This window comes from Candidatus Defluviilinea gracilis, from assembly GCF_057138825.1.
This window is the reverse complement of record NZ_DBNHEF010000045.1, coordinates 1-44,270: the sequence shown is the minus strand read 5'-3', so window position 1 is coordinate 44,270 and position 44,270 is coordinate 1. Positions and strand designations below refer to the sequence as shown.

Below are 44,270 nucleotides of genomic sequence, written 5' to 3'. Positions count from 1 at the left end.
GGATGCAGGTGCGATCTGTTTAGGCGTTGAGGCTGATTGGCAAATCCGTCAGCTGAGCTGAGACAAGAGCGAGCCGTAAGGCATAAGTGGTTGAGCCTTGTTGCCGAGAAAAGCCTCTAAACGTTGATTATTGAGTGCCCGTACCGCAATCCGACACTGGTAGATGGGTAGAGTATACCAAGGCGAACGGGAGAACCCTTGTTAAGGAACTAGGCAACATGACCCCGTAACTTCGGGAGAAGGGGTACCTTCTAGCGTTAGGGCAACCAAAGCGCAGGAAGGTCGCAGTGAAATGGCTCTGGCGACTGTTTAACAAAAACACAGGTCTCTGCTAAGCCGTAAGGCGATGTATAGGGGCTGACGCGTGCCCAGTGCCGGAAGGTTAAGGAGAGAGGTTAGCGCAAGCGAAGCTTTGAACCGAAGCCCCGGTGAACGGCGGCCGTAACTATAACGGTCCTAAGGTAGCGAAATTCCTTGTCGGGTAAGTTCCGACCCGCACGAACCGCGTAACGATCAGAGCACTGTCTCAACAAGGGACCCGGTGAAGTTGAAATGGCTGTGAAGATGCGGCCTACCCGCAGCAGGACAAAAAGACCCCGTGGAGCTTTACTGCAACTTGGCATTGCGTTTGGGTATCGTCTGTGTAGCATAGGTGGGAGGCTTTGAAGCTGGGGCGCTAGCCTCGGTGGAGCCATCAGTGAAATACCACCCTGATAATACTTAGACTCTAACCCCGTTCCGTCATCCGGGCGGGGGACCGTGCCAGGTGGGCAGTTTGACTGGGGCGGTCGCCTCCTAAAAGGTAACGGAGGCGCCCAAAGGTTCCCTCAGGTGGAATGGAAACCCACCACAGAGTGTAAAGGCATAAGGGAGCTTGACTGCAAGACCAACGCGTCGAGCAGATACGAAAGTAGGGCTTAGTGATCCCACGGTACCGAGTGGAAGGGCCGTGGCTTACCGGATAAAAGCTACCCCGGGGATAACAGGCTGGTGAGATCCAAGAGTTCACATCGACGATCTCGCTCGGCACCTCGATGTCGGCTCATCGCATCCTGGGGCTGGACAAGGTCCCAAGGGTCGGGCTGTTCGCCCGTTAAAGCGGTACGCGAGCTGGGTTCAGACCGTCGTGAGACAGGTCGGTCTCTATCCGCTGTGGGCGTAAGGGATTTGAGAGGAGCTGCTCCTAGTACGAGAGGACCGGAGTGGACTGACCTCTGGTGTGCCAGTTGTTCCGCCAGGAGCATTGCTGGGTAGCTACGTCGGGCAGAGATAACCGCTGAAAGCATCTAAGTGGGAAACTCGCCTCAAGATTAGATCCCTGTATTCTGGTTAACAGAGTAAGACCGCAGGTAGACCACCTGCTATATAGGCAACAAGTGTAAGCGCAGTAATGTGTTGAGCTAAGTTGTACTAATGGTCGAGGGCTGAATCCCGTGATGTGGAGAACTTATTACTCTTCCACGCAAATCTTATCAGTTACTGTTCAGCACTACCTTGTGAAATAGTCTCTTGGTGATTGGAGCGACGGGGGTACACCCGGTCACATCCCGAACCCGGCAGTTAAGTCCGTCAGCGCCGATGGTACTTGGAGGGCGACCTCCTGGGAGAGTAGGTCATTGCCAAGAGGCTTTTCTTAAAAAAGCACACGCGCAGTCTATCCAACTGCGCGTGTTTCATGTATAATTAATCTTGCAGTTCGGTTGACGGGCATAGCCCCGATTACAAAAGAGGAGCGTGAAGCGCACGGTTTGATCCAGCGATCATTTTGTCGTTTCTTATTTCTTGAAAGACCCTCAACCGACTCTGCATGTAAGCAGAGTTTTTTATTTTCATGCGGGAAGGAGGTGACTTCGTTTGGCATCCGTAAATCTTCGTAATGGCGAATCGCAAGACTCGCTGTTGAAACGCTTTCGCAAAAAGGTCGTCAAGAGCGGAGTGCTCAGCACCGTCCGCCGCAAACGCTGGTTCGTCTCCAAAAGCGAACAGCGCCGAATGGAAAAGAAAAAAGCGATCCGTCGCATCAAGCGGCGCACCTTCACCCGCGACGGCGAGTGAAACAAGTAGAAAGAGACACTATGGCTAAGGAAGAAGATAAAATTCGCGCCGAAGGACTTGTGATCGAGGCGCTGCCCGGCACCCAGTTCCGCGTGAGGCTCGATAACGGGCATGAAGTGCTCGCCTACCTCTCCGGTAAAATGCGTAAACACTACATTCGCATCCTGCTCGGAGACCGCGTCGCGATGGAAATGTCGCCGTATGATCTGACCCGCGCGCGCATCACGTTCCGCCAGCGCAAAAATGCGCCCATGCCTGTGCAAGAATAGCCATCCCTCCTTTTTCATTGATGGAACTGAAACGGCTCTCGAAGTTTCGAGAGCCGTTTTACATTTAATGCGGATGGACACAACGCTTCTTTCCACAAGTGCGGCTGGTTCGCCCTACCTCGCGCGGAGTTTGCTCCCGCACGCGCGGCAGAAGCGATCCCCGGCGACGGCGCGCGTGCCGCATTGGTGGCAATAGACTTCCTCTTGCGATTCATCCGTTTGGGAGCCTGCGCGTTTACCGCGTCGTTTTCGAGAGTTGGAGGAGTGCGATACATTCGATTGCAGGGATCGACGATACAAGATCAACACAAAACCGATCATAGCGATCCCGATCCCGCCGACAATCCATGGAAGATTGTCCACCGAAGTACGGCCCAACGTATCCTCGCCCAATGGCTCAGACGGTTGCACCTGGCTGACCGCGTTTGGAGAAGTAAGCGACTCTGTGTCTCGTCGATATTCCAGCTCCATTTGATAAGAATGTCCCATCTTCAGGCTGTTTTTGTTAACGGTAGCAATGAGGAACTGACCATCTTGCGAAGTCGCAAAGGTGTTGGCGGGATCGATCATAACCTCGCGGCTATCGACGGGAAGGCTTAGAGTCAGGCGGAACTCGTTTACTTGATAGTCGCCGAACCATTTGTAAATAAACGATCGTGTGTTCCCTTCACGCAACATGGGTTGATAATATTCAATGCGATACGGCGCGTAGGAATCCACATTCAACGCGATCGTTTGCCAGTCGCCTTGCTGGGTAGGCGTCTCAAAAGGAGCGTTAATCAACTGCCCGTTCACATTAGAAGCCACCGCGGTCAAGTTTCCCTCTTTTGGGAATCGCAACATCACTTGAGCCGGGAGCGGCGTTTCTGCCGACACGACAAATTCATTGATGATCAGCATGCTTGGCTGGTCGTATTCAGCCCATAGTTCAATGCTGAGAAAATCCAATTTGACCTCTCCCTGCGCGCGCGCTTTCGATGGAAAAGCAAGCAGAAGAGAGATGAGAAAAAAAGCATACCACTGTTTTATTTGAGACATGCAGACACCTCTCCCCGAATCTTACCATGTAAATCAATATCAATTCACTGTGGGCTCTGAAGCGAGCGCGTCAGTTGCCAGCACGCCCAGTTCATTGGTGTTTCGATATTACGTTTCTTCCCGATCTCGACCACCGCGCCGCAGATCGCGTCGATTTCCGTGGGCGCGTTGCGGAGCACATCCTGCAACATGGACGATTGATTTGCTGAAGTCTTGCGCGCCACCTCTTCCACCATCGCTACGGGATCGTTGAAGGGCAGTGTTATTTTTTCCGCGCGGGCAACTTCGGCGACTTCACTTGCTAATCTCGCCATCATCTCGCGCGCGGAAGGACGATTCAATAACTCGCCGTTTGGCACGCGGAGCAACGCGGTCAATGGGTTGATCGCCGCATTGATGACGAGTTTTCCCCACACCAACGATTGCGCGTCTTCGACGAGATGCACGTTGAATTTTGCCGAGAGCAATGCTGATTCGATAGGATCGAGTTTTTCATGACGTTGAATCGTGACAACTCCCTCGCCCCCGGCGCGCGCTAATCCCGGTGCTACGAGGGTTGCGCCGGTGGTTGTGCTTCCTAAGGCAACGCGGGAATGTTTAGCCACAGAGATCACAGAGTTCTTTGAGTTTTCTTCTCTTTTTTTCTCTGCGCTCTCTGTGGCTGATTTATTTAAAACTTGTGCGAGTGTTTCGTAATTGCCGATCCCGTTTTGGAGCGTGACCGCGAGTCCATCGTCCGCGAGACATTCTGAAAGTTGATTTGCGGTGCGTTCCGTTTGCCATGCTTTGACCAGCACGAGCGCGTGTTTCGCGCCAACACATTCACGCGGATCGTCCGTAGCGCGGACTTTGAACGCTGTTTCGTTTCCATTGGAATCAACGATCCGCGCGCCATCTTTTTGCAGGGACGCGATTCCCTCCTTCCATGTGCCGAGCATGGTGACGTTGTATCCCACCTGCGATAAACGCGCCGCGAACAGAGTTCCCAGCGCCCCAGTGCCGAGGATGAGGATATCGTTTGCCATGTTACGCAATACGCAGTACGCAATACGTTTTACTCCATACTGCGTACTGCGTGGTTTGTTGTTTTAGATGAGTTCCTTTTGCAAAGATTCCCACTCTTTGTCGTCCATCTCAACGGTGTGTTCCTGCGCGGGAAAGCGTTTCGATTCGACATCTTCGATGAAATCGCCGAACGCTTTTTGCATCTCGCTGTGAAAGTTCGCGTACTTCTTGACGAACTTCGGCGTGAAGCGGTCGAACAGACCGAGCAGGTCGTGCGTGACCAGCACTTGCCCGTCACAGCCTGCGCCCGCGCCGATTCCGATGGTGGGGATGGAAATCTTTTTGGAGATCAACTCCGCCAGCCGCGCAGGGACCGATTCAAGCACGATGGCGAAACAGCCCGCCCCTTCGAGAATGAGCGCATCTTCCACGAGTCGTTTCGCGGCGACGGCGGTCTTGCCTTGCGCGCGGAATCCGCCAAGTTGGTTGACCGACTGCGGCGTGAGTCCAAGATGCCCCATGACGGGAATCCCCGCGTTGACGATGGAGCGGATCGCATCCGCGCGTTCGCGTCCGCCCTCGAGTTTGACCGCGTCCATGCCGCCGTGCTGGAGGAAGCGTCCCGCGTTGCGCGTCGCCTCTTCGACGGACACTTGATACGACATGAACGGCATATCGCCGACGAGCAGGGCGGACTTTGCTCCGCGTGAGACGGCGCGGCAGTGATGGAGCATCTCCTCCATGGTGACGGGAAGCGTGTTTTCGTATCCCAGCACCACCATGCCGAGCGAATCGCCGACGAGAATGGAATCGACTCCCGCCTTGTCCATCGCCAGCGCGGTGGGATAGTCGTAGGCGGTGAGCATGGTGATGATCTCGCCGCGTTCCTTTTTCTGGCGATAGGTGAGCGTGGTGACTTTTTTGCGCGCGGTCGTTGCCGCGCTGGTGGAAATTGGTGTTGCAGACATGGTATCCTCCGAATAGGTAGGAGCCGTTTGGTGCGGTCGTCCCCTTGTCGCCGCGGTGGACAGGCTTGGGTAAATTTTGCCGTCGCGTTCACGCAAAGCGGATACGCGCGGTACTCGTATTATTCCACAAATCTCCTTTTTCGCCTATAATAAATTTATAAATAATGCTGAAGCCGCCGTCCTCGGCGGCGGGGACGCCGCCGAGAGCAAGGTAGATAATAGAGGAGAATTTCCATGAAACGCATGTTTGGCTTTTTGATCGGAATTTTTGTCGGCAGTCTCGTCGGTTCGACAATTGCGCTGTTGATGGCGCCTGAATCGGGCGAGGAACTGCGCGGGATGATCCGCGCGCGCGGCGAGAACTTCTTCAACGATGTGCGCCACGCGGCGGACGAACGACGCATCGAATTGCGTCACCAGTTAGAGTCCATGCGCGCGCCGAGGGGGGAATAGAACTTAAACAGACAGGGCACACGTGGACCCGCCTTACTCATACACGTGTTCGTAAAACCCCTCCGCCCTCTGCATATTTCTCCCATACTCTGCGCGTGATGAAATGATCTCTCGATTCAAGCCTGCGGATTTCTCCCGCAGGTTTTTGTTTTCGATGTACAATAAAGGCGAGGTGCAATATGACCTTTGCTCAACTTCTAACCGAAATTGACCGACTCTCAACTGACGAGAGACTGAAATTGATGGAAGCGTTAACTCGCTCCCTTCAAGTTGATATGCGTCCCTTGCGGAAATCGCGTAAGGGGTCGTCATTGAAACGCGTCCGAGGCGCGCTTCGCCTGCGAGGGGGCAAGGCCCCTACCGACCGGGAACTGCGTGACGAGTACGTCAATCGAGGTGTAATATGACCCTTCACGAACAAATCCAAGAACAAATTGCTAAACTGTCTCCTGAAAAACAGAACGAGGTGATGGATTTCATTTCTTTTCTGCAACAGCAAAGCCCGACGCGCGCATCTCGTAAGCGTCAGTCGTTGAAAAAACATCCTGCCTTCGGATCATGGCGCGGACGGAAAATAAACGCGCTGACGTATCAGAACACCCTTCGTGCTGAGTGAGATGTACAAATTAATTCGTAAGATGTAATTACGAATTACCAATTACTCTATTGTAAAACCCCTCCACCCTCTGCGTATTCCTCCCATGCTCTGCGCGTGACGAAATGATCTCCCGATTCAAACCTGCGGACTTCTCCCGCAGGTTTTTGTTTTCTACAGTTTTGATGGACATAGATTTTGAACCTCGTAATGCGACACGTGAAGCGTGTCGCTCTACCCACTTTGCAAAATATGACTCACCGCCGTAGACGCGGGTCTGCCCAGCGACTGCAATAACAGAGTGATTCTATTCTGAAATTGAGTTGCTTCTACCTTACCCTCGAAGCCTGTGCCGCCGTATCCATGTCCCGCCATACGCTTGCAGTCCACCAATTGTTGCCACAATTTGGATAAACCTTGTCGATATAACTGTGGGGTTGATTTATGTTATCAGCATCCCGAAATTTCTATGCTCGTTTTCCTTCTCAAGAGTCGAACTCTCAAATCCTATCAAAGTTTTACGCTGATTGGAAATGAGAGTCGTTAGCAGAAACTGCTTTGTATTCATCGGGTTGTCGTATGCAAAGTTTATCGACGCAACATTTTGTGTTGCTGTCCCTGCTTTGAAATGGAGATGAAATGAACCGCTATCAAAAACTCATGCTCGGTTTCTTGTTAATGATCTCGCTGGCGTGCGGTGGTTTGCAAATACAACCAGGCGCGCCATCAATGCCGACTTCGGATCCCGGCGCAATCAACACCTATATTGCCCAAACTGCGGAAGCGGCGTTCACACAGACCGCCAGCGCCGCGCCGCCAACCTTTACCCCCACCTCTACATCAACTTCAACGCCGACACTTGTGGTAACTGAAACTCCCCTGCCAACGATTTCTGTTCATATCGAACAGGCAAACCTTGACTCAAATTCCCTGCTCATCGTTGGTCAATTAATCGGAACGCTGGCTGAGACAGGTTATCGGAGCGTCGCAACGCTTAGCCTTTTTGATTCCCAGAAAAATAAACTTCTGGAGCAGGAAGCGCCTTGCGCCGAAACACCCAATGAAGCAGATAGACTCTGCATATTTAAATTTTCAATTCCAGAACTTCCAGCCGACTTTGCCAGTTACCAAATCATGGGACGAATCCAACTCGGTAACGGCTTGACCTTGACCGGCCAAATGGAAAGCGCGGTAGCGGGAGGGGAAACGCAGGCAAATGTCTCTGAAGGTAACTTGACACAAGTCCCCTCGCCATCGCCCCAGCCTGTTCAACCTGCGGTATTCATCTCGAAAAACAATGTTTCCATCTCTGCATCCTTTTCTTCTTCTTTTTATTATAGACCTGAAAATGGCTCGTTTTTACGCGCCACCGTAACCTATTACGGCGATCCCGTTTTAGCAAACGCTGCAAATCTCAAATTCTGCGCTTCCATCGTTGAACATCGGAAGTACGAATCGGGAAAAACCGCGCAAGTCGTCCTAACGGACGAATGCAAGGATGCGTACTTTTCAGAAGCTGACAAGCCGGCAAGCCTGTCCAACAATTATTTCTTCAAGCCTTCAGGCTATAGTTTTGTTTTGACCGACAGCCCCGATGGTCGTTATCAAATTTTAGACGTTCGCGCCGTGGTCACGTTGGAACAAAATCAGCAGGTGTTGGCAGCCTCGGAGCAGTCGCATCATCCCGTGCCTGTGCGCGTGGTTAATACTTCACTGTATTCCACGCAGGCGACCGCCACCGTTGAGATCATGGCTGGGCAAGGTCAAACATACGACCTTGCGCTCAGGGTCTATCAAGTTGAAGGAGATCCAGATGAAGTTTTCTGGAGTTCCCTCCTTTTCTTTATCCCTTGCATTGTACCGGGAATTTGCGATGACCAAAAGATGATTGGCGAATCTTCCCAACCAATCGAACTCACACCCGGCGAGAAGGTGACAATTTCCACCAGTAACTCCATCGCCCCAGTTTCTGAAGAAGGAAATGTCATTACAGGATATGAAATGGTCGTCTATTTTGAAAATATTATGATTGGTAGAACTCTACCCGAATAAATCTGAACGCTGATCGCGCAGAAAACGCAGATTTTCTTTTCTTGAATCAGCGAAATCAGCGTTTTTCAGCGCCCAAAAAATATTTTGTTTATTACGGATAAGGTCTAACATTGAACCACGCAACTTGACATTCATGTCGCGCTATGCTCTTTGCAAGATATGACTCACTGCCGTTGATGCGGGTCCGCCAAGGGATTGGATCAACGCGGTCTTCGCATTCGGGATTTGATTCGCTTCGCCCTCACCTCGAAGCTGGGCCACCGCATCCACAGCCTGATACACGCCTGAGGCGCCGCCCGCGAAGCCGCGCGCTTTCATTCCGCCCATTGTTGCACACGGGATTTTTCCCTTCAACCCGATTTCATTGTCTGCGGCAAGTTTCCATCCCTTACCTTTGATAGCGAATCCCACCGCTTCGAGTTGTAACGCGGCGTAGACGCTGAATATGTCGTGATACTCAAACAAGTCAATGTCATCCAACACCGCGCCGACTTGTTTCATCGCCTTGCCAGCGGAGATTTGCGCGGTGTCGAAGTACAGCATGTCTTTGCGATCATGCAATGCAAGCGTATCCGATGAAGAAGCCGAGCCAGCGATTTTCACCAGAGGATGTGAGAAATTGTTTGGCAATAACTCTTGGCGGGTCAATACAACTGCCGCCGCGCCGTCTGCGTTGGGAGCCATGTCGAACATGTTGAGCGGATCGCTGACCATTTCGGCTTTAGCGTAAGTCTCGGGCTTGATGGCTTTGCGGAACATCGCGTGTTTATTTGCGACTCCGTTCGCGTGGGCGGTCAATGCAAAACCAGCGAACCCGTCTTTGGGGACATCGTACTCGTGCATGTAGCGTTTCATCAACAATGCGGCTTGCGCGGCGGGAGTCATCCCCTGCACCGACTCGAAATCCGCGTCCCCTGTGGTGGCGAGAGCCGCGTCCACGCCTGAGCCGACTTTATCTGTAAACTTCTCCACGCCGACGACGAGCGCGACATCCACCAATCCACTTTTGACGGCGAGATAGCCTTGCCGCAACGCCGCGCCGCCTGATGCGCCCGCGGCTTCGATGGTCACGGCTTCGATGCCGAGCAAGCCCGCGTAATCCGCGATCAACACGCCGAGATGCGCCTGATTGGAAAGATTCGGCGCGAGCATATTGCCGACGAATAACGATTGCGGTTTCAATCCGCCCGAATCTTTGACGGCTTCTTGAATGGCGGCAAAGGCAAGGTCGCGCAGACCAATGTCCCAATGCTCGCCGACTTCTGTTTGTCCGATACCTGCGATGATGACTTCTGTCATGTTGTGTTATCTCACTTTGAAGTAAAAAGAAATTCTGCGGGTTCATCAGACGGATAGGCGACCGATGACGGTCCGATGAGTTGCAAGTTGCTGTCTTTTGGCGCTTCCATGCGCAACGTCACGGGATAGTCAACGCCGCCGGGGATGGTGATGAAGGCATAGCCTGTTTTGTCGGTCAAGCCGCCGGTTTCGAATCCGCCCTGAAGTGTAACAATCAGAGTCGCATTCTCTATGGGCGTATCTTCCGAGTCGATTACACCGTTACCATTGACATCGAGATATGCGTAACCCGAAAAAAAGGCATCTACGATGGGTCGGATATCCGGTGTTGGCGTGGGGGAGAGGAAGGTACAGCCCATGATGAACAACAAAAGAATGAGCATGGCGGCGAGTTTGCCGAGTTGTGTTTGTCTGAATTGGGCGATGATGATATTTGTCATATATGCGCTCCGTTGGACACGTAGACAGGCACACAGGGAAACACATTTCTCGCGGTCTTGTGTACCTGTCTACGTGTGTACTTGTTTACTTCATCGCTAGCTTCCCGCGGAAACGGACATACGTTGCGTAATCAATCTCTGTTCGGCGCTTGACGTACTCTTGTGTCTTCGTGGCGAGGCTGGCGCGGAGCGGGGCGTTGTCAGTGACGGAAATGTCGAAGGCGTCGGAACCAGCTCCACTTCCGAAAGAGACGACGAGAATCCGATCGCCAGGCTGGGCGATGTCGAGAGTCGCAGTGAGTCCGATCATCGCCGCGCCCGCGTACGTATTCCCGATCACAGGGACGAGAAGCCCAGGTTCGATCTGATCCATCGAGAAGCCGAGACCCGATGCGACGCGTTGCGGAAATTTTGTGTTGGGCTGGTGGAAGACCGCCCACTTGTAATCTTTGGCGGTCGTGCCGCTGGCTTCCATCAGATGCGTGGCGGCTTCGCTGACGTGTTTGAAATAGGCGGGTTCGCCCGTGAAGCGCATGCCGTGTTCGGGATATTTCGCGTCGGAGCGCCGCCAGAAATCGGGCGTGTCGGTGACGTACGAATACGAGGCGTTGATGACCGCCAGCGATTCTTCGGCGGGACCGAGAATGTACGCGCCGCCGCCCGCGCCTGCGGTGTACTCGAGCGCGTCGCCTGGCTTGCCTTGCGCGGTGTCCATGCCGATCGCCATCGCGTACTTGCCCATGCCCGAGCCGACCAAGCCCATCGCGGCGACGAGCGCTTCGGTGCCTGCCTTGCAAGCGAATTCCCAATCGGCGGCTTGCGTGTTGGGGACCGCGCCAATCGCCTCAGCGACCAAGGTGGAGGTTGGCTTCACCGCATACGGGTGGGACTCGCTCCCGACCCAGACCGCCCGCAATTCAGTCGGGTCAATTTGCGCGCGTTTCATCGCGTTGCGCGCCGCTTCAATGGACATGGTGATGACGTCTTCATCCAGCCCAGGGACGGCTTTCTCTTTGATGGGGAGTCCGCCTTTGCCGCCCGTCCATACGCGCGCGACTTCTTTTGCGGGCAGACGATAGCGCGGCACGTATGCGCCGTAGCCAATGATGCCAACGGGTTTGGCTGGTTTGAGGAGGGTGGGGGGGTGAGGGTGAGGGGAGGTCATTTATGCGCCTTCTTGAATTCAATTTGAGTTATATCCAAATTGCCTTGATAATAAAACCTTTTTCCAATAGGTTTCTCTTTCAATAATAAATTCATCTGTCGAATGTGTGTCGGCAATTTCAAGAACAGAATATTGGAAATTACTAGCGTAATCAATACTTTTTTCTTGAATCAATTCTCTGAGTTCGCTGTTGCCACCATGTCCTGTTTTGGCGTAACTTTCCCATCTTTGCCAAAGTCCATCATTACCAGTTGCACTTCCAATATACAATTTCCCCGAAAGGATGTCAGAGATTAAGTATATTCCTTTGACACTAGATAAAGCAGATTTCCAAGATGGCTCTTGTTGCCCGACAATTACTTTTAATTGTCGATGCGAAAGAATAACTTTGTTGTATCCAGGAAAATCCCCGATTGAGATTGGTGTTGGTTTGATTTCAACAAGCTCTAAATGCTTTCCGTATTTATGCCCCCAAACATATGAAGCTCTTCCCTCGCGTTTATAGTGAATAATTGCTCTGCCAATTAAATCATCTTGATTGGGCAGAAGTTGTGTGTTGTAGCGAAAAGAAGCTCTTGTTCCTTTTCCAACGCTAAGTATTTTGTAAATGCCAGCAAATAACCATGTGTCCCTTTCAATATTAATTAAACTGAGAACGTAATCACATTCAAAGTTCTTGTTAGACTGCTCTTCCTGCCATTCTTTGAATTTTCCCTCTAGAAATGCGTCAATCGGAGGGTATTCTTTTCCTGTAGCGAGGTGAATTTTGTAATTATCAAGTGGAAGATTCTTTGTCTTAAGTATTTCAATCAAACTAAGCATAATTCATCCAGTAATTTTATATTTATTTCACATACCAAAACTTTGACGTCAAGCCTGCGGGGTTGACCTCATCCCTGCCCCTCTCGCTTCGACACGCTCAGCGCGGCGCCTAAAGGAGAGGGGGAAGGCGTTTGAACAAATCAATCTTCTTCATCCTGTGCTTCCATCCAATTGGCGATTTTTTTCAACACGATTTTCAAATCGCGTTTGACATTGCCAGTCAATGGCGATTCGTAGACTTTACCATTTTCATCATGGAAGTGGTGGGGAGCAGTGGTGAGATGTTCGTAATGAGGTGAATTGTCCCAACGTAGGAGAGGGACAGTAGTAAACAATTGATAGGCGTAATCCAGCGATTCGGGTTCGATATGAATCCAGATTTGCAGAGTGTGGTCTTTGGATAGTTGACTGCGGAGCTTGGCTTCCAATCTGCCCGAAGGAGTCTCATCGTAGTTGACGACGCGCGTACTTTGAATCAGATCGTTTCCTTGCAATATCTCCAAAACATCGTCAACGATTTTGCTCATGGCGCAATTCCTGATAGGTCTTTTGCCAGTCCGTCAACATGGAGCGGGCGGACTTCCACGCCAACCAGTCATCTTCCTGCTGAGGTGTGGCTTTCCCTTTCAGGCGCGCGCTGAATTTGCCGAAGTCTACCCCATATTTGTTTTCCATTTTTCGGATTCGGCGGCGATAGTAACTCATCTTGCTTTGCACAGTGACAATTGCCATATCCCAAAGCGCATCTTCCACGGTGGAAAAGCGTTTTGAAGCAACCAGCGAATTCGCAACTTTGTTTAATACCGAATATGGAGATTGATGTAATGTCATTCTTGCTCCTTTTGACGAATTATACTCTTTTAGAAATTGCACGTACCAAAACTTTGACGTCAAACTGAAAGACCTGACAGGCCTACTCTAAAGAGTACTTCGTCCGCGAGAGGGTGGTGGGTTGCGACCTGAGTCCGCGTGAGGGTTGTGGTTGGTATTGGCGCGGATGAGACACTTCGACAAGCTCAGTGCGCCGCCTATCAGGTCTGGAACGAGATATACCAAAACTCCGAAGTCAAACCTGCCTGCCTGAAAACATCCGCAACCTGCTGAATGCTTCGCCCATGATACTCCAGCAACAGGCGGTTGTGATACCAAAGTTTGGACAGTTTCCACACTTGGTTGATCGTGAGAACTTCTCCGCGAGCGAGATTGGTTCGTATGCACCACTTGTCAATCCATTCTTCCGACTGGAAGAGAAGCATCGTTGTTCAGGTGAAGACGAGGTCGTCGTACCAGTGAGAAAAAGAAAGTGGAAAGTGGACGAGTAGCATGTCACTCTGAGGGAGCGTTCGCCGCGACCGAAGAGTCTCGGTTTGTTGTGGTAGAGACCCTTCGCTATCGCTCAGGGTGACATAACCATTTTTGACTTCCATTTTCACCTCCTTACCACTCTCCGTGCAAACGGCTTCGATGACCGCGTCCGTGTGTAGCGCGGCGGGGATGCCGAGCATGTCCCAGGCGCAGTTGGCGTAATACGTCTTGCCGTTGGCGTGGACTTTGAAATCCGTGGGAATGCCTGAAAACGGATTCGCCATGCGGACGCTCATGGAGTCCAAGTCAAGGAAGAAAGAGTGGCGGTTGTGGAGTTCCTTGTAGTAGTCGGTCGCTTCTTTGGGGGAGATGTTGAAGTGACGCGCGGCTTCGTCCACGCTTGGCGGCTTGGTCGTATCCGCGAAATGTTGGTAGACGAAGTGGCGGATTTGCCAGAGAGCAGAGTCGTTCATATCAGATTCCTGCAAATGCCAGCAATGCTCCAAACGCGTAAATGAAGACGACATAACCCGCGAGAAAAATAAATCCCTTCATCCTCGTTGATGAGTTGAGTGAGACGATCTGCCAGCCCGCAATCCCTGCGGGGATGGAAGAGACGACAATGCTGACAAGATTGATCGCGCTCGCTGGCAGATTGATTCTCGACGCCGTTCCCAGCATGAGAATGGTCAACCTGCCGAACAACTCGAGGTTCAACGCCAACTTGTAAAGGAGAGTCGAGTTGTAATCCAAAAACTTGAGCGGTAAAAGGATAACCAGAAAAAGAAAAATGCCGATCAGCGCGCCCACAAAAGGACGCTGGATGCGCCAGAACGCGCTTTCATCTTCCTTCCCTTCGCCATACTCAGGGCGGCGCTTTCCTCTTTCTACCATTTACTTTCCACTTTCCATCGTCTTCAATATCTCTTTCGCGCGCTCAATTCTCACAATTCTTTCCTCCGCCATTTGACTCGCAACTCGCTCGATCAATTCTCCGTTCGCGCCCGCCGCGATGGCAACCTGCCTCGCGTGAAGCGACATGTGTCCGCGCTGGATGCCTTCGGTGGCGAGGGCGCGCAATGCCGCCATATTTTGAGCGAGACCGACAGAAACGATGATCTCAGCCAGTTCGCCAGCGGATTTCACGTTCATCAACTTGATTGCGGCTTGCGCGGCAGGGTGGACCTTGGTCGCCCCGCCGACGATTCCCACCGCCAGCGGCATTTCGAGTTCGCCAACTAAATTTCCATCTTTATCTTTCGACCAAGTAGATAATGAAGTGTACTTGCCTGAACGAGCCGCGTAAGCGTGCGCGCCCGCTTCGATGGCGCGCCAGTCGTTGCCCGTTGCGATCACGACGGGGTCAACCCCGTTCATGATTCCTTTGTTGTGAGTCGCGGCGCGGTACGAGTCTGCGGCGGCGAAGGCGTACGCGGCGATGATGCCATCTCGAACTTCTTCACCGCTGAAGCGCAAGATATCATCTTGCGCTACGATCTCTAACTCATTGACGGGAATCACACACGTCGCTTTTGCCATGCGTTTATCGGTGAGGTTCGAGAGAATCTTCAAATGCGCGCGCCCGCCTGTGATCTCTTCGATTTTTGGCGCGAGTCGCTCGCACGCCGTATTGACCGCGTTCGCGCCCATCGCATCGCGCACGTCGTAGATTAAATGGATGACGAGAAATTTCCCGATGGGGGATTCTTCGATGATGCGGACTTCCAAATCCCTCGCGCCTCCGCCTCTGGACTTTAGGCTTGACTCGGCGGCGTCAACGTACGTCAACAGTTCGGCTTTTTTCGCCAATACCCGCTCAGCGGCTTGGCTCAACTCTTCGACATCCAACACCTGCAACTGACCGATCATGAGAGGTTCGGTTGCTTCGGCGGTGAATCCGCCGTTTGCGCGGGCGAGTTTCGCCATGAACGACGCGCCCGCAATCACCGATGGCTCTTCTATTACCATAGGCACAAGCACATCGCGTCCATTGACCATGAAGTTGAGCGCGATGCCGAGGGGCAGGGAGAAGGTCCCAAGCGCGTTTTCGACCATGTGCGAGGCAATGTCGGGGGCGAGGGGGCTGGTAAGCCGAATCAGTTCGCCCGGCGAAAGAGGCGAAGCATCCGCTAGTTTGGCGCGGCGCTCTTCGAGAGTCAAGTTGTAAAAGCCGGGGATGCGTGAAGTCGTCATGGGCGAGTTTGCATATTGTAGTCTGGTTGGCTCGCAAAATCTATCATGTTTTATGAGATAATCCGAACATGTTACTTACCCGCGAACAATTACAGGAAAGGCTGATCGCCCTGCATCAAGCCAGCCTTGAGTTGGTGAAGGATAATTCTCTTGAGCATTTGTTGGAACGGATCGCGGCAGTTGCTTGCGAGCAGGCAGGCGCGCGTTATGCCGCGTTGGGCGTGCTGAATGACGATGGCGAACTTGTCCAGTTTGTTTCTGTGGGGATGACCGAAGAGCAGGTTGCGCTGATTCCGCATCAGCCGCGTGGGAAGGGGTTGGTGGGTGAATTGATGAATCGGGAAGAGCCGTTGCGCGTTCCGGTCATTCAAGAGCATCCGCGCTCGGTGGGTTTCCCTGTGAATCATCCGCACATGGTCTCGTTTTTGGGCGTTCCGATACGCGCCGGCGACGTTCAGTTGGGTCAACTTTATCTGACAGAGAAGGTGAATGCTTCGGAGTTCACCTCAGATGATGAGAAAATCATCCAAATGCTGGCTACCTATGCGGCGGCGGCGATCCAAAACGTCCGCATAATGGAGCAGATGCGGGAGCGCGACCTGGCGTTGACCCGCCGCAATGTGGATATGTCTCTGCTGAACGGTATCGCCTCAACCCTGACCTCGAGTTTGGAACTGGATGAGATTTTGAATCAGACCCTCGCGCTTGTGATGAACTATATGAAGGTGGAAGCGGGCGAGATTTTTCTTTTGACGGAGGATCAGGTTACTCTGCGCATGGTTTTGCATCGTGGGCAAGCCGCGGAGGCGTTTTGGATGCGGAATCAATTCCGAATGGGGGAGGGGTATATCGGCATGGTTGCCCAAACCCGTAAGCCAATGATTAGCGCGCGCCTTGAAGATGATGTTCTTTTTGTGCGTGAAGCCGTCGTGCGGGCAGGATTCCATCAGATGATCTGTATTCCCCTGCTTGCCGGTGAGAATTTGATGGGCGTGATGAGCGTTGCCACTCAAGCCAAAGACGCTATCGACAATCGGATCGTTGAGATGATGGCGGCGGTTGGTGCGTGGGCTGGCTTGGCGATTGAAAATGCGCGCCTGCATACCGATGCGCGGCGCCTGGCGGTGCTGGAAGAGCGCGATCGCATCGGCATGGACCTGCATGATGGGGTCATTCAATCCATTTATGGGCTGGGATTATCGCTAGAAAACGTGCTACTCTCATTAAATGAAGACTCAACAGACGCAAAAGCGCGCGTTCAAGGCGCGATAGACGGCTTGAATCAAGTGATCCGCGATTTGAGAGCGTATATTTTGGATCTTAAACCGAGGCAAATGGGCGACGATGGGTTGATAGGCGGTATTCAACGGCTGATTGCCGAGTTCAAAGCTCATACATTCACCGAGGTTCAACTTACTTATACTGAAAAAGGTTTGAAAAACCTGTCCGAATCGCATTCTCTTGCCTTATTTCACCTCTGTCAGGAGGCTTTAGCGAATGCGGCGAAGCATGCAAAAGCGAAAAACGTTCATATCTCGCTCTGGAGAACGAAAGACCGCGTGCTGATGGAGTTGCGCGACGATGGAATTGGCTTCGATATGGAGCATGTCAACATCAGTATCGGTCATGGGCTTGCCAACATGCAGACGCGCGTGCAATCGGTGGGCGGTGATGTTGAAATATCATCGCATTTGAATGATGGAACAACGATATTAGCATGGGTGCCGCGCCATCCGCGCGGTTGAATCGGGCAAATCGCTGAATCTTTAACGTTGAATCTCAAAATCTTGCGTCTCGTTCGGCGCATGTGAAAATGTATTCAACATGCGTTCTTTAACAACCACCAGCATATCAGCAACATCATGGGTAAAACAGCCAACCCGACCCCATATATGGGGGTGTGGATAACTCTGTAGTGCGCGCATGGCTGAAACGTTCGTTCTATAAAAGATCGACCCTTTGTTGATTTACGCTGGAACTCTTTAACATTGAGCGACCTTAAAAAAACGAATGTTTTAAATAAACCGTAGGCTTTTCGTGTTGTACTTTTGAATAGTTATGCTAGAATGTGACCACGCTGAGATTTTGATGTGACGAACGAAGCGCATCTTGTAATCCCTTTCGATCTCTGAAACACAACAAAATATCTTCAATAATAGCCGCTGATGAAGCGGATAGATTTCACATTGGCAATCACCGCGCTGAGGAGCAATCAATGAACGCAGAACAAGCATGGCAGTCCGTGCTCGGACAACTACAGATGGAAATGCCCCGCGCATCGTTCGACACATGGGTGCGCGATACCAAGCCTGTTTCCTACCATAACGGAAGGCTTACCATCGGTGTCCGAAATGCATACGCCCGCGATTGGCTCGAGAATCGTCTCGCCAGCACGGTGAATCGCCTGCTTGTCAGTATCTTGAATGGCAGTGTGTCGGTTAGTTTTATCGTAAATGGCAATGACAAAGAGACCGAAGCGGAGGAATCGCGCGTTTCCCAGCCGGAGGCGCTCCCTGTCATCGAACAAAATCTCCGCAACACAACGCTCAATCCTCGCTATGTCTTCGAAAATTTCGTGGTTGGCTCCGGCAACCGCCTCGCCCATGCGGCTTGCCTGGCAGTGGCAGAGAAACCAGCCCGCGCCTACAACCCCTTGTTCCTTTACGGCGGCGTGGGGCTTGGCAAGACACACCTGCTTCACGCCATTGGCAACGCTTGTCACTCGCGCGGGTTGAGCGTGCTGTATGTTTCTTCTGAAGAGTTCACGAACGACATGATTACCGCCATCCGCACGCACACCACGCAGGCGTTCCGGGAGAAATATCGCTCAATTGATGTGCTGTTGATCGACGATATTCAGTTTATTGCCGGTAAAGAATCGACACAGGAAGAATTTTTCCACACGTTCAACACCCTGCATGGGCAGGATAAGCAGATCATCGTTTCGTCGGATCGCCCGCCGAAGTCGCTCGTTACGCTGGAGGAACGCCTCCGTTCCCGATTTGAGTGGGGACTCACGGCGGATATCCAGCCTCCCGATCTGGAGACCCGTCTCGCGATCCTGCGTTCGAAGGCAGAGCGGACTGGGCGACAGGTGTCTGATGATATTCTGGAAAGTATTGCGCGGCGGGTGCAATCGAACATCCGCGAGTTGGAAGGCGCGTTGAACCGGATTATTGCGTATGCCGATCTGAGCGGCGCCGCATTGACTCCAAGCCTTGTCGAAATGGCATTGGCTGATTTGATGCCTCAAAAGAAAAACATCCCTCCGAGCAAAATTCTTGAGGTCGTGGCTGAGATGGAAGGCGTGAACGTGGACGATTTGCTTGGGCAGAAACGTTCGGCAAAAATAGCGATCCCGCGTCAATTGGCAATGTATATTTTGCGGCAGTACATCGAAATCTCTTTGCCTCAAGTCGGTGAAATTCTCGGCGGGCGGGATCATACTACGGTTATGTATGCGACCAAGAAAGTGGACGAGAACGAAAAACTTAGAAATCGCGCTAGAAAAATATGGGATGCCTTAAATCAAGACCTGGTTAATTGACGGCATAATCGAACATTGTGGAAATGCGCATTCGGAGGCTGGGGAACTCCGAATGCGCATTTAAAAGGGTGGGGTGGCAGAGGGTGAGAAGCAGAATCCCCGTCGGAAACGAAGCGATGGGCTGTCCGAATCCTGTGTTATAATCCCGCCGCTCCCGAAAGATTTGGGAGCACCATCTTGCCTGGGACGGGCATTAAGCGTCCCTGAGCGGGTCATCATTCCCGCTAAACTCATCCACGGCACGCTGGCGAAAGGCGCCGCGCGTTGGGCTGTGGAATGTAAGGAGAAAAATGGCAGTTATCCCTATGAAGTCTCTGCTTGAGAGCGGCGTCCACTTTGGGCATCGCACGAACAAGTGGGACCCGCGCATGAAACCGTATATTTTTACGGAGCGCAACGGCATTCATATTATCGACCTGCAACAGACTTCCAAGTTGTTGAGCCAGGCGTTCAATGTGATCCGTGATACGGTCGCCAATGGCGGCACGGTGTTGTTTGTCGGCACGAAGCGGCAGGCGCAGGAAACCGTGGCGGTTGAAGCCGCGCGGTGCGGTATGCCCTATGTGACCGAACGCTGGATGGGCGGCGTTCTGACGAACTGGTCGACGATGCACGACCGCATTCAGGAATTTGAACGGCTCGAAAAAATGCGCGATAGCGGAGAAATTAACCGCCTGACTAAAAAAGAAGGATTGCTGATCGAACGCGAGATCGTCCGTTTGACCACCCGCTTCTCTGGTATTCGCAACATGAAGCGCCGCCCCGATCTGCTCTTTATCGTCGATGTGGGGCGCGAGGATTCGGCGGTGCGCGAAGCGAATTTGCTGGGGATTCCCATCGTTGCGATGGTGGATACGAACTGCAACCCGCAGAACGTGGATTATGTGATCCCCTCGAACGATGACGCGATCCGCGCCATTAAATTGCTTGTGGCAAAAGTGGCTGATGCGGTGTTGGAAGGCAAAGGTATGCGCAAGGACGATTCGGCGGAGGATATGCCGGCCGAGGACACCAAGGCGAAATCGGATAAGCCTGCCCGCCGCGCGCCCAAGGTTGTGGAGACCGATGTGGAGTTGGAAGATAACGCCCTCCTCGGAGAGGCAACTCTCGCCAAGATGAGCGCTTCGCGCAAGCCTGCCACAGAAGAAGTCCCTGCGGCTGAAATAACGGCGGAAGCAAAAGCCGAAGAAAAAGCAGAAAGCGCTGAATAAGCGGACCCTGCCATACAAGGAATTAACGGATGGAAATTACAATTGAAATGATCAAAGAATTGCGCGCCGCTACCAGCGCCGGCATGATGGATTGCCGCAAGGCGCTTGAAGAAGCGGGCGGAGACTTTCAAAAAGCGGTGGACTGGCTGCGTGAAAAAGGCATGGCAACCGCCGCCAAACGCGCCGATCGCGAGGCTTCGCAAGGTGTGGTCGAGTTATACTCGCACGGCGGCGGGCGCGTGGGCGTGATGGTGGAAGTGAACTGCGAATCCGATTTTGTGGCGCGTTCGGATAAATTCCGCGAACTGGCGCATGAACTCGCGTTGCAGATCGCCGCATCTGCGCCGCGTTACCTGAAAGTGGAAGATATTCCTGCTGAAGTGTTCGATCACGAGGCGGAGATCGCCCGCGCGCGCGCGAAGGAAGAGGGCAAGCCGGAGAACATCCATGAAAAGATCGTGCAGGGACGGCTCGAGAAATTCAAGGATGAGGTTGTCCTTTCACGACAGGCGTACATCCGCGATGAATCGATCACTGTGGAAAAGTTGATCCTTCAAACGGTTGCCGCCATCGGCGAAAATGTGGTTGTGCGACGCTTTCAGCGCTGGGAGTTGGGCGAGAGTTTGAACAATTAAAGTAAAATGACCAACCAGACGGTTGGTCATTTTTTTGAGCCTCTACCTCGCCCCCAAGTTTGAGGGCGAAGAGGCTTCAATATTTACCGCCAAGAGCGCGAAAACCGCGAAGAAAGAATTAAATTGTAGCGTTCTTAGAGAGTGCTTCTTAAGTCTGAACTTATTCTTTTTGAACACGGACTACGCGGAAAAAAAGACGGTTTTCTAAAGATTTTTTCCGTGGAAATCAGTGAAATCCGTGGCGTCCGTGTCAAAAAGAAGTTAAGAAACACTATCTTAGCAGTTCCACAAGGAGAAACATGAGCGATATCAAATATAAACGGGTCCTGCTCAAATTGAGCGGGGAGGCGCTTGGCGGCAAGTCTGGCTTTGGGATCGATGTGGATGAGGCGGAAGCCATTGCCGTGCGTATCAAGGAAGTGCATGAGATGGGCGTGGAAGTGGCGATCGTCATCGGCGCAGGCAACCTGTGGCGCGGCAAGCAGGGGCTGGAACGAGGCATGGATCGCGCCACCGCCGATTACATGGGCATGCTCGCCACAGTGATGAACGCCATGGCGTTGATGGACGCCCTGGAGCGCGGAGGCGTGTATACGCGCGTCATGTCCGCGATTGAGATGCGCGCAATCGCCGAACCCTATATCCGCCGCCGAGCCATCCGCCACTTGGAGAAGAGGCGGGTGGTCATCTTCGGCGCGGGAACGGGGAATCCGTTCTTTTCCACAGACACTGCCGCGGCGTTGCGCGCCAACGAGATCGATGCGAATGTCGTGATCAAGGCTACCAAGGTGGACGGCGTCTACGATTCGGACCCGAAGAAAAATCCCGATGCGAAGAAATTCGATAAACTTGGTTATATCGAGGTCATCAACCGTAGGCTGGAGGTGATGGACAGCACCGCCATCACCTTGTGTATGGAAAATAAGTTACCGATCCTGGTTGTCAATTTGTGGGACAACCATGCCCTGATCGGCGCGCTCAAAGGCGAGTCGGTGGGCACGGTCGTTGGCGACTGAGGATTTGGTTTGACGGCGTTCCTCGCAGTTTCGATTTCACTCTCGCGTTGTTTCAAAATAGCTCAAGGATCACGCTTCATATAGCGGTTTTTATTGTTTTGGTGTATCCTTGTCATTGAATAAATTTCACAATTCAGGAGACTGAAGTGATCAAAGATATCCTAGCCGATGCCGAACATCGAATGAAGAGCGCTCTTCAGGTCCTGCACGATGACCTGGCTGGAGTGCGCACGGGGCGCGCCAGCCCAGCCTTGGTGGAAAAACTCCCCATCGATTATTACGGCAACCCAACCCCGCTTATGCAACTGGCTTCGATCAGCGTTCCCGAAGCGCGGACGATCACCATCAAACCGTTCGACGCGTCTACGTTGAAAGCCATCGAAAAAGCGATTCAAACTTCGGACTTGGCGCTAAACCCCAACAATGACGGCAAGGTCATCCATCTCAACCTTCCGCCGCTCAACGAGGAACGCCGCCGCGATCTCGTTAAACATGTGCATCACCGTCTGGAAGAGTCGCGGATTGCCGTCCGCAACATTCGCCGCGACGCGCACAACGATATGCGCGATTTTGAAAAGGAAAAGTTGATCTCGGAAGACGATCTGGAACGCGGCGAAGAAGACCTGCAAAAACTCACCGACAAATATGTGGAAGAGATCGGCGTTCAAGGCAAGAATAAAGAAGCCGAGATCATGGAAGTCTAGCCGGTTCCATGGCAGACACCCCCTTTACCATCCCTCCCGATAGAATTCCCCGGCACGTCGCCATGATCATGGACGGCAACGGACGCTGGGCGCTTTCACGCGGGTTGCCCCGCCTCGCGGGCCATAAAGCCGGCACCGAGAACCTGCGGCGCGTTATCCGTTCTTCGGTGGAATTTGGCGTGAAGTATCTGACCATTTATGCCTTCTCCACCGAGAATTGGGGACGTCCGCCGGAAGAAGTCAAAGGTTTGATGTTCATTCTTGAGGATGTGATCGACCGTGAACTCGCCGAACTCAGCAAAGAGGGGGTGCAGTTGCGTCATATCGGGCGGCTCGAACGCCTTTCCCCGAACCTCCAGGAAAAAGTGTTAGAGGCGATCGACGCGACAAAAAATAACGACCGCCTGGTTCTGAGCGTGGCATTCAATTACGGCGGACGCGATGAAATCATCAACGCGATCCAACACATCATGAAAGACGGAGTGCCTCCCGAAGAGGTGACCGACGAATTGGTGAGTCGGTATTTGTACACAGCCGGCACACCCGACCCCGACCTCATCATCCGCACCTCCGGTGAATTGCGCGTGAGCAACTTCCTTATCTGGCAGGGCGCCTATTCCGAATGGTTCGTTACGCCGAAATATTGGCCCGACTTCGACCGCGAGGAATACCTGCGCGCGCTTGAAACTTTTGCCTCGCGCGACCGCCGCTACGGAAAGGTTTCCTCCAGCGAATACGAGGCGTCCAATGCCTAGTCGGATTTTGACAGCGATCCTATTGGCGGTCGTTGGCTTGCCAGCCATCATCTATGGGGGCGTTTTTTATTTTGTCGTCATGGCAATCGTTCTCGGCGGTTGCGCATGGGAATTCGTCCGCATGTATCGGGCTGTCGAGTTCGAACCCAATGAAAAGGTCACGGTCGGAGGCGTGCTGTTGATAGCCACAGTGCGCTTCTTTTTTGCGGATTATTCGATCCCCATCCTCGTTCTCACGATCATGTTTGCGATGATCGCGCATTTGATCTCGTTCGAGCGCGGGCGCGATAAAGCCGCGCTGGATTTCACTGTGACGGTTGCCGGCATTGTCTACATCGGGTGGCTGGGTTCATACCTGTTGGATATCCGTCTCTTACCGGGGGGAGGTTGGTGGCTCATGGTTGTGTTACCCATCATCTGGGCGGGGGATACGGGAGCGTATTCCATCGGCGCGGCATACGGCAAACATAAGATGACCCCGCGCCTCAGCCCCAAGAAAAGTTGGGAGGGCTACGCCGCGGGAGTTTTCACCGCCGTGCTCGAGGGCGCATTCTTTGCGTACGCGTTTTCGTCGTTGGGACCACAACCCCTCGGCGGTTCGATCACCCCTCTGCAAGGCGCGTGGATGGGATTGGTGATCGGCGCGCTCACCCCGCTTGGCGATCTCGGCGAAAGCATGTTCAAGCGTCAAAGCGGCATGAAAGATTCGAGTCACATCCTGCCGGGGCATGGCGGCTTCCTCGACCGCATCGATTCATGGATCTGGGGCGCGCCGCTCGGCTACTTTCTCATCCTATATTTCATTTTCTAACGGAGGACGAATGGCAAACATAAACGAACCCACCAGAAATCTTGCGCTCGAACTTGCGCGCGTCACCGAAGCCGCCGCCATGGCGGCGGGACGCTTCATGGGACGCGGAGATAAAGAAGCGGCAGACCAAGCCGCCGTCAACGCGATGCGGACCGTCCTCCAAACAGTGGATATGAACGGGATCATCGTCATCGGAGAAGGGGAGAAGGATAACGCGCCGATGTTGTTCAACGGCGAGACGGTGGGAAGCGGTTCTCCTCCCGACGTGGATGTTGCTGTCGACCCCATCGACGGGACTCGCCCTTTGGCATTTGGCAGATCGAATTCGCTGGCGACGGTTGCCATCGCCCCGCGCGGCACGATGTTTGACCCCGGTCCGTTTGTGTACATGAACAAGATCGCGGTGGGACCCGAAGCGAAGGGCAAGATCAATATCGAAAAGTCCATCACCGAAAATTTGAAAGCGATCGCGAAGGCGAAGAATAAAGAAGTGGAGGATTTGACCACGATCATCTTGGACCGCGACCGCCACAAGGAAATGATCGCCGAGATTCGCAAAGCGGGCGCGCGCATCCGCCAAATCCCCGATGGCGACGTGGGCGCGGCGTTGATGACGGCGTGGCCCAACTCCGGCGTGGACGTGTTGTTCGGCGTGGGCGGCACACCCGAAGGCGTGCTTGCCGCGTGCGCATTGCGCGCCATGGGCGGCGAGATCCAAGGCAAACTCTACGCGCGCGATGAAGACGAACTCCGCCGCGGACGCGAAGCGGGCTACGACTTTGAAAAAATTCTGACGATGGACGACCTCGTCTCCTCGGAGGATGTGTTCTTCGCCGCCACAGGCATCACCGACGGCGAATTCCTCAAGGGCGTGCGTTACTTCGGCGATAAAGCCAGCACCGATTCGCTCGTGGTGCGCGGGTTGACCGGCACCGTTCGCCAGATCACCGCCACGCATCGCATTGATAAACTCGATCAACTGGGCGCGGTGAAGTATTGATGTTTCTCACCGCGAAGGACGCGAAAGCCGCTAAGCTTGCACTGAGCAAAGCCGAAGTGGAAAAGAATTAACCTTTGCGTTTTTAGCGAACTTAGCGGTTGAATGTTTTCGTGTGTCTACAAAGGCATTGGCTTGACACTCCCTATCCTTGCACGTATAATCCCGCACGCCTTCCTCGATAGCTCAATCGGCAGAGCGAGCGGCTGTTAACCGCTAGGTTCCAGGTTCGAGACCTGGTCGAGGAGCTAACGACCAAATGATTTTGCCTCCAGCCATTGGGCTGGAGGCAAATTTTGTTGAAGAGTGATAACAACCAATAAGACAGGACTTACGCAGAAAGAGTATTTTGCCCGCTACTCTACGCCAATCCCCGCGAATTTTCAAAGGATTAGCGAAAATTCTCGAAGAGTAGTGGATCAATCTTGGGTTTTGCGTAAGTCCTATAAGATAAATTGTAGTTGACGCGAAAGGCGAAACAGCAGTATAGTAGTTATAGAAATTTCCAGAAGGAATTCGGATGGGAGTACTCCATGAATGCAACTACTCGAATCTTTGGCATGATAGTGTGGTTAGGCGGGCTGATCGTCACGGGGGCGCTCATCCTTTCGCTCACTGCCGCCCGCGTCGGGGAACACAAATCCAGCACGTACGGCAACGCTTACGTGCAGTTCCAAAATTCATGGGGCGGCGAGATCGGCATCATCCCGCCGTTATTCACCCTTCGCCGCTCGTATACAGAATCGGCATTCAACAAGGATGCGAAACAATACGAAGAGGTTGTCCGTACCGCGACCTATCCTCTTGTGCCAAAATCCATCGATATCGATTCGTCGGTGGAGTACGGCGAACAAGAACTCGACCTGCTGGTCTTCAACGCCTTCGAAACGCACAACACCGAAACCTATCTCATCGTCAACAAGACGCAATATACCGGCGACCTGCTCATCAAGGTGAGCAAGCCCGAAAATGCCAACCTGATGTACGACTACACCATCCGCATCCCTTCGCAGGGAAACCTGATCCTCCAACCCAGCATGGACGCGCCCCAGGCGCTGATTCCCGGCTTTGCCCCCGGTTCCGAGGCGGAGGTAATCGTCACCTATGCCACCAAAGGCATGGACGTGTTCAAATACAACCTGTCTGCTTACCAGAATAATGTGATCGAGCGCGTCACTGCCAAAGTTGTGATCAATGTGGATGAATTCGGCATCTATCGTTTTGGTCTACCCCACAACACCGAACTAACCAAAGATGGCGCGACAGTCGAATTCGACGTGGAAAATTTCTCTACCACCCAAGACCTCGGCATCACCTTTCTTGCGAAACAGCGTTATCTCGATTCCATCCAGAACCTGATCGGTTACTCGCCGATGTCCCTGGCGTTTTTTCTGATTGTGACCTTTATCTTCTCGCAGATATTCACGGTAAAATTTAACGCATTCCATTACCTGTTCGTCGGGATGATCGATCTCTTCTACTTCCTGTTCGTTGCCTACCTCATCCGTTTCTTTGGCGTCTTCCCGACCTTTGCCATCTCCATCGTCTTGACCGCCGCCATGTTTCTGTTATATGCCCCGAATGTGTTTGGCAAATGGTTTGCCTACCGGGTCGTGGGTGTATTCTTATTTCTGCTGACTGTGGTCTTTTCGCTGATCTTTCTCATGCCGATCTTCCGTGGTTTGCTTTTTGTTGTGTTGGTGTTCCTGATCTTCATGTCCATTATGGTCTTCGTCAGCCGTTCCGATATTTCCAAGTGGAGTATCGTCAGCGGCGAATAAATTCAAAGAGGAGAATTCTCATGCGGTCATTCATTTTCAACGACGCGATCACGTTCAAACTGGCAACACAGCGGGATAACAACAGCGCGAAGACGCAGGTGTTCTTTGGCGTGTTGCTTGGCGTGCTATTGCGCTGGGTGTACACCGTCGCTGTGGAGGTTGCCCGCACCGGCAACCCGTGGAATTTCGGCGTGTGGTACGTTATCCTTGCGCGTTTTGTCGCTTCATTAATCGTGACAGTTTTCGTTTTTTCGGGATATTGGGAAAAGTCCAAAGACCAGCCCGCCGATATCCGATTCTGGAACGCGGTAGCGTACGGCATTTCGATTGACGCCCTCATCGGTCCGTGGACGGTGTGATTCAAAATCATGTCATTCTCCCGAAATAGCATCGGGACGATGTGAGCGAAGCGAAGAATCTTCTCACTTGCGAGCGAGACCCTTCGGTCGCTATCGCTCCCTCAGGGTGACATAGCAATATAGAAATAAAAAGAGAAGCCTGCGCTTCTCTTTTTCGATTCATTCGCTCTTCGACTCGGTCTTACTCTTCGATTTCTTTTCGCCTTTGACATCGGACGAAGATTTCTCGGTTGCCTTCTCTCCTGAAGCGGACTTGTCCTCTCCATGCGCGTGACCGTGATCGTCAGACTTGGATTTGCTGCCTGTTGAAGCTTTTCCGCCCGAAGGAGATTTATTGTCGGTGGCGTAAAACCCCGAACCTTTGAAAATGACCTTGGTCGGGGTGATGACTTTTCTCAACGCTTTCTTTTTGCACTTGGGGCAGGTCTTGAGCGGGGCGTCATCGAACGATTGATGTTGTTCGAATTGCGAGCCGCAAGAACTGCAACGATAGGTATACACTGGCATAAGGCTCCTTACTTTCAACAGCGGGGCATTATAGTACGGGTGAAACAGGCAAGCAAGGGCAATGCCGTATGAGTTCTGTTAGCGGGCGCCCTATAACGTGGGGCGGGATGGAATCCCGCGCGCCAAAAATATGGCGGGATGCCATCCCGCCCCACGAATCACGGACTTATGGTTCCCATGGCAGGAGATTGATAAACGCTTCCAGCGTTGTTTCCGCTGTAACGCTCTGACGATACAAATAAAATATATTTTCCTTCCCTTGCGCCGATCTATCGCCAAGTCCCATTGCGGCGATGTAGCCTGCAGACTTCACGAGTTTCAGCGAAGCGTTGTCGTACGCGCCGAAGGGATAGGCAAAACTGTTGATGGGGACTTCGAGATATGACTCGAGTCTCCGCCGCGACTTGACGATCTCCTCCTCCTGTTTGGCGGGGCGCGTCGTCACATCGTGATGACTCAAACTGTGACTCCCGATCTCCCAGCCTGCTTCATACAAAGCGCGGATCTGAATCTTGTTCATGTAGCGCGTCGCGCCGATGTAGTTGTCCACGATGTAGGCGGTGCCTGTGAAGCCATAAATCTTCATGATGGGCAACGCCTCGGTGTAGACGGTTTCACTGCCGTCGTCGAACGTGAGCAGGATGGGACGAGAGGGAAGTTGCGCGCCGAAGTTGATGGCTTGCGTCAATTGTTCGACGGAGATCGTGCGGTATCCGCGCATGAACAAGTAGTTCATTTGATTTTCAAACTCATCGGGTGAAACGTAATACTCGCTGTCGGTTAGCGAGTAGCCGACGTGATGATAGAGAAGGATCGGAACGGTGACGTTGCCAGGTCCTTGAACGATGAATTCGGGAGTCAAAGTGCTCGTCGGGGTGAAGGTTGGAAGCGGAGTGAATGTTGAAGTGGGCGTGAAGGTTGGGAAGGGGGTGAACGTTTCAGTGGGGATAAACGTTGAGGTGTTTGGAACAGGCTGAAACGGCGTCAGAGACGGGCTGAGGGTGTGAGTCGGTTCGAGGGTTGGAGTCGGAGTCGGGGTGGCGATGAGTCCGAATCCCCCGCATCCTAAAATAAAAAATATCATCAGGACGAATCGTCCCGCAGGTTTTATGGGATGGGTTGTGTCGCGCATGGAAGCCTGCGGGACGGTTTGCTGTTTAGATCGGATGATTGATGTCCCACAAAATTCGCAAGCCGTCGAGCGTGAGCCACGGGGCGATGATCTGAATGACATCGGTCTCTTGCGCGACGATCTCAGCGAGACCGCCCGTTGCGATGACCTTCATCGTGGGACCGAGTTCTTTGCGAAAACGTTCGACCATGCCCTCGACCATGCTCACATACCCGAACAATAAACCCGCCTGCATCGCGTGGACTGTGTTGCGACCGATGACCGAAGGCGGGCGTTGCAAGTCAATGCGCGGAAGTTTTGCGGCGTGCGTGAACAACGCTTCGGTGGCGAGATTGATGCCCGCGGTGATCGCGCCGCCGAGATACTCGCCGTCTTTATTGACCGCGTTGAACGTGGTGGCTGTTCCGAAATCAATGATGCACGCGGGACCTTTATAGAGATATACGACAGCGACCGCGTCCGCGATTCGATCCGCGCCGACTGCGCGCGGGTCTTCGTATTTCACTTTGACGCCTGTTTTGATTCCCACGTCAATGACGAACGGCTCTTGATCCAAATATTCGCGGCAGGCTTGAATCACCCGCCCCGTCAGTTGTGGCACAACGGAAGCGAGACAAACCCCCGTGAGTTGTTTGGCGGTCACTTTTGCGTTTTGCAACAAGCCTTGCATTTGCAAACCATATTCGTCGGGCATGCGCGCATGATCGGTGGCAAGCCGCCAATGGGCGCCGAGATCGTTTCCATTGTACAAGCCCAGTGTGAGGTTGGTGTTGCCGAGGTCAATGACGAGGAGCATGGGGATGAAGAGAGTAGAGGCTTCGAGATTGGAGGGAGGTCATACCGTTAGGGAGCAACTTCAATGCGGATTTCTTTCAAGATGGCTGAAACCTCATCCTTTGAGCTGATATGTTGTCTAAGAACCTGTTCGGTTTTTTCAAGAACGCGATCGGCGGAAAGTTTTGCAATTTCCTGCCGCATAGATTGACCAATGTATAACTTAAGCAAGGCTTCCACAGACATATCACGGCCCGCCGCGATTTTTTCAAGGGTCGCCAGCGCGTCGGCGGGGATGTGAATTGTGACAGGTCTCGCCGCGCGAGGACGCAGGCGCAACTCAAATCCTTCTTCGGTTATGAGGGTTTCGTCAGTCTGCTTCTTCATAGACTTTCCTTTCGGCGCGGGTAGCGGGTCGGGCGGAAATGATCCGCGTGCGTGTCGCTCGCGCCGTATATACAGCCAGTAAAAGCCGCTGAGAGAAAGTATACCCGATTATAAAATCGCGTTCTTCTTTGCCGTCTGCCGAAGCGTCGCCTGTCTGAAAGAACGGATCAAGAAAAACTTCCACGGCTTCTTCGAAGGTCACGCCATGTTTTTGAATGTTGGCGGCGGCTTTGCTTTCATCCCATTCAAACTCCATGCCTTGAAGTTGGTATGTGATGTCCATGAACGGGTCCTTTTAATGGATGTTGCAGAAACGTGTTGAGGAAGTATACACGGAAACACGCGCGTACCTGCGCGCTGTTTACGATTTCACTTTCTCCACGATCTCCGCGACCATATCGTACTTGTGGAATTGGGGCATGATGTACACGCCTCCCGCCCACGCTTTTGCCTGCTCCACCAATTCGACCGCGATCTCCACCCCAGCCTTCACGCCTTCGTCGCCCGCCGCTTCGATCCGTTTCCGCGTCTCATCGGGAATCGAAATGCCAGGCACTTCGTTGTGTAAAAAGTTCGCGTGTTTAACGCCGACCAACGGCAGGATGCCGACCAGAATCGGCTTGTCCAGTTTGCCGTGTTTCGCTTCGTATGCTTCGAGTAATTTTGGTCCATCGTCCGCGCGGTAGACGGGTTGCGTGAGGAAAAAGTCTGCGCCCGCTTTTACTTTGCGATGCAGGTTTTTAATTTCGTTGTCCACATCGGGCGGACACAAATTTAACGCCGCGCCGACGAAGAAATTTGTGGGCTGACCGATGCTCGTGCCTGAATGGTCAATGCCTTCGTTGAATCCCTGCTGGATGAGTTTGATGAGACCCGACGGCACGAGATCGTAATTGTCCATCGCTTCGGGGTAATCGCCGATAGCGGTTGGGTCGCCCATCACAACAAAAATATTTCGGATGCCGAGCGCGTGCGCGGCGAGTAAATCTCCCTGCACGCGCAAAAGATTCCGTCCGCGCGTGGGGAAGTGGATCGTCGTCTCGACTCCCACTTTGCGTTGCACCACGTCGCACACCGCCCACGCCGACATTCGCATCCGCGCCATCGGCGAATCGGCGACGTTGATCACATCCGCGCCCGCGTCGGCGAGGAGAGACGCGCCCGCCAGCAGTTTGTGAGTCGAGAGTCCGCGCGGCGGGTCCATTTCTACTGAAATTGCAAATTCGCCGCGTTCCAATTTTTGCGCGAATTGAGTTGGGGGCTCGGTCTCGGAGACTTCCGAAGTCTCGAAGACTTCGGAAGTCTGAATCAACACCGAAGATCGCGCCGAAGAATCCAGCGCCTTCCTCATCGCGGCGACGTGTTGCGGAGTCGTGCCGCAACATCCGCCGACGATCACCGCGCCCGTCTCGCGGAACGACAGCGCGTAATCGCCGAAGTACTCCGCATCGGCGGGATACATGATTCGTCCGCCCACTTGTTCGGGCCAGCCCGCGTTCGGCTTCACCCAAAATTTCCCGTCTGGCACGGCTTGCTTCATCTGCTTCAAGATGCGCAACAGTTGCGCGGGTCCGCCCGAACAGTTGACGCCGATCACATCCGCGCCCGCGTCGCGCAATGTCCGCGCCACTTTCATCGGTTCATCGCCGAGCAAAGTTCTATCATCGCGCGTGAACGTGACCGACGCAACGACGGGCAGATCGCATGTCTCTTTCGCGGCTTTGATGGCTTCGCGGATCTCGTACAGATCGCTGAACGTCTCGATGACGATCGCGTCAACGCCCGCGTCCGCCAGCGCGCGGATCTGCTCCGCAAACGCCTCTCGCGCCTGCTCAGGCTGGACTCGCCCAAACGGAGCGATCCGCACCCCCAGCGGACCGACATCCCCCGCGACCAACACATCCTTGAACGACGCGGCAACGACGCGCTTGGCAAGGTCAACGCTGGCTTTGTTGATCTCTGCGACATCGTCCTGCAATCCGTGCTTGGTGAGTTTGAATCGATTCGCGCCGAACGTGTTGGTGATGATCAACTGCGCGCCCGCCTCGATGTACTCGCGGTGAATCTCCGCCACAGCGGAGGGATTGGTGAGATTGAGTTCATCGAAGCATTTATCGAATCCCACCCCGCGCGTGTGGAGCATGGTTCCCATCGCACCATCGGCGAGGAGGGTCTGGGAGGCTAGGATGTCTAAGAATTTATTTGTCATTGTTATCTCCGTAGAGCAATTTGCCAATTTGCTCTACATGTCATATTTGCAATAAGTCCACTTCCAACTTTTCCAATCGTCTACTAAACCTGCTTTGACTGGATTGTTGATCACATACTTGATAATACGTTCGAGTTCGGCTTCGTCCCGAACATAGTGGTCGTAATTTTCATGTTGCCAAAATGCGCCAGAACGCCCCAAAATTTGATTTGCTTCATAAGCAGTATAACGTTTGAGCGAGTGCATGATTTTCGCAAGTGAAAAGTACGTACCTTCTGGATTCTTGAGCGGCGCGCATACAAGATGCCCATGATTTGGCATGATGGAAAAAGTCTCCAGGTCGTAAACTTTACCATCTCGATAGAGTAAACTTTCCGCAACCAGATCTGCTATCTGTGGATTGGAGAGATATTTTTCGCCATGAGCGAGCATGTCAAGCGCGTCATCCCATTTGCCGAAAAGGCGGCGATGCGCCAAATAGAGTTGTTTTTCTCGTTCCTTGTTGTCGGAAATCCGAGCAATTTTCTTTTCGGTTTCGTCCTTTTCTATTCTTAGTTTCTCAATTATCTCTTTGGGAAGCGAATTTGCTAGTCTGAAAGTAATGAATAGCGTTGCTCCCTCAGGCTGGATATGGGGAAGGTTTCGGCGGTAGTAATTCTTGTAGGAAAATTGACTCACGGGAGGCTCCTGTAGAACAAATTGGCAATTTGTTCTACCGCATTAACTGCTCAACTCTGGTTTCGCCGAGCGTGTAATATTTCGCGTCTTTGTGCGGAACGACGATGGCGGCGGTAGATTCTTCAGGGATGATCTGCCCCGAATCGGAAAGCCCCAGCCCAAGTTCGGATTCGGCGGCGGGGAGCAGTTTGAAGACTTTGAAGTGATCTTCAAGAATTGGGATGGCGGGATAGCCCCACGAGTAGCGTTTGCCTTGTTTCGCGCCGAGTCCCAGCTCGCGGCGGATGTGTTGGTGATGATCAACTGCGTACCCGCTTCGATGTGCTCGCGGTGAATCTCTGCCACCGCAGAAGGATTCGTGAGGTTGAGCTCATCGAAGCATTTATCGAATCCTACTCCGCGCGTGTGGAGCATCGTCCCCATCGCGCCGTTGGCGAGGAGGGTGGTGTTCGAAAGCCTTTCCAGAAAAGTTGGTTGAGTCATGATCTTTTTCCAATCTTGTACTGAATCTTACGAGAAATATCTAATTGCCACAAGAATCCATAATCCAATTACGGCGGCGATGGTTTCAGGCACAGATGAAATAATTGCAAGCAAAGCGCCACCCCATGAATAAAATAGGACGTACGGAGAGAGACACGGCGAAGCCGCCATGGCATATTCAAGTTTCCGTTTTCGCAGTGCGGTTACAAATAATGCAAGACCAACAGGGATAGACATGGGCCATAGACTGGCGTTCCACCACAGATCAGAATAACTAGCCGCTTTAAATGGCCAAAAGCCAAATAAGGCAAAGGAGATGAACAATACGACAGTAAACGGCGCAAAAGTTTTGAAAACTTGTTTCCAACCACCGTGCCGCCATGTTTCAATTAACCAAAACGGAGCTACTGCCAAACCGACTTGTGGTTTGATGGATATGAAAAACAGGCCAATTTGTGGCGGGAGAACAAAGCCAAGAACAGCCAGCCAATCCAGATTTCCGTTCAAGAGGACGTGAAGGACGAGCGGAGATATAAGCAGAAATACAACTGATATCGGTTTTGCTCCCAGTTGATGCGCGACAACAGCATAGGATGCAATGCCAACGAAGATCAGCATAACTCTGCCCACAGTCTCTGGAAGTAGCGCAAATGGGGTTAGCATGAGCAATCCCCATGGGGCATGAACGATTAGCGGGCTGTCATACGGCGAGCGCCCAGATAATAAATTTAGAACAGCAGGACGAAACGCCGTTGTCCAGTCAATGGCAGGTGGCACAAAGGGCGCAAGCACGAAACTTAATCCTAGCGCCACGATAAAACCAATGACAATTCGATGAAAGTTGCTGTTTTTTAAAATACGGCTCATTGTTTCATCAACTGTTCCACCCGCGTTTCTCCGAGCGTGTAATATTTCGCGTCTTTGTGCGGAACGACGATGGCGGCGGTGGATTCTTCGGGGATGATCTGTCCTGAAACGGAAAGCCCCAGCCCAAGTTCCAATTCGGCGGCGGGGAGCAGTTTGAAGACTTTGAAGTGATCTTCAAGAATCGGGATGGCGGGGTAGCCCCACGAGTAGCGTTTGCCTTGCTTTGCGCCGATCCCCAACTCGCGGCGGATGTGATTGTGGATATAGTCTGCGGTCGCTTCGGCGGCTTGGACGGCGAGTCCATGCACGAAGTAGGCTTCGGTGTAATCGTTGGCGGCTTGCAACTCTTCAAATAGAGCGGTGGCGGCTTTGCCGACGGTGACGATTTGTAACGCGACCGTATCCAACTGACCCGATTCGACCGAAGCGAAATAATCCGAAAGCGCGAGGAAATCTCCGTTCGGCTGGCGCGGACAAATCAAACGCGCCGCTTCTTTTTTACCTTGCGCGTCGGCATAGACGATCAATTCCTCGCCGTCGGCTTGACAGGCGAAGTAACCGTACACCGCCTGCGGTTTGAGCCAGCCGCGTTTGGAGCCATCTTTGCTCATCGAGATCAGGCGCGCGTCAAATTCTTTTTTCAACTTATCCCATTCGGCGCCGTGTGTGTTCTTTGCGCCCCACGACAAACGATACAACTCGTTGATGTTGAGATGTTGCATAACCATTTCGAGCGGCATATCTTTGACGATGCGCTGTCCGAGTTTTTCGGGCAAGGGAATCGGCGCGGGGACGACGTTCGAGCGTTGTCCGCTTGGCGCGGCGGTTTCGGTCTGCGCGGCATGGCTCAATTCCATCGCCGATTCTTTGAGCATTTTTTCCACTAGATCGAAACGCTTTTCTTCGTCAATCAGCGCGTCCATTGTGTCCAAGCCTTCAAACGCGTCTTTGCAATAGAAGACGCCTGACTCGTAGAAGTCTCCGCTTTCGGTTTGCAAAATTCTACGCCCGAAGCGGCGATTGATCGCCGCGCCGCCGATCAGCACGGGGATTTGATGCTTGCGCCGATGCAGTTCGTTGACGATGAGCGGCATCTGCTTGGACGTGGACACCAACAAAGCAGACAAGCCAATTGCGGTCGCGTTGTTTTCAATAGCCTTCGTAATGATCGTCTCAGCAGGGACTTGTTTGCCCAAGTCCACGACGGTGTAGCCGTTGTTCGCCAAAATGGTCTTGACCAGATTCTTGCCAATGTCATGCACGTCGCCATAGACGGTGGCAATGACGACCGTTCCCTTTGTGACGCCTTCCATCTTTTCGAGATAATTTTCGAGATGCGCGACGGTCTTCTTCATCACTTCAGCGGATTGAAGCACGAACGGCAGAATCAATTCGCCCGCGCCGAACTTGTCGCCGACTTCTTTCATGGCGGGGAGCAGGACGTTGTTGAGGGTGTGGACGGCTACTTCGTGTTTCGATGGAACTGGCTCCCTTCCCCCTTCGGGGGAAGGGTTGGGGATGAGGGAGGTCGCGGAAGCTTCCTCCAAAGCAATCCAAATTTCGTTCAGAACAGATTCTGTATCTTTTAGAACATCATTATTCCAGAATCTCAGAACTCGAATTCCTTGTTCGTTCAAAATCTTCGTGCGTTCGTCATCATATTTTGCTTGCTTGTCTTCTAGGTGACCACTCCCATCAAGTTCAATCGCCAGCTTTGCTTCATGGCAATAGAAGTCGAGAATATAACTTGCAATTGGATGTTGCCTGCGAAATTTGGCATCATGAATCGCACGATTGCGAAGAAGCTGCCACATTAATTTCTCGGCATCAGTTGCATTTTGACGAAGTTCGCGGATGCGTTCTTTGAGTTCGTCGGGGAGGCGTGGGTTGTACTTGCGCGGCTTGCCCTCACCCTCGCCCTCTCCCGAAGGGAGAGGGGATTCCCTTCCCCCTTCGGGGGAAGGGTTAGGGAGGAGGGAGCGATTGATAATCTCATCAATATCCGCTTCCACGCCGTCTTTGAAGCGGTGGACGATCTTCCAGTGAAGTTTTTGTTCGGAGGTCATGCCTTCGGTGGGGTCGGCGACTGTATTGTCTGAGATTTCTACATTTTCAAAATGTTGAATGAATCTCTGCAAAGCATCTCCACGGCGATTGAAAATTAGATCTTCGCACAGGTCGCGCTCTTCTTGATCAATTTCCGCATACGGCTTGACGTGCGCCGCGTTGACGATCGCCATATCCAAACCAACTTGCACGCAGTGATAGAGCATGACCGAGTTCAAGGCGGGGCGGGCTTGCGCGGCAAACCCAAAGGACAGGTTGCTCACGCCCAGCGAGGTCATCACGCCTGGCAGTTTTTCTTCGATGAGGCGAATGCCTTCGATAGTTTCTTTAGCGGAGTCGATAAATTCCGCGTCGCCTGTTGCGAGCGTGAAGGTCAGATCGTCGAAGACTAAGTCTTCGGCTTTGAGTCCATGCTCGTTGACGGCGATGTCGTAGATGCGTTGCGCCACTTCATATTTATGTTGCGCGGTTTTCGCCATGCCTTTTTCGTCAATCGTGAGACAGATGACGGCGGCGTTATATTTTTTGGCGAGCGCGAAAATTTTATCGGCTTTGGTGCGACCCGCTTCCAGATGCGTGGAGTTGATCAAGCAACGCCCAGGCGCGGTTTGCAAGGCGATCTCCAAAACGTCCACTTCGGTGGAATCAATGACGAGCGGAACGTCCACGCCCATTTGCAATTTCTTGATGACCTTGCGCATCTGTTCGCCTTCGTCGGCGCGTTCGGTGACAGCGACGGAAATATCCAACGCGTGCGCGCCGCCAGCCACTTGATCGCGGGCAATATCTAAAATGCCGTCGTAATCTTCTTCGAGCAGGAGTCGCTTGAACTTGCGCGAACCTTGCGCGTTACAGCGTTCGCCGAGCAGGGTGGGGGCGGGGTCTTGACGCATGGCAATCGCCGACATTGCAGAGGCAAGCTGAGGCGTAGTCTGAAGCGGTTGTCTATCGGGCAATTGGTAATCGGCAAGTTTATCCACCAAAAGTTTGAGATGCGCGGGCGTCGTGCCGCAACATCCGCCAACCACACGCACATGATGCTTCGTCACAAATTCGTACATGTCATTCGCATACGGTTCAGGTTCAAGCGGATATACAGCCTGCCCGTCCACGTTGAGCGGAAGTCCCGCGTTGGGGATGCACGAAACGGGGAGCGTGGAATTTTCGCCGAGGAATCGAATCGGCTCGCGCATGTGTTCGGGTCCTGTGGAGCAGTTGAGACCGATCACGTCAATGCCCATGCCTTCGAGGATCGTCAGCGAGGCGTTGATGTCGGTGCCGAGCAACATGCGTCCCGTCGTGTCGAGCGTGACCTGCGCCTGAATCGGCAAATAGATTTGAGTCTTTTCAAAGGCTTGATGCAGACCCGCGATCGCGGCTTTGACTTCGAGGATGTCTTGCGACGTTTCGATGAGCAGGACATCCACGCCGCCTCGAATCAGACCTTCAGCCTGCTCGGCGAACGCGGCGATCAACTCATCGTATGTGACGTTCGACAGGTCGGGGTCGTTGGTGGAGGGAAGTTTGCCGCTCGGTCCAATCGAGCCAGCGACGAATCTTGGTTGACCTGTTTTCTCGGCGTATTCATTGGCGAGTCGTTTTGCCAATTGCGCCGCCGCCATATTGATTTCAATGATTCTGTCTTGCAAGCTATATTCCACCATCGTCAAACGATTCGAGCGGAAGGTATCCGTTTCAAGAACGTCCACGCCGACTTCAAGAAACGACCGATGGACTTTTTCCACGGCTTCGGGATATGAGATGACGAGGTAATCGTTGCATCCGTTATATTGTTCGCCGCCGAAATGTTCGGCAGTCAGGTTTTGCACTTGCAGGCTCGTTCCCATCGCGCCGTCGAAGACGAGGATTTTCTTCTCGAGGGCGTCGAGGTACGAGCGGTTGGTGTATTTGCGATTAGACATTATTACTCCTAAGATGGTCTTCCCATTTTGACGATGTTAAGCTTCTCAATTCTTCACATAATCCTGTATCCAAAGATTCTGGCAATCCAACACCTAACTCTAACTTAATAATTTCATCAAGAAAATTTTCAATTTCCCTTGTTGTGTTTGGTGAAACATCTTGATACTGATTCGACTCGGAAACCCGCCATAAATATTTGCAAAGCGAACTTCCCATTCTTGCGAGTAAAACGTTTTTAAAAGTTAGCTCATTATGGGCAAAAACAATTTCATCAAAGGCGGTTAATAACCCTCCGAGCAATTCTCGAAAATTGTAACCATGTAAATCCTGTCCCTTAAACCCATGTTGAACTTCTAGTTTGTCGAAGTATTTACCGCAAAGTTTATACGCGACCATAATTTTCCCCATCCTGTAATCGGTGATTTCAAAGCTTGGTTCTTCGCTCATTCCTCCTAGAACTCGAAGAATATTGTCAATCCCATTACATAGATCAAAGTCCAAATTATGATCTGATCTAATTTCCATAATATAAAAGTTACATAGCTGTGAGAAATATCTATGTGCATATTGTTTAGGTATTGATTGATACGTCCAATAAAGTACAGGTTCAATGTTTTGTGTAAACCATAGCGTTGATGTTATTGTCTTTTTGCTCTCTACTTGAATTTGATTTGGGATATCGGATACTGGATGCCATTCAGAATCAAGCCTTCTTTTTGCAAGCCATACATCCCCATTCGTAAATACCACGAACTCGGCTTGGAGAAAATTGGCATAACTTATTCCTTGTTTGAAGGCTTCTTCTTTATTCGTTTCATCCTGTTTTTTGCATTCAAGTACGGCGACAGGGGAATTGTTGTAGTAAAGCACAATGTCGGCAGGAAAATAGTTTCTACCGATTTTACATTGCACTTCGATTTGTATATTATTAATGTTGTATCCATAGGTTGACAATAATTCAAATAAAGCCCATTGACGAACTTTTTCCTCGGGCGTTGTATTTCTCTCAAATAAATACTTTTTAGGATCTATTTCATAAAATGATTTTGGCGGCATACTATTTTCCTTCTATGTTCAAGCTTCCAATCCTTGCGCATCTTCCAGCGCGGGGTGGTTGCGATGGGGTGATTCGGTGGGCTAAAGCCCTGCCTCAGTACGTGGAAGTCCGCTACAGCGGACTAGCCGCAGTTTGCAGATTCCCATTTTCTGCGCATATTAGATTGCCAATACATTGGATGTTGTCGCCGTCTACAATAATTCCGTCGCCATCATTACATCCGAATATTTTGCGCTTTTGGGTAACAGAATATTCGATCAGCTTGGCTTCTGGCGACTCGATTTGGTTTATGTGAGGCAGGAAGGCGAAGTCAACGAAATTTAGCGCGGAAAGGTCGTTTAGATTATGCGATGGTTGCTCTCCGCAAAGGCAAGTCGTTGATATTTCTGGTGTCATCAGGATCGCGCCAGCGCTTACGCCAATCAACACGCCGCCGTTTGCCACATAGTCTCTTAGAAGGGGGATAAATCGTCGTGCGCGAAGCCAGTATAGAAAATTATAAGTGGAGCCTCCCGACAAATGAATTGCATCACAGGCAAGAAGGTCTTCGATCTTTTCAGGATCGTACTCGGTTTCCAATTCAAAATAGACGGACAAGTTGGCGTTCAATGATTTGTAATAAGCCTGTTGCTGTTCGAACCAGGCTCTTTTAGGATCGGCTGAGGAAGGAATATATCCAATCACTGGATGTTGCTTGCCAATTAAATTGAGCAACCGTTCATCCATGGCTGATGACCGTTCAATTTGTTGATCGCTGTAAAAAGCTAATTTACGACTCATTATTTGATCCCTTGCGCATCTTCCAGCGCGGGTGGTTAGACCTCCGAGTTCTTAGAGAACTCGGAGGTCTTGATTATTTCGCGCCTTTCTGCGCCGACGAACTCCCGTCATTCCAAAAAATCTTTTGCGTAATGCCGCTGATCTTCCAAGCGCCAGTCTCTAGCCGCTTCAATTGAAACGTATAAAAACAGTGACTGGCGGATACTTCAACGTCATTGTTGCGCCAGACCATCATCGAAGCGCGGCAGGTCGCGGAGTTTGCATCGGCGAAGTCAATTTCGTAATTGCTCACCAGATGATGCAGTTTCAACGCGTCCAGCGATTCGCGGCGCAGGCGCACATATTCGCTGGCGGTAATCGTCTCAGGCGGCGTGCCGCGCAGGTCGGCATAATCCGTGAAGATGGATTCGGTGAAGCAGGCTTGCAGTCCGTCCCAGTCCTTCAGGTCAAAACTGTTGGCGAAGCGGGCGATCACGGCTTGAATGGCGAGGTGGTCGTCAATGCTTATTCCCATGGATTTACAATCTCCACAGTTGCACCTTCAAAGTCGCCAACGTTGCGCGTGACCAGCGTCATCTTTTTTGCCAGCGCCGACGCGGCGATGAGCGAGTCGATGGCAGGCATGGCCTTGCCAACGGATTCGAGTCGCGCGGTCAATGTGCCCCATGCGATGAGAATGTCTGTGTCGAGAGCGACAACGTTCCCTTCAAAGCGGACGAGTAAATCTTCCTTGAGCCAACTTTGCAAGTCCGTTTTGCGGCGGGATTTTGGTAACTTCTCGATACCTTTGACGATCTCGCCGATGGTGATGACGCTCAAGAACACGTCTTCGGGGTCGAGCAGGTCCACATACCCGACTACTTTTGGATTGGGCTTCTTTGAGACCAGCTCGGAAATTACGCAGGTGTCGAGCAGGGCTTTCATGCTTTGAATCCCTTGCGCGGCAGGCTTTTGTCGCGTTTCAGGTCGAGACCAGCCAGCGGGGAGGCTTGGAAGAACTCGGAAAGTTTGCCCTGCGACTTGCGGAGTTTCTCGTACTCATTGTAAGAGACCACAACGACGGTTTTCTCGCCGTGCCGCGTAATGAGTTGGGGTCCTTGCTTGAGGGCGCGCGCAATCACCTCGCTCAATTTATTTTTCGCATCCTGGATCTGCCAAGCGTCGTTCATCAGAATCTCCTTTCGTGTCTAGTCGGTCTAGATTTTATCACAGACCGATCGCCGCGAAACAAAAACGCCTCTCACAGTGAGAGGCGACACGCGCAGCGCATATCATCTCTCATCTCTCGCATGAACTGTCATGCGCCGAAGTTGGCACCTTCTTCACTGATTACTGATCACTGATCACTAATCACTGCCTGGTTGCCGAAGCGTCAACGGGTCGGTCCCTCAGCTTCTCTGGATGAGCAAGTCCGTAAATTGTTTGCGTTTTATAACACGACGAAGCGGGAATGTCAATTCAATATTCGGTATAATCTTCCCGCCATGCGTTTCGATCAAAAACGTTTCTCGTATCTTCCGCTCGCGATCTTCCTCATCGGCTTGGGCGTCTTTGCTTACCTCGGCATCTACTTCCGCTACTGGGCAGACGACTGGTGTTACAACGCCGACTTCCGCAATTTGGGATTTCTCGAAACCCTGCGCGGATACGTCTACAACGTGACGTACACACCGAGCCGATACTCCGTGACGATCCTCGCGGGACTCTTCTATCCGCTCGGCGTTTTTGGATTGCAGATTCTCCTCCCTCTCTCGCTTCTTCTCTGGACGTGGGGCTTGGTTCGCCTCTTCCTCAACCTCTCCTCCCTTTCGACTTTTCCACTTTCCACTTTCCAAGCGACTTTACTTTCCCTCATCATCGTCTATTTTTCCATCTACCTCGCTCCGCATTTATATCAATCCGTATACTGGAACACTGGATTCTTCACGTACACTTTCCCTCTCGTGTTGTTCCCCTGGGTGTTGACTCTCGTCACGGACCAAAATCCATCCAAAGCAAAATTAATTCTGATCGCCCTACTCTCCCTCCTCGCGGGCGGATTCTCCGAGGCGAGCAATACTGTCATCGTTTCGGCGTTGACGTTGTACACGGTCATTGCCCTCATCGGTTCGCGCTACAAAAAAGTTTGGGGGCAAAAGACTTTTACCCCCGCACTCGTCGCTTTGATATTTGCTTTGATCGCCATGGCGCTCCTCGTCTTCGCCCCAACGACTCAACTCCGCGCCGAGCGATACGGCGAGTCAGCGAGTCTGCTCGAACTGATAACTTTAGTATTCAATTTCACGCGCGAGTTTGTGACTTTATCCCTCAAAGATTATCAACAACTTCTCATCCTCATCCTTGCAGGTTTACTCGGCTTCGTGTTGAACTCCAAAGAAAGAGACATCAACACCCCCAACACACTCGCCCTCGGACTTGGAATCTTCGCCCTCGCAATTCTCCTCGTCGCCGCATCGTTGACCCCCAGCGCCTACATCGAGCGCGGACTCCCCATCCTCCGCACGCAGATCATCCCGCGTCACATCATGGTCTTCGCCTTCGTCGCGCTCGGCTGGATGGGCGGATATTCCCTCCGCCAACTCTACTCGCAGTCTTGGTTGCAGACTACAGCGGCGGTTGCTTTGCTGATCGCGCTTATCTTTCCGATATTTGCTATTTATAATTCCTCAAAATACATTCCCGTGTATAGTCAACGCGCCCAACTGTGGGATGAACGCGAAGCGACCATCCTTTCCGCGCTTGAGAATGGTCAAGACCGCGTCGAAGTCCTCGCCATAGACGGCGCCCCCGTCGGCGGCATCCGCGACTTCGATCCGCCCGACAAAAAAGGATATTGGATCACCCTCTGCGCCGCGGATTATCATCATATTAAATTACAGGTCATCCTCCCATGAATATTGTCGCGCTCGTCCCCATGCGTCATCACAGTCAACGCGTGCCAGGCAAAAATTATCGCCCGCTGGCTGGCAGGCCGCTGTTCCATCACATCATCGAGACTTTGCTCGCCGTGCCGCAGGTCAACCAAATCGTCGTGGATACGGACTCCGCTGAAGTGATAGACGGTTTGAAGGGACATTTCCCCTCCGTGAACATCATCAACCGCCCCGAATCCCTCCGCGCCGACGATGTGCCGATGAACGAGATTTTGATTCACGACACCAGTTTATTCCCCGCCGATTTTTATTTGCAAACCCACAGCACGAATCCCTTGCTGAAACCCGAATCAATTTCAAAAGCCATCCAATTACTACTTACCAATTACCCCAATTACGATTCGTTATTCTCCGTCACCCGCCTCCAAACCCGTCTCTACGATAAAGACGGCAACGCGCTGAATCACAACCCGAAGGAATTGATCCAGACTCAAGACCTGCCTCCCGTCTACGAAGAAAACTCCTGCATCTACATGTTCACCCGCGAGAATCTACTGGCAAAACGTCACCGCATCAGCGATAAGCCGCTCATGTTCGCCATAGACGCCGACGAAGCGTGGGACATTGACGAAGAACTCGATTTCGCCATCTGCGATTTCCTGATGAAGAGAAAATCATCTTCGTGATAAACACCCGATTTATGGGACGCTCAATCTAATCCCGAAGGGATGACATAACCTCATTGACCTTTGACACCCCTTCGGGGTTTGAAATCAATTACGCCGATCATTCTAGAATCATTTGACCCCTTCGGGGTCTAGGATTCTAGAAGACTGGCTGCCAAATAAATCCAATCCCGAAGGGATGATAGGATTGTAGAATTGAATATCAATCCCCTAATCCCGAAGGGATGACATAACTCATTGACCTTTGACACCCCTTCGGGGTTTGAAATCAATTACGCCGATCATTCTATAATCGTTTGACCCCTTCGGGGTCTAGGATTCTAGAAGACTGGCTGCCAAATAAATCCAATCCCGAAGGGATGATAGGATTGT

Annotated in this window: 48 protein-coding genes, 1 tRNA gene, 2 rRNA genes, 1 pseudogene and 1 riboswitch; of the genes and pseudogenes, 22 read left to right on the top strand and 30 right to left on the bottom strand. The window is 52.3% G+C overall.

The features are described 5' to 3' along the window. The 4 genes from AC16KF_RS05680 to infA all read left to right on the top strand — a co-directional run. A 23S ribosomal RNA gene (locus AC16KF_RS05680) occupies window positions 1-1,433 on the top strand; the annotation flags it as partial. A gap of 75 nt (window positions 1,434-1,508) precedes the next feature. Beyond that, window positions 1,509-1,625 (top strand): 5S ribosomal RNA (gene rrf / locus AC16KF_RS05675). 229 nt (window positions 1,626-1,854) lie between these two features. Then, window positions 1,855-2,055, top strand: coding sequence for a 30S ribosomal protein S21 (rpsU, locus tag AC16KF_RS05670; protein ID WP_116720379.1), 201 nt, complete (start codon window positions 1,855-1,857; stop codon window positions 2,053-2,055). 20 nt (window positions 2,056-2,075) lie between these two features. Beyond that, on the top strand, window positions 2,076-2,324 hold the full coding sequence (gene infA, locus AC16KF_RS05665; protein WP_484036326.1) for a translation initiation factor IF-1: 249 nt from the start codon (window positions 2,076-2,078) through the stop codon (window positions 2,322-2,324). A gap of 114 nt (window positions 2,325-2,438) precedes the next feature. On the opposite strand, the gene AC16KF_RS05660 is transcribed toward infA, so the two are convergent. From AC16KF_RS05660 to panB, 3 genes are all read right to left on the bottom strand, one after another. Next, window positions 2,439-3,362 (bottom strand): zinc-ribbon domain-containing protein, encoded by a 924-nt coding sequence (locus AC16KF_RS05660; RefSeq protein ID WP_484036325.1) that lies wholly within the window; start codon window positions 3,360-3,362, stop codon window positions 2,439-2,441. 44 nt (window positions 3,363-3,406) lie between these two features. Beyond that, window positions 3,407-4,387, bottom strand: coding sequence for a ketopantoate reductase family protein (locus AC16KF_RS05655; protein WP_484036324.1), 981 nt, complete (start codon window positions 4,385-4,387; stop codon window positions 3,407-3,409). 63 nt (window positions 4,388-4,450) lie between these two features. Next, window positions 4,451-5,335 carry a 3-methyl-2-oxobutanoate hydroxymethyltransferase gene (panB, locus tag AC16KF_RS05650; protein WP_484036323.1) on the bottom strand — a complete coding sequence of 295 codons (885 nt, stop codon included), beginning with the start codon at window positions 5,333-5,335 and terminating at the stop codon, window positions 4,451-4,453. Between the two features lie 234 nt (window positions 5,336-5,569). On the opposite strand from panB, the gene AC16KF_RS05645 reads away from it, so the two are divergent. Beyond that, a complete protein-coding gene (locus AC16KF_RS05645) occupies window positions 5,570-5,788 on the top strand; it encodes a YtxH domain-containing protein (RefSeq protein ID WP_484036322.1) in 219 nt (72 codons plus the stop codon). 403 nt (window positions 5,789-6,191) lie between these two features. After that, complete coding sequence (locus AC16KF_RS05640; protein WP_484036321.1) at window positions 6,192-6,404, top strand: DUF2281 domain-containing protein; 213 nt, start codon at window positions 6,192-6,194, stop codon at window positions 6,402-6,404. Window positions 6,405-6,617: 213 nt separating this feature from the next. On the opposite strand, the gene AC16KF_RS05635 is transcribed toward AC16KF_RS05640, so the two are convergent. Continuing rightward, complete coding sequence (locus tag AC16KF_RS05635) at window positions 6,618-6,788, bottom strand: hypothetical protein (protein ID WP_484036320.1); 171 nt, start codon at window positions 6,786-6,788, stop codon at window positions 6,618-6,620. A gap of 234 nt (window positions 6,789-7,022) precedes the next feature. Between AC16KF_RS05635 and AC16KF_RS05630 the strand changes: the two genes are divergently transcribed. Continuing rightward, entirely contained in the window at window positions 7,023-8,435 is a 1,413-nt protein-coding gene (locus AC16KF_RS05630) for a hypothetical protein (protein WP_484036319.1), read from the top strand. A 141-nt stretch (window positions 8,436-8,576) separates the two neighbouring features. On the opposite strand, the gene AC16KF_RS05625 is transcribed toward AC16KF_RS05630, so the two are convergent. The 10 genes from AC16KF_RS05625 to AC16KF_RS05580 all read right to left on the bottom strand — a co-directional run bounded on the left by AC16KF_RS05625 (window position 8,577) and on the right by AC16KF_RS05580 (window position 15,659). After that, entirely contained in the window at window positions 8,577-9,734 is a 1,158-nt protein-coding gene (locus AC16KF_RS05625) for a thiolase C-terminal domain-containing protein (RefSeq protein WP_484036318.1), read from the bottom strand. An 11-nt stretch (window positions 9,735-9,745) separates the two neighbouring features. Beyond that, on the bottom strand, window positions 9,746-10,174 hold the full coding sequence (locus AC16KF_RS05620) for a hypothetical protein (RefSeq protein WP_484036317.1): 429 nt from the start codon (window positions 10,172-10,174) through the stop codon (window positions 9,746-9,748). A gap of 85 nt (window positions 10,175-10,259) precedes the next feature. Beyond that, on the bottom strand, window positions 10,260-11,339 hold the full coding sequence (locus tag AC16KF_RS05615; protein WP_484036316.1) for a hydroxymethylglutaryl-CoA synthase: 1,080 nt from the start codon (window positions 11,337-11,339) through the stop codon (window positions 10,260-10,262). A gap of 18 nt (window positions 11,340-11,357) precedes the next feature. Further along, the gene (locus AC16KF_RS05610) at window positions 11,358-12,161 is read right to left on the bottom strand and encodes a GIY-YIG nuclease family protein (RefSeq protein ID WP_484036315.1); all 804 of its coding nucleotides are present in this window, start codon (window positions 12,159-12,161) and stop codon (window positions 11,358-11,360) included. A gap of 140 nt (window positions 12,162-12,301) precedes the next feature. After that, window positions 12,302-12,688 carry a toxin-antitoxin system TumE family protein gene (locus AC16KF_RS05605; RefSeq protein WP_484036314.1) on the bottom strand — a complete coding sequence of 129 codons (387 nt, stop codon included), beginning with the start codon at window positions 12,686-12,688 and terminating at the stop codon, window positions 12,302-12,304. Next, entirely contained in the window at window positions 12,672-12,992 is a 321-nt protein-coding gene (locus tag AC16KF_RS05600; RefSeq protein ID WP_484036313.1) for a hypothetical protein, read from the bottom strand. Before AC16KF_RS05600 ends, AC16KF_RS05605 begins: the two co-directional genes overlap by 17 nt. Before the next feature lie 200 nt (window positions 12,993-13,192). After that, window positions 13,193-13,417, bottom strand: a complete 225-nt coding sequence (locus tag AC16KF_RS05595; RefSeq protein WP_484036312.1) for a hypothetical protein — start codon at window positions 13,415-13,417, stop codon at window positions 13,193-13,195. A 6-nt stretch (window positions 13,418-13,423) separates the two neighbouring features. Further along, window positions 13,424-13,939: an organomercurial lyase gene (merB, locus tag AC16KF_RS05590; RefSeq protein ID WP_484036311.1), complete on the bottom strand. Its 516-nt coding sequence runs from the start codon at window positions 13,937-13,939 to the stop codon at window positions 13,424-13,426. Between the two features lies 1 nt (window position 13,940). Beyond that, window positions 13,941-14,360 carry a hypothetical protein gene (locus tag AC16KF_RS05585; protein WP_484036310.1) on the bottom strand — a complete coding sequence of 140 codons (420 nt, stop codon included), beginning with the start codon at window positions 14,358-14,360 and terminating at the stop codon, window positions 13,941-13,943. Beyond that, window positions 14,361-15,659 (bottom strand): hydroxymethylglutaryl-CoA reductase, degradative, encoded by a 1,299-nt coding sequence (locus AC16KF_RS05580; protein WP_484036309.1) that lies wholly within the window; start codon window positions 15,657-15,659, stop codon window positions 14,361-14,363. A 68-nt stretch (window positions 15,660-15,727) separates the two neighbouring features. Here AC16KF_RS05580 and AC16KF_RS05575 point away from each other — a divergent pair, with 68 nt between their 5' ends. The 13 genes from AC16KF_RS05575 to AC16KF_RS05515 all read left to right on the top strand — a co-directional run bounded on the left by AC16KF_RS05575 (window position 15,728) and on the right by AC16KF_RS05515 (window position 27,475). Then, a complete protein-coding gene (locus AC16KF_RS05575) occupies window positions 15,728-17,404 on the top strand; it encodes a sensor histidine kinase (RefSeq protein WP_484036308.1) in 1,677 nt (558 codons plus the stop codon). A 470-nt stretch (window positions 17,405-17,874) separates the two neighbouring features. After that, a complete protein-coding gene (gene dnaA / locus AC16KF_RS05570; protein ID WP_484036307.1) occupies window positions 17,875-19,206 on the top strand; it encodes a chromosomal replication initiator protein DnaA in 1,332 nt (443 codons plus the stop codon). Window positions 19,207-19,369: 163 nt separating this feature from the next. Next, window positions 19,370-19,528: a hypothetical protein gene (locus AC16KF_RS05565; protein WP_484036306.1), complete on the top strand. Its 159-nt coding sequence runs from the start codon at window positions 19,370-19,372 to the stop codon at window positions 19,526-19,528. Then, window positions 19,497-20,417: a 30S ribosomal protein S2 gene (gene rpsB / locus AC16KF_RS05560; RefSeq protein ID WP_484036305.1), complete on the top strand. Its 921-nt coding sequence runs from the start codon at window positions 19,497-19,499 to the stop codon at window positions 20,415-20,417. The genes AC16KF_RS05565 and rpsB overlap by 32 nt, the downstream gene beginning before the upstream one ends. Window positions 20,418-20,446: 29 nt before the next feature. Further along, window positions 20,447-21,052, top strand: coding sequence for a translation elongation factor Ts (gene tsf, locus AC16KF_RS05555; protein ID WP_484036304.1), 606 nt, complete (start codon window positions 20,447-20,449; stop codon window positions 21,050-21,052). A gap of 299 nt (window positions 21,053-21,351) precedes the next feature. Next, complete coding sequence (gene pyrH, locus AC16KF_RS05550) at window positions 21,352-22,068, top strand: UMP kinase (RefSeq protein ID WP_484036303.1); 717 nt, start codon at window positions 21,352-21,354, stop codon at window positions 22,066-22,068. Window positions 22,069-22,214: 146 nt separating this feature from the next. Further along, the gene (gene frr, locus AC16KF_RS05545; protein WP_484036302.1) at window positions 22,215-22,772 is read left to right on the top strand and encodes a ribosome recycling factor; all 558 of its coding nucleotides are present in this window, start codon (window positions 22,215-22,217) and stop codon (window positions 22,770-22,772) included. A gap of 8 nt (window positions 22,773-22,780) precedes the next feature. Beyond that, window positions 22,781-23,527: a polyprenyl diphosphate synthase gene (gene uppS, locus AC16KF_RS05540; RefSeq protein ID WP_484036301.1), complete on the top strand. Its 747-nt coding sequence runs from the start codon at window positions 22,781-22,783 to the stop codon at window positions 23,525-23,527. Further along, window positions 23,520-24,338 carry a phosphatidate cytidylyltransferase gene (locus AC16KF_RS05535; protein ID WP_484036300.1) on the top strand — a complete coding sequence of 273 codons (819 nt, stop codon included), beginning with the start codon at window positions 23,520-23,522 and terminating at the stop codon, window positions 24,336-24,338. The genes uppS and AC16KF_RS05535 overlap by 8 nt, the downstream gene beginning before the upstream one ends. Window positions 24,339-24,348: 10 nt before the next feature. Continuing rightward, complete coding sequence (gene glpX / locus AC16KF_RS05530) at window positions 24,349-25,338, top strand: class II fructose-bisphosphatase (RefSeq protein ID WP_484036299.1); 990 nt, start codon at window positions 24,349-24,351, stop codon at window positions 25,336-25,338. A 172-nt stretch (window positions 25,339-25,510) separates the two neighbouring features. After that, window positions 25,511-25,583 (top strand) — tRNA-Asn (locus AC16KF_RS05525). 285 nt (window positions 25,584-25,868) lie between these two features. Next, on the top strand, window positions 25,869-27,116 hold the full coding sequence (locus AC16KF_RS05520; RefSeq protein ID WP_484036298.1) for a hypothetical protein: 1,248 nt from the start codon (window positions 25,869-25,871) through the stop codon (window positions 27,114-27,116). 20 nt (window positions 27,117-27,136) lie between these two features. Continuing rightward, complete coding sequence (locus AC16KF_RS05515) at window positions 27,137-27,475, top strand: hypothetical protein (RefSeq protein WP_484036297.1); 339 nt, start codon at window positions 27,137-27,139, stop codon at window positions 27,473-27,475. Between the two features lie 159 nt (window positions 27,476-27,634). Here the strand turns inward: AC16KF_RS05515 and AC16KF_RS05510 are convergent, their stop codons facing one another. From AC16KF_RS05510 to AC16KF_RS05435, 16 genes and pseudogenes are all read right to left on the bottom strand, one after another. After that, entirely contained in the window at window positions 27,635-27,982 is a 348-nt protein-coding gene (locus AC16KF_RS05510) for an FmdB family zinc ribbon protein (RefSeq protein WP_484036296.1), read from the bottom strand. Window positions 27,983-28,148: 166 nt separating this feature from the next. Then, window positions 28,149-29,114, bottom strand: a complete 966-nt coding sequence (locus tag AC16KF_RS05505; protein WP_484036295.1) for a polysaccharide deacetylase family protein — start codon at window positions 29,112-29,114, stop codon at window positions 28,149-28,151. A gap of 25 nt (window positions 29,115-29,139) precedes the next feature. Then, window positions 29,140-29,910 carry a type III pantothenate kinase gene (locus AC16KF_RS05500; protein WP_484036294.1) on the bottom strand — a complete coding sequence of 257 codons (771 nt, stop codon included), beginning with the start codon at window positions 29,908-29,910 and terminating at the stop codon, window positions 29,140-29,142. 47 nt (window positions 29,911-29,957) lie between these two features. Further along, on the bottom strand, window positions 29,958-30,275 hold the full coding sequence (locus tag AC16KF_RS05495) for a hypothetical protein (RefSeq protein WP_484036293.1): 318 nt from the start codon (window positions 30,273-30,275) through the stop codon (window positions 29,958-29,960). Further along, window positions 30,259-30,558, bottom strand: coding sequence for a BrnT family toxin (locus tag AC16KF_RS05490; RefSeq protein WP_484036292.1), 300 nt, complete (start codon window positions 30,556-30,558; stop codon window positions 30,259-30,261). Before AC16KF_RS05490 ends, AC16KF_RS05495 begins: the two co-directional genes overlap by 17 nt. A 78-nt stretch (window positions 30,559-30,636) precedes the next feature. Further along, entirely contained in the window at window positions 30,637-32,484 is a 1,848-nt protein-coding gene (locus AC16KF_RS05485) for a bifunctional homocysteine S-methyltransferase/methylenetetrahydrofolate reductase (RefSeq protein ID WP_484036291.1), read from the bottom strand. 33 nt (window positions 32,485-32,517) lie between these two features. Then, complete coding sequence (locus tag AC16KF_RS05480; RefSeq protein WP_484036290.1) at window positions 32,518-33,162, bottom strand: transposase; 645 nt, start codon at window positions 33,160-33,162, stop codon at window positions 32,518-32,520. 34 nt (window positions 33,163-33,196) lie between these two features. Further along, window positions 33,197-33,436, bottom strand: coding sequence for a vitamin B12 dependent-methionine synthase activation domain-containing protein (locus tag AC16KF_RS05475; RefSeq protein ID WP_484036327.1), 240 nt, complete (start codon window positions 33,434-33,436; stop codon window positions 33,197-33,199). Between the two features lie 44 nt (window positions 33,437-33,480). Next, window positions 33,481-33,576 (bottom strand): annotated as a pseudogene (locus tag AC16KF_RS05470) (hypothetical protein); the annotation flags it as partial. Between the two features lie 96 nt (window positions 33,577-33,672). After that, complete coding sequence (locus tag AC16KF_RS05465; RefSeq protein ID WP_484036289.1) at window positions 33,673-34,512, bottom strand: hypothetical protein; 840 nt, start codon at window positions 34,510-34,512, stop codon at window positions 33,673-33,675. Next, window positions 34,509-38,501 carry a homocysteine S-methyltransferase family protein gene (locus AC16KF_RS05460; RefSeq protein ID WP_484036288.1) on the bottom strand — a complete coding sequence of 1,331 codons (3,993 nt, stop codon included), beginning with the start codon at window positions 38,499-38,501 and terminating at the stop codon, window positions 34,509-34,511. The genes AC16KF_RS05465 and AC16KF_RS05460 overlap by 4 nt, the downstream gene beginning before the upstream one ends. Further along, window positions 38,494-39,558 carry a type I restriction enzyme HsdR N-terminal domain-containing protein gene (locus tag AC16KF_RS05455; protein ID WP_484036287.1) on the bottom strand — a complete coding sequence of 355 codons (1,065 nt, stop codon included), beginning with the start codon at window positions 39,556-39,558 and terminating at the stop codon, window positions 38,494-38,496. The genes AC16KF_RS05460 and AC16KF_RS05455 overlap by 8 nt, the downstream gene beginning before the upstream one ends. Window positions 39,559-39,670: 112 nt before the next feature. Then, complete coding sequence (locus tag AC16KF_RS05450) at window positions 39,671-40,339, bottom strand: Type 1 glutamine amidotransferase-like domain-containing protein (RefSeq protein WP_484036286.1); 669 nt, start codon at window positions 40,337-40,339, stop codon at window positions 39,671-39,673. 73 nt (window positions 40,340-40,412) lie between these two features. Next, the gene (locus AC16KF_RS05445) at window positions 40,413-40,853 is read right to left on the bottom strand and encodes a nuclear transport factor 2 family protein (protein WP_484036285.1); all 441 of its coding nucleotides are present in this window, start codon (window positions 40,851-40,853) and stop codon (window positions 40,413-40,415) included. Then, the gene (locus AC16KF_RS05440) at window positions 40,844-41,263 is read right to left on the bottom strand and encodes a PIN domain-containing protein (RefSeq protein WP_484036284.1); all 420 of its coding nucleotides are present in this window, start codon (window positions 41,261-41,263) and stop codon (window positions 40,844-40,846) included. The genes AC16KF_RS05445 and AC16KF_RS05440 overlap by 10 nt, the downstream gene beginning before the upstream one ends. Next, window positions 41,260-41,508 (bottom strand): type II toxin-antitoxin system Phd/YefM family antitoxin, encoded by a 249-nt coding sequence (locus AC16KF_RS05435; protein ID WP_484036283.1) that lies wholly within the window; start codon window positions 41,506-41,508, stop codon window positions 41,260-41,262. The genes AC16KF_RS05440 and AC16KF_RS05435 overlap by 4 nt, the downstream gene beginning before the upstream one ends. 106 nt (window positions 41,509-41,614) lie before the next feature. Then, a riboswitch (SAM riboswitch) is annotated at window positions 41,615-41,747 on the bottom strand. A gap of 76 nt (window positions 41,748-41,823) precedes the next feature. Here AC16KF_RS05435 and AC16KF_RS05430 point away from each other — a divergent pair. Both AC16KF_RS05430 and AC16KF_RS05425 read left to right on the top strand, forming a co-directional pair. Continuing rightward, entirely contained in the window at window positions 41,824-43,233 is a 1,410-nt protein-coding gene (locus AC16KF_RS05430) for a hypothetical protein (protein ID WP_484036282.1), read from the top strand. Beyond that, complete coding sequence (locus tag AC16KF_RS05425; RefSeq protein ID WP_484036281.1) at window positions 43,230-43,898, top strand: acylneuraminate cytidylyltransferase family protein; 669 nt, start codon at window positions 43,230-43,232, stop codon at window positions 43,896-43,898. Before AC16KF_RS05430 ends, AC16KF_RS05425 begins: the two co-directional genes overlap by 4 nt. Window positions 43,899-44,270: the final 372 nt, after the last annotated feature.

Coding starts and splice junctions, on each gene's coding strand:
- infA (WP_484036326.1), top strand. CDS start 2,076: ATGGCTAAGGAAGAAGATAAAATTCGCGCCGAAGGACTTGTGATCGAG.
- AC16KF_RS05660 (WP_484036325.1), bottom strand. CDS start 3,362: ATGTCTCAAATAAAACAGTGGTATGCTTTTTTTCTCATCTCTCTTCTG.
- AC16KF_RS05655 (WP_484036324.1), bottom strand. CDS start 4,387: ATGGCAAACGATATCCTCATCCTCGGCACTGGGGCGCTGGGAACTCTG.
- panB (WP_484036323.1), bottom strand. CDS start 5,335: ATGTCTGCAACACCAATTTCCACCAGCGCGGCAACGACCGCGCGCAAA.
- AC16KF_RS05645 (WP_484036322.1), top strand. CDS start 5,570: ATGAAACGCATGTTTGGCTTTTTGATCGGAATTTTTGTCGGCAGTCTC.
- AC16KF_RS05640 (WP_484036321.1), top strand. CDS start 6,192: ATGACCCTTCACGAACAAATCCAAGAACAAATTGCTAAACTGTCTCCT.
- AC16KF_RS05630 (WP_484036319.1), top strand. CDS start 7,023: ATGAACCGCTATCAAAAACTCATGCTCGGTTTCTTGTTAATGATCTCG.
- AC16KF_RS05625 (WP_484036318.1), bottom strand. CDS start 9,734: ATGACAGAAGTCATCATCGCAGGTATCGGACAAACAGAAGTCGGCGAG.
- AC16KF_RS05620 (WP_484036317.1), bottom strand. CDS start 10,174: ATGACAAATATCATCATCGCCCAATTCAGACAAACACAACTCGGCAAA.
- AC16KF_RS05615 (WP_484036316.1), bottom strand. CDS start 11,339: ATGACCTCCCCTCACCCTCACCCCCCCACCCTCCTCAAACCAGCCAAA.
- AC16KF_RS05610 (WP_484036315.1), bottom strand. CDS start 12,161: ATGCTTAGTTTGATTGAAATACTTAAGACAAAGAATCTTCCACTTGAT.
- AC16KF_RS05605 (WP_484036314.1), bottom strand. CDS start 12,688: ATGAGCAAAATCGTTGACGATGTTTTGGAGATATTGCAAGGAAACGAT.
- AC16KF_RS05600 (WP_484036313.1), bottom strand. CDS start 12,992: ATGACATTACATCAATCTCCATATTCGGTATTAAACAAAGTTGCGAAT.
- AC16KF_RS05595 (WP_484036312.1), bottom strand. CDS start 13,417: ATGCTTCTCTTCCAGTCGGAAGAATGGATTGACAAGTGGTGCATACGA.
- merB (WP_484036311.1), bottom strand. CDS start 13,939: ATGAACGACTCTGCTCTCTGGCAAATCCGCCACTTCGTCTACCAACAT.
- AC16KF_RS05585 (WP_484036310.1), bottom strand. CDS start 14,360: ATGGTAGAAAGAGGAAAGCGCCGCCCTGAGTATGGCGAAGGGAAGGAA.
- AC16KF_RS05580 (WP_484036309.1), bottom strand. CDS start 15,659: ATGACGACTTCACGCATCCCCGGCTTTTACAACTTGACTCTCGAAGAG.
- AC16KF_RS05575 (WP_484036308.1), top strand. CDS start 15,728: ATGTTACTTACCCGCGAACAATTACAGGAAAGGCTGATCGCCCTGCAT.
- dnaA (WP_484036307.1), top strand. CDS start 17,875: ATGAACGCAGAACAAGCATGGCAGTCCGTGCTCGGACAACTACAGATG.
- rpsB (WP_484036305.1), top strand. CDS start 19,497: ATGGCAGTTATCCCTATGAAGTCTCTGCTTGAGAGCGGCGTCCACTTT.
- tsf (WP_484036304.1), top strand. CDS start 20,447: ATGGAAATTACAATTGAAATGATCAAAGAATTGCGCGCCGCTACCAGC.
- pyrH (WP_484036303.1), top strand. CDS start 21,352: ATGAGCGATATCAAATATAAACGGGTCCTGCTCAAATTGAGCGGGGAG.
- uppS (WP_484036301.1), top strand. CDS start 22,781: ATGGCAGACACCCCCTTTACCATCCCTCCCGATAGAATTCCCCGGCAC.
- AC16KF_RS05535 (WP_484036300.1), top strand. CDS start 23,520: ATGCCTAGTCGGATTTTGACAGCGATCCTATTGGCGGTCGTTGGCTTG.
- glpX (WP_484036299.1), top strand. CDS start 24,349: ATGGCAAACATAAACGAACCCACCAGAAATCTTGCGCTCGAACTTGCG.
- AC16KF_RS05520 (WP_484036298.1), top strand. CDS start 25,869: ATGAATGCAACTACTCGAATCTTTGGCATGATAGTGTGGTTAGGCGGG.
- AC16KF_RS05515 (WP_484036297.1), top strand. CDS start 27,137: ATGCGGTCATTCATTTTCAACGACGCGATCACGTTCAAACTGGCAACA.
- AC16KF_RS05510 (WP_484036296.1), bottom strand. CDS start 27,982: ATGCCAGTGTATACCTATCGTTGCAGTTCTTGCGGCTCGCAATTCGAA.
- AC16KF_RS05505 (WP_484036295.1), bottom strand. CDS start 29,114: ATGCGCGACACAACCCATCCCATAAAACCTGCGGGACGATTCGTCCTG.
- AC16KF_RS05500 (WP_484036294.1), bottom strand. CDS start 29,910: ATGCTCCTCGTCATTGACCTCGGCAACACCAACCTCACACTGGGCTTG.
- AC16KF_RS05495 (WP_484036293.1), bottom strand. CDS start 30,275: ATGAAGAAGCAGACTGACGAAACCCTCATAACCGAAGAAGGATTTGAG.
- AC16KF_RS05490 (WP_484036292.1), bottom strand. CDS start 30,558: ATGGACATCACATACCAACTTCAAGGCATGGAGTTTGAATGGGATGAA.
- AC16KF_RS05485 (WP_484036291.1), bottom strand. CDS start 32,484: ATGACAAATAAATTCTTAGACATCCTAGCCTCCCAGACCCTCCTCGCC.
- AC16KF_RS05465 (WP_484036289.1), bottom strand. CDS start 34,512: ATGAGCCGTATTTTAAAAAACAGCAACTTTCATCGAATTGTCATTGGT.
- AC16KF_RS05460 (WP_484036288.1), bottom strand. CDS start 38,501: ATGTCTAATCGCAAATACACCAACCGCTCGTACCTCGACGCCCTCGAG.
- AC16KF_RS05455 (WP_484036287.1), bottom strand. CDS start 39,558: ATGCCGCCAAAATCATTTTATGAAATAGATCCTAAAAAGTATTTATTT.
- AC16KF_RS05450 (WP_484036286.1), bottom strand. CDS start 40,339: ATGAGTCGTAAATTAGCTTTTTACAGCGATCAACAAATTGAACGGTCA.
- AC16KF_RS05445 (WP_484036285.1), bottom strand. CDS start 40,853: ATGGGAATAAGCATTGACGACCACCTCGCCATTCAAGCCGTGATCGCC.
- AC16KF_RS05440 (WP_484036284.1), bottom strand. CDS start 41,263: ATGAAAGCCCTGCTCGACACCTGCGTAATTTCCGAGCTGGTCTCAAAG.
- AC16KF_RS05435 (WP_484036283.1), bottom strand. CDS start 41,508: ATGAACGACGCTTGGCAGATCCAGGATGCGAAAAATAAATTGAGCGAG.
- AC16KF_RS05430 (WP_484036282.1), top strand. CDS start 41,824: ATGCGTTTCGATCAAAAACGTTTCTCGTATCTTCCGCTCGCGATCTTC.
- AC16KF_RS05425 (WP_484036281.1), top strand. CDS start 43,230: ATGAATATTGTCGCGCTCGTCCCCATGCGTCATCACAGTCAACGCGTG.